Origin of the sequence: Thermorudis peleae (assembly GCF_000744775.1) — a bacterium.
Lineage (GTDB): Bacteria > Chloroflexota > Chloroflexia > Thermomicrobiales > Thermomicrobiaceae > Thermorudis > Thermorudis peleae.
The window spans coordinates 1-57,671 of sequence record NZ_JQMP01000001.1 but is presented as its reverse complement, the minus strand read 5'-3'; the positions used below and the strand labels follow the sequence as shown (position 1 = coordinate 57,671).

At 59.9% G+C, this 57,671-nt stretch carries 54 protein-coding genes and 1 pseudogene (1 of these 55 running past the window's edge); 28 read left to right on the top strand and 27 right to left on the bottom strand.

The genetic code is table 11. From position 1 onward, the window contains the following. The 7 genes in view from N675_RS00275 to N675_RS00245 are tightly spaced (at most 45 nt apart) and all read left to right on the top strand, a layout consistent with a single transcriptional unit that may run on beyond the window. Positions 1-143: the 3' end of a BMP family ABC transporter substrate-binding protein gene (locus N675_RS00275; protein WP_038037279.1), read on the top strand. 1,027 nt of this gene lie to the left of the window's left edge; only the last 143 of its 1,170 coding nucleotides appear in the window; the start codon falls outside the window, past its left edge; the stop codon is at positions 141-143. A 45-nt stretch (positions 144-188) separates the two neighbouring features. Beyond that, on the top strand, positions 189-1,757 hold the full coding sequence (locus N675_RS00270; RefSeq protein ID WP_038037274.1) for an ABC transporter ATP-binding protein: 1,569 nt from the start codon (positions 189-191) through the stop codon (positions 1,755-1,757). A 2-nt stretch (positions 1,758-1,759) separates the two neighbouring features. Then, positions 1,760-2,902, top strand: a complete 1,143-nt coding sequence (locus tag N675_RS00265) for an ABC transporter permease (RefSeq protein ID WP_051913666.1) — start codon at positions 1,760-1,762, stop codon at positions 2,900-2,902. A 34-nt stretch (positions 2,903-2,936) separates the two neighbouring features. Next, positions 2,937-3,863: an ABC transporter permease gene (locus tag N675_RS00260; RefSeq protein ID WP_038037271.1), complete on the top strand. Its 927-nt coding sequence runs from the start codon at positions 2,937-2,939 to the stop codon at positions 3,861-3,863. A gap of 40 nt (positions 3,864-3,903) precedes the next feature. Continuing rightward, positions 3,904-5,271, top strand: coding sequence for an 8-oxoguanine deaminase (locus N675_RS00255; RefSeq protein WP_038037268.1), 1,368 nt, complete (start codon positions 3,904-3,906; stop codon positions 5,269-5,271). A gap of 28 nt (positions 5,272-5,299) precedes the next feature. Next, positions 5,300-6,085 (top strand): hydroxypyruvate isomerase, encoded by a 786-nt coding sequence (gene hyi, locus N675_RS00250; protein ID WP_038037266.1) that lies wholly within the window; start codon positions 5,300-5,302, stop codon positions 6,083-6,085. 14 nt (positions 6,086-6,099) lie between these two features. After that, positions 6,100-7,008 carry a 2-hydroxy-3-oxopropionate reductase gene (locus N675_RS00245; protein ID WP_038037264.1) on the top strand — a complete coding sequence of 303 codons (909 nt, stop codon included), beginning with the start codon at positions 6,100-6,102 and terminating at the stop codon, positions 7,006-7,008. 204 nt (positions 7,009-7,212) lie between these two features. Here N675_RS00245 and N675_RS00240 read toward each other — a convergent pair whose 3' ends face one another. From N675_RS00240 to N675_RS00195, 10 genes are all read right to left on the bottom strand, one after another. Continuing rightward, positions 7,213-7,956: a GntR family transcriptional regulator gene (locus tag N675_RS00240; protein ID WP_051913662.1), complete on the bottom strand. Its 744-nt coding sequence runs from the start codon at positions 7,954-7,956 to the stop codon at positions 7,213-7,215. 825 nt (positions 7,957-8,781) lie between these two features. Further along, on the bottom strand, positions 8,782-9,579 hold the full coding sequence (locus N675_RS00230) for a cytochrome c biogenesis CcdA family protein (protein WP_051913660.1): 798 nt from the start codon (positions 9,577-9,579) through the stop codon (positions 8,782-8,784). Between the two features lie 3 nt (positions 9,580-9,582). Next, complete coding sequence (locus N675_RS00225) at positions 9,583-10,218, bottom strand: peroxiredoxin family protein (protein WP_038037262.1); 636 nt, start codon at positions 10,216-10,218, stop codon at positions 9,583-9,585. 23 nt (positions 10,219-10,241) lie between these two features. Next, positions 10,242-11,141, bottom strand: coding sequence for a TlpA family protein disulfide reductase (locus N675_RS00220; protein WP_038037260.1), 900 nt, complete (start codon positions 11,139-11,141; stop codon positions 10,242-10,244). Further along, complete coding sequence (locus N675_RS00215) at positions 11,083-11,451, bottom strand: hypothetical protein (protein WP_038037257.1); 369 nt, start codon at positions 11,449-11,451, stop codon at positions 11,083-11,085. The genes N675_RS00220 and N675_RS00215 overlap by 59 nt, the downstream gene beginning before the upstream one ends. Before the next feature lie 26 nt (positions 11,452-11,477). Further along, positions 11,478-11,933 carry an ArsR/SmtB family transcription factor gene (locus tag N675_RS00210; RefSeq protein WP_231577872.1) on the bottom strand — a complete coding sequence of 152 codons (456 nt, stop codon included), beginning with the start codon at positions 11,931-11,933 and terminating at the stop codon, positions 11,478-11,480. Between the two features lie 26 nt (positions 11,934-11,959). Then, positions 11,960-13,636, bottom strand: coding sequence for a mercury(II) reductase (gene merA / locus N675_RS00205; RefSeq protein WP_038037255.1), 1,677 nt, complete (start codon positions 13,634-13,636; stop codon positions 11,960-11,962). Then, positions 13,620-14,204 (bottom strand): hypothetical protein, encoded by a 585-nt coding sequence (locus N675_RS00200; protein ID WP_038037253.1) that lies wholly within the window; start codon positions 14,202-14,204, stop codon positions 13,620-13,622. Before N675_RS00200 ends, merA begins: the two co-directional genes overlap by 17 nt. A 33-nt stretch (positions 14,205-14,237) precedes the next feature. Beyond that, entirely contained in the window at positions 14,238-14,363 is a 126-nt protein-coding gene (locus N675_RS14700; protein WP_277870616.1) for a hypothetical protein, read from the bottom strand. A 292-nt stretch (positions 14,364-14,655) separates the two neighbouring features. Beyond that, a complete protein-coding gene (locus N675_RS00195) occupies positions 14,656-15,159 on the bottom strand; it encodes a hypothetical protein (RefSeq protein WP_038037251.1) in 504 nt (167 codons plus the stop codon). Positions 15,160-15,574: 415 nt separating this feature from the next. Here N675_RS00195 and N675_RS00190 point away from each other — a divergent pair, with 415 nt between their 5' ends. Both N675_RS00190 and N675_RS00185 read left to right on the top strand, forming a co-directional pair. Continuing rightward, positions 15,575-18,283, top strand: coding sequence for a phosphatidylglycerol lysyltransferase domain-containing protein (locus tag N675_RS00190; RefSeq protein ID WP_038037249.1), 2,709 nt, complete (start codon positions 15,575-15,577; stop codon positions 18,281-18,283). Between the two features lie 49 nt (positions 18,284-18,332). Further along, positions 18,333-19,157 carry a PrsW family intramembrane metalloprotease gene (locus N675_RS00185; RefSeq protein WP_051913658.1) on the top strand — a complete coding sequence of 275 codons (825 nt, stop codon included), beginning with the start codon at positions 18,333-18,335 and terminating at the stop codon, positions 19,155-19,157. A 119-nt stretch (positions 19,158-19,276) separates the two neighbouring features. Here N675_RS00185 and thiI read toward each other — a convergent pair whose 3' ends face one another. Beyond that, positions 19,277-20,506, bottom strand: a complete 1,230-nt coding sequence (gene thiI, locus N675_RS00180) for a tRNA uracil 4-sulfurtransferase ThiI (RefSeq protein WP_051913655.1) — start codon at positions 20,504-20,506, stop codon at positions 19,277-19,279. 42 nt (positions 20,507-20,548) lie between these two features. Continuing rightward, positions 20,549-20,761, bottom strand: a pseudogene (locus N675_RS00175) (Rdx family protein); the annotation flags it as partial. Positions 20,762-20,950: 189 nt separating this feature from the next. Between N675_RS00175 and N675_RS00170 the strand changes: the two are divergent. Then, a complete protein-coding gene (locus N675_RS00170) occupies positions 20,951-22,426 on the top strand; it encodes an aspartate kinase (protein ID WP_051913653.1) in 1,476 nt (491 codons plus the stop codon). Here the strand turns inward: N675_RS00170 and N675_RS00165 are convergent. From N675_RS00165 to N675_RS00150, 4 genes are read right to left on the bottom strand one after another with little or no spacing between them, the layout of a single operon-like run. Next, complete coding sequence (locus N675_RS00165; protein ID WP_038037245.1) at positions 22,423-22,914, bottom strand: hypothetical protein; 492 nt, start codon at positions 22,912-22,914, stop codon at positions 22,423-22,425. The two genes, N675_RS00170 and N675_RS00165, sit on opposite strands and share 4 nt — an antisense overlap. Next, entirely contained in the window at positions 22,911-25,469 is a 2,559-nt protein-coding gene (locus tag N675_RS00160) for a Lon protease family protein (RefSeq protein ID WP_231577871.1), read from the bottom strand. Before N675_RS00160 ends, N675_RS00165 begins: the two co-directional genes overlap by 4 nt. A gap of 18 nt (positions 25,470-25,487) precedes the next feature. Beyond that, on the bottom strand, positions 25,488-26,018 hold the full coding sequence (locus N675_RS00155; protein ID WP_038037244.1) for a YIP1 family protein: 531 nt from the start codon (positions 26,016-26,018) through the stop codon (positions 25,488-25,490). 17 nt (positions 26,019-26,035) lie between these two features. Continuing rightward, positions 26,036-26,440: a recombinase family protein gene (locus N675_RS00150; RefSeq protein WP_038037243.1), complete on the bottom strand. Its 405-nt coding sequence runs from the start codon at positions 26,438-26,440 to the stop codon at positions 26,036-26,038. Positions 26,441-26,689: 249 nt separating this feature from the next. Between N675_RS00150 and cas10 the strand changes: the two genes are divergently transcribed. The 9 genes from cas10 (at position 26,690) to N675_RS00105 (ending at position 36,147) form a co-directional block, all read left to right on the top strand. After that, positions 26,690-29,185: a type III-A CRISPR-associated protein Cas10/Csm1 gene (cas10, locus tag N675_RS00145; protein WP_038037242.1), complete on the top strand. Its 2,496-nt coding sequence runs from the start codon at positions 26,690-26,692 to the stop codon at positions 29,183-29,185. Between the two features lie 2 nt (positions 29,186-29,187). Continuing rightward, positions 29,188-29,700: a type III-A CRISPR-associated protein Csm2 gene (gene csm2, locus N675_RS00140; RefSeq protein ID WP_051913651.1), complete on the top strand. Its 513-nt coding sequence runs from the start codon at positions 29,188-29,190 to the stop codon at positions 29,698-29,700. 17 nt (positions 29,701-29,717) lie between these two features. Continuing rightward, positions 29,718-30,548 (top strand): type III-A CRISPR-associated RAMP protein Csm3, encoded by an 831-nt coding sequence (gene csm3 / locus N675_RS00135; RefSeq protein WP_051913649.1) that lies wholly within the window; start codon positions 29,718-29,720, stop codon positions 30,546-30,548. Then, positions 30,548-31,585: a type III-A CRISPR-associated RAMP protein Csm4 gene (csm4, locus tag N675_RS00130; protein ID WP_038037241.1), complete on the top strand. Its 1,038-nt coding sequence runs from the start codon at positions 30,548-30,550 to the stop codon at positions 31,583-31,585. The genes csm3 and csm4 overlap by 1 nt, the downstream gene beginning before the upstream one ends. Next, positions 31,582-32,856 (top strand): type III-A CRISPR-associated RAMP protein Csm5, encoded by a 1,275-nt coding sequence (gene csm5, locus N675_RS00125; protein WP_081886707.1) that lies wholly within the window; start codon positions 31,582-31,584, stop codon positions 32,854-32,856. Before csm4 ends, csm5 begins: the two co-directional genes overlap by 4 nt. 56 nt (positions 32,857-32,912) lie before the next feature. Next, positions 32,913-33,716 carry a CRISPR system precrRNA processing endoribonuclease RAMP protein Cas6 gene (cas6, locus tag N675_RS00120; RefSeq protein WP_038037237.1) on the top strand — a complete coding sequence of 268 codons (804 nt, stop codon included), beginning with the start codon at positions 32,913-32,915 and terminating at the stop codon, positions 33,714-33,716. 247 nt (positions 33,717-33,963) lie between these two features. Continuing rightward, positions 33,964-35,010, top strand: a complete 1,047-nt coding sequence (gene trpS, locus N675_RS00115) for a tryptophan--tRNA ligase (RefSeq protein ID WP_051913647.1) — start codon at positions 33,964-33,966, stop codon at positions 35,008-35,010. 63 nt (positions 35,011-35,073) lie between these two features. Beyond that, complete coding sequence (locus N675_RS00110; protein WP_038037236.1) at positions 35,074-35,322, top strand: hypothetical protein; 249 nt, start codon at positions 35,074-35,076, stop codon at positions 35,320-35,322. A gap of 39 nt (positions 35,323-35,361) precedes the next feature. Then, on the top strand, positions 35,362-36,147 hold the full coding sequence (locus N675_RS00105) for a VOC family protein (protein ID WP_051913646.1): 786 nt from the start codon (positions 35,362-35,364) through the stop codon (positions 36,145-36,147). Positions 36,148-36,336: 189 nt separating this feature from the next. On the opposite strand, the gene N675_RS00100 is transcribed toward N675_RS00105, so the two are convergent. After that, positions 36,337-36,951: an LOG family protein gene (locus N675_RS00100; protein WP_231577870.1), complete on the bottom strand. Its 615-nt coding sequence runs from the start codon at positions 36,949-36,951 to the stop codon at positions 36,337-36,339. A gap of 112 nt (positions 36,952-37,063) precedes the next feature. Here N675_RS00100 and N675_RS00095 point away from each other — a divergent pair, with 112 nt between their 5' ends. The 4 genes from N675_RS00095 (at position 37,064) to hpt (ending at position 40,018) form a co-directional block, all read left to right on the top strand. Next, positions 37,064-37,378: a ferredoxin family protein gene (locus tag N675_RS00095; RefSeq protein WP_051913644.1), complete on the top strand. Its 315-nt coding sequence runs from the start codon at positions 37,064-37,066 to the stop codon at positions 37,376-37,378. A gap of 496 nt (positions 37,379-37,874) precedes the next feature. Next, entirely contained in the window at positions 37,875-38,138 is a 264-nt protein-coding gene (cas2, locus tag N675_RS00090) for a CRISPR-associated endonuclease Cas2 (RefSeq protein WP_038037235.1), read from the top strand. Between the two features lie 219 nt (positions 38,139-38,357). Next, positions 38,358-38,891 carry a (2Fe-2S) ferredoxin domain-containing protein gene (locus tag N675_RS00085; protein ID WP_038037234.1) on the top strand — a complete coding sequence of 178 codons (534 nt, stop codon included), beginning with the start codon at positions 38,358-38,360 and terminating at the stop codon, positions 38,889-38,891. 152 nt (positions 38,892-39,043) lie between these two features. Further along, entirely contained in the window at positions 39,044-40,018 is a 975-nt protein-coding gene (hpt, locus tag N675_RS13300) for a hypoxanthine phosphoribosyltransferase (RefSeq protein WP_231577869.1), read from the top strand. Here the strand turns inward: hpt and N675_RS00075 are convergent, their stop codons facing one another. Both N675_RS00075 and N675_RS00070 read right to left on the bottom strand, forming a co-directional pair. After that, complete coding sequence (locus N675_RS00075; RefSeq protein ID WP_051913643.1) at positions 40,019-40,963, bottom strand: Fpg/Nei family DNA glycosylase; 945 nt, start codon at positions 40,961-40,963, stop codon at positions 40,019-40,021. Then, positions 40,963-41,349 (bottom strand): hypothetical protein, encoded by a 387-nt coding sequence (locus N675_RS00070; RefSeq protein ID WP_038037233.1) that lies wholly within the window; start codon positions 41,347-41,349, stop codon positions 40,963-40,965. The genes N675_RS00075 and N675_RS00070 overlap by 1 nt, the downstream gene beginning before the upstream one ends. A gap of 192 nt (positions 41,350-41,541) precedes the next feature. On the opposite strand from N675_RS00070, the gene N675_RS00065 reads away from it, so the two are divergent. The 3 genes from N675_RS00065 (at position 41,542) to N675_RS00055 (ending at position 44,507) form a co-directional block, all read left to right on the top strand. Then, positions 41,542-42,018 (top strand): hypothetical protein, encoded by a 477-nt coding sequence (locus tag N675_RS00065; RefSeq protein WP_038037232.1) that lies wholly within the window; start codon positions 41,542-41,544, stop codon positions 42,016-42,018. A 114-nt stretch (positions 42,019-42,132) separates the two neighbouring features. Next, a complete protein-coding gene (locus N675_RS00060) occupies positions 42,133-43,941 on the top strand; it encodes a heme o synthase (RefSeq protein WP_038037231.1) in 1,809 nt (602 codons plus the stop codon). A gap of 5 nt (positions 43,942-43,946) precedes the next feature. Beyond that, positions 43,947-44,507, top strand: a complete 561-nt coding sequence (locus N675_RS00055) for a GNAT family N-acetyltransferase (RefSeq protein WP_051913641.1) — start codon at positions 43,947-43,949, stop codon at positions 44,505-44,507. A gap of 129 nt (positions 44,508-44,636) precedes the next feature. Here N675_RS00055 and N675_RS00050 read toward each other — a convergent pair whose 3' ends face one another. The 5 genes from N675_RS00050 to N675_RS00030 all read right to left on the bottom strand — a co-directional run bounded on the left by N675_RS00050 (position 44,637) and on the right by N675_RS00030 (position 52,062). Then, the gene (locus N675_RS00050; RefSeq protein ID WP_038037230.1) at positions 44,637-46,922 is read right to left on the bottom strand and encodes a xanthine dehydrogenase family protein molybdopterin-binding subunit; all 2,286 of its coding nucleotides are present in this window, start codon (positions 46,920-46,922) and stop codon (positions 44,637-44,639) included. A gap of 239 nt (positions 46,923-47,161) precedes the next feature. Continuing rightward, a complete protein-coding gene (locus N675_RS00045) occupies positions 47,162-50,308 on the bottom strand; it encodes a VPS10 domain-containing protein (RefSeq protein WP_038037229.1) in 3,147 nt (1,048 codons plus the stop codon). A gap of 228 nt (positions 50,309-50,536) precedes the next feature. Beyond that, positions 50,537-51,310, bottom strand: a complete 774-nt coding sequence (locus tag N675_RS00040; protein ID WP_231577868.1) for a YggS family pyridoxal phosphate-dependent enzyme — start codon at positions 51,308-51,310, stop codon at positions 50,537-50,539. 147 nt (positions 51,311-51,457) lie between these two features. Next, positions 51,458-51,802, bottom strand: coding sequence for a hypothetical protein (locus N675_RS00035; protein WP_156100753.1), 345 nt, complete (start codon positions 51,800-51,802; stop codon positions 51,458-51,460). Positions 51,803-51,852: 50 nt separating this feature from the next. Beyond that, complete coding sequence (locus tag N675_RS00030) at positions 51,853-52,062, bottom strand: hypothetical protein (RefSeq protein ID WP_051913639.1); 210 nt, start codon at positions 52,060-52,062, stop codon at positions 51,853-51,855. 141 nt (positions 52,063-52,203) lie between these two features. On the opposite strand from N675_RS00030, the gene N675_RS00025 reads away from it, so the two are divergent. Together N675_RS00025 and N675_RS00020 are read left to right on the top strand one after the other, a co-directional pair. After that, a complete protein-coding gene (locus tag N675_RS00025; protein ID WP_038037226.1) occupies positions 52,204-53,142 on the top strand; it encodes a cobalamin-dependent protein in 939 nt (312 codons plus the stop codon). A gap of 151 nt (positions 53,143-53,293) precedes the next feature. Further along, the gene (locus N675_RS00020; protein ID WP_051913637.1) at positions 53,294-54,556 is read left to right on the top strand and encodes an amidohydrolase/deacetylase family metallohydrolase; all 1,263 of its coding nucleotides are present in this window, start codon (positions 53,294-53,296) and stop codon (positions 54,554-54,556) included. Here the strand turns inward: N675_RS00020 and N675_RS00015 are convergent. From N675_RS00015 to N675_RS00005, 3 genes are all read right to left on the bottom strand, one after another. Beyond that, the gene (locus N675_RS00015) at positions 54,553-54,879 is read right to left on the bottom strand and encodes a DUF983 domain-containing protein (RefSeq protein ID WP_081886705.1); all 327 of its coding nucleotides are present in this window, start codon (positions 54,877-54,879) and stop codon (positions 54,553-54,555) included. The two genes, N675_RS00020 and N675_RS00015, sit on opposite strands and share 4 nt — an antisense overlap. 257 nt (positions 54,880-55,136) lie before the next feature. Continuing rightward, positions 55,137-55,976, bottom strand: a complete 840-nt coding sequence (locus N675_RS00010; protein ID WP_051913634.1) for a flagellar hook assembly protein FlgD — start codon at positions 55,974-55,976, stop codon at positions 55,137-55,139. A 262-nt stretch (positions 55,977-56,238) separates the two neighbouring features. Beyond that, positions 56,239-57,671, bottom strand: a 1,433-nt coding sequence (locus tag N675_RS00005; protein ID WP_422396420.1) for a WD40/YVTN/BNR-like repeat-containing protein, incomplete at its 5' end; no start/stop codon positions are given.

Sequence of the window (57,671 nt, the reverse complement as noted above, 5' to 3'; positions counted from 1 at the left end):
AAACAATCTTCACCGTCTTTGCTGGACCACTGAAAGATCAACAAGGCCAGGTGAAGATACCACAAGGACAGTCAATGACTGGCGACCAGATTCTCAACATGAACTGGTTTGTTGAGGGCGTTGAGGGGACGATCCCCCAGTAAGCCTCTCACCGACCGCAGGCACGACAGACGATAGGGGAGCGCTGCATGGCAAGTGAAGCCTGTCCAGCGGTCGAGATGATCACCATCACCAAGCGGTTTGGAGACGTGCTGGCTAATGATGCGATCTCCTTTCGGGCTTGGGCTGGGGAAGTCCATGCCCTGCTTGGTGAGAACGGGGCTGGGAAATCGACGCTGATGAGCATCCTTGCGGGACTGTACCGGCCGGACGCTGGGCATATTCTGATCGACGGCAAGCCAGTCACCCTGCGTTCTCCACGCGACGCCATCCGCCTTGGCATTGGCATGGTGTACCAGCACTTCATGCTGGTCGACGCGCTGACGGTCGCCGAGAACGTGGTGCTCGGCGCACGTGAGCACGGCCTGTGGCTTGATACCGCCAAGGTGAGCCGCCAGCTCCGGCAGTTAAGCGAGCAATACGGGCTGCCAGTCGCGCCAGAGACGCCCGTGTGGCAACTCTCGCTTGGCGAACGGCAACGGGTTGAGATTGTGCGCTTACTCTGTTACGGTGCCCGTGTGCTCATCTTTGATGAGCCAACCGCGGTCCTCACCCCGCAAGAATCTGCTCAGTTGCTGACAACATTGCGGGCGATGGCCGCACAGGGTCTTTGCATCATCTTCATCTCACACAAGTTGCGCGAAGTACTCGCCGTCGCTGATCGCATCACGGTGCTCCGGCGTGGGCAAGTCGTTGGCACGGTTGCAGCTCACGAGGCCGACCAACGCGAACTTGCCCGCATGATGGTTGGCCGCGACGTCGTGCTCCCCGAGCGCCGCACACCGGCTACGCCGGGGCCAGCCTTGCTTACCGTACGTGACTTGCACGTGCACGATGACCGCGGGCGGTTGGCGATTCCAGGCCTTGATCTGACGATCCATGCAGGAGAGATTGTCGGGATCGCTGGCGTTGCAGGGAACGGTCAGCGCGAGTTGGCCGAAGCGCTGGCTGGTGTGCGACGCGTTGCCAGGGGATCAATTCGCCTTGGTGATCGCGAACTGGCCGGCCGCCCTCCACGCGACTTTATCGCCGCTGGCATCGCGTATGTGCCGGAAGATCGCCTCGGCACTGGGTTAGTCGGTGGATTACCGGTGTGGGAAAATGCCGTTCTCCGCGCGTACCAGCGCCAGCCCTATGCGCAGGGACCGGTCTTGCGCCGCCCAATGATCCGGCGGTTCGCTGAGGACCTCGTCCAGATCTATCAGATCGTCCCGTCGCGTGTCGATGTACCCGTGGGCATGCTTTCGGGAGGCAATCAACAGAAGTTGCTGCTCGGGCGCGAACTAGCCCAGCATCCGCGCTTGCTTATTGCCATGCACCCAACGCGCGGCGTCGACATTGGCGCGATTGAGGCGATCTATCAGCTCCTCCTTGAGCAACGAGCTGCCGGCGTTGGCATTCTGCTGATTTCCGAAGATCTCGACGAGATTCTTGCGCTGTCTGACCGGATCGGCGTCATGTACGAAGGCCGCCTTGTTGGCATGGTACCCGCTGAGACTGCCGAGCGCGAACAACTCGGACTACTCATGGCTGGCATCGTGCCAGGCACGACCGTTACTGCATCACCCTTAGCAAGCACTGAGCAGGCAGGATGGTGAGCATGGCTGTATCAGCACAGACGACACCCAGTGTGCGGCGGGCACGTTTGCGCATCGAGCGGCGGTTCACCCCCTCACGCGTCACCCAAGTCGTTGCTCCGCTCCTCGCCCTTGTCCTCGCGCTCCTCATCGGCAGCATCGTGCTGCTCGCACTACGTGCTAACCCGATCACGGTCTATCGCGCAATGGTTCTCGGCGCGTTCGGCTCAGTCTATGCCCTAGAAGAAACACTCGTGAAGGCGACGCCGCTGCTCCTCATCGCCCTTGGGCTTGGGGTTGCCTACCGCATGCGTGTCTGGAATATTGGTGGTGAGGGGCAGTTTTATCTCGGGGCAATCGCCGCAACCGGCACAGCCCTCTTCATCCTGCCCACAGCCCCAGCGCTGATACTCATTCCGGCCATGCTGCTCGCTGGCTTTCTCGGCGGGGCAGCCTGGGCGCTCATTCCTGGTCTCCTTCGGGCATGGGCAGGCGTCAATGAGATCATTACCAGCCTGATGCTCAACTACGTTGCCATCCTCCTTTCCGAATATTTGGTGCATGGTCCGTGGAAAAACCCGCATGGGTATGGCTTCCCTGGCACACGCGAACTTCCAGACGCGGCGTCACTTCCACGGCTCGGCACGACCAACATTCATCTCGGGCTTGCCTTTGGGATTATTGCCGCAGCTCTCCTATGGGCCGTGTTCCGCTGGACACGCTGGGGATATGAGATTCGCGTCATTGGCGAGAATGTGCGCGCTGCCCACTACGCAGGAATGCCGGTTGCGCGCAACATTGTGCTCGTCATGCTTGTCAGCGGGGGACTCGCCGGTATTGCCGGGATGAGTGAGCTTGCTGGAGTTGCCCATCAGCTCCAGCGCAATTTCTCGCCAGGCTATGGGTATACCGCGATTATTGTTGCCTGGCTCGCCCAGCTTAATCCATGGGCAACGATCGTCGCTGCAGTGCTCTTTGCCGGGCTTTTAGTCGGGGGCGACCAGCTACAGATGAGCCTCGGACTTCCAGCGGCCATCGCGCCGATGCTCCAGGGCACGATGATTCTGTGTTACTTGCTGTGCACCGAAGTTCTTCGTCGCTACCGGCTAACGTGGACACGACAACGCACCTCTTCAGCATCAGCCGTTTCAGCACCAGCCGAGTAGCGTGGCAGGTAAAGCGAGCGGAAGGCAAGGGACGATGATTCTCATCGCAGCACTGGCAGCTGCCGTCAGCTCTGGGACAGCGCTCTTGCTTGCGGCACTTGGTGAAGTATTGGCTGAGCGCTCTGGCGTGATGAACCTTGGCGTGGAAGGCATGATGCTGATCGGAGCTCTCGCCGGCTTTGCCACGACAGTGTGGACTGGCAACCTCTGGCTTGGCCTGCTCGCGAGCCTTTTTGCCGGCGGATTGCTTGCAGCACTGCACGCCGTGCTCACCGTTACCTTTGGCGCTGATCAGATCGTCAGTGGCCTTGCGCTGACGCTCTTCGCGACCGGCCTTGCCTCGTTCCTCAGCAAACCACTCGTTGGCCAGGCAGCCCCCGTCTCGTTTCGCGCCATGGCGCTACCCCTGCTTGCCGACATCCCTATTCTCGGTCCAATCTTCTTCCGCCAAAACGCACTTACCTACCTGTCCTACGTGCTTGCGATTGGCCTCTGGATTGTGCTCTTCCGCACTCACCTCGGGCTTCTGATCCGTGCGGTTGGCGACAGCCCTGCAACGGTTGATGCGATGGGCCATAGTGTGCCGCTCCTGCGCTCAGTAGCCGTCATTGTCGGCGGCATGTTTGCCGGCCTGGGCGGCGCTGCCATTGCCCTTGGCACGAATCCGTCGTGGACAGAGAACATTACCGCAGGCCGTGGATGGATCGCAGTCGCGCTCGTTGTGTTCGCTACGTGGAATCCGTTGCGCGCGGTCCTCGGCGCCTATCTCTTCGGCAGTGTGGAAGCAGCCCAGTTTCTGCTCCAGGCAGCTGGCGTCGCCGTCTCAGCTTTCTTTCTCAATATGCTGCCGTACGTAGCGACTATTCTGGTCCTCCTCATAACAACGCAAGCTGTGGCCCGGCAACGGCTTGGTGCTCCGGCGGCTCTTGGCATGCCATACCGGCGTGAAGCACGGGCCTAACGCGCCTTTCGTGGTAGACAGAGTGAAGGGATACCATGCGATGGGAACCCTGCTGGTTCGGCATGCGCGTCGTTTGCTGACCATGGACGATGCGCTGACCGAATGGGAAGATGGCGGGATCTACGTTGAAGACAATGTCATCCGCGCTGTTGGCCCAACGACAGCCCTTCCCGAGCATGCAGATACCGTGATTGACGCCACCAACCACGTGGTGCTGCCTGGGTTAGTAAATACGCACCACCATTTCTTCCAGACCCTCACCCGTGCTCTCCCGGCGGCACAGGACGTCGGCCTCTTTGCCTGGCTTCGGTATCACTACCCGATCTGGGCACGGCTTACGCCAGAAGCGATACGCGTAAGCACGCAGGTGGCCATCGCCGAATTGCTCCGTTCTGGCTGTACGACGGCCGCGGATCATACCTACATCTGGCCAAATGGCTCGCGGCTTGACGATCAGATCGAAGCTGCCCAACAGCTCGGCATCCGCTTCCACGCCGCACGTGGCTCAATGTCGGTCGGCGAATCACGCGGCGGTCTACCACCGGACGCGGTCGTCGAGGACGAAGAGACTATTCTCCGTGACTGCCGGCGTGTCATCGAGCACTATCATGATCCAGCGCGCTACGCCATGGTGCGGATCGTCGTCGCTCCCTGTTCGCCATTCTCGGTCTCACCAACCTTGATGCGGCAGAGCGCTGAACTGGCACGTGCCTACGGTGTGCATCTGCACACGCACTTGGCCGAGACCCGAGACGAGATTGCCTACTGCCGTGAAACCTTTGGAAAGCGGCCTGTTGAGCTTGCCGAAGAACTTGGCTGGGTTGGTCCGGATGTCTGGCATGCTCACATGGTGCACCTCACCGAGGACGAAATCGGACGCATCGGCCACACGCGAACGGGTGTGGCACACTGCCCGACATCAAACATGCGCCTGGGGTCGGGCATTGCCCCAGTACCCGCGCTGCTCCAGGCTGGCGCACGGGTCGGGCTCGGCGTCGACGGATCAGCCTCGAATGACAGCTCACACTTGCTGGCCGAGGCACGCAACGCGTTGCTGCTCCACCGGATTACCGGCGACCCGGGTGCACTGACTGCACGTCAAGTCCTCTGGCTCGCAACACGTGGTGGGGCAGCAGTCCTTGGCCGTGACGACATTGGCCAGCTGGCCCCAGGAATGGCCGCTGATTTCATCGGCGTGCGTATCGATAGCCTCGATCTCGCCGGCGGAGCTGTCCACGATCCGGTTGCAGCACTTGTCTTCTGCCACCCGCCGTACGTCGACTTTAGCGTCGTGAATGGGCGAATCCGCGTCTGGAAAGGGGAGATTGTCGATCTCGATCTGCCTGCACTCATTGCCCGGCACAACGCGCTCGCGCACGCACTTGTCCGCGGTGAGCCTGTGCGATAATGCCGGGGAGGGGAAGGGGGAGAGCACGATGCCGCGGTTCGCCGCCAATCTCAGCTTCCTGTTCACAGAGATGCCGTTTCTTGAACGCTTTGCTGCGGCACGCCAGGCAGGCTTTCGCTTCGTCGAGTACATGTTTCCCTACGACGAGGAACCACACACGCTCGCCACAACGCTGCAGGCACACGGACTGACGCAAGTGCTGTTCAATCTTCCCGCAGGCAACTGGGCTGCTGGAGATCGCGGGATTGCGATTCACCCAGAGCGGCAGGAGGAATTTCGGCAAGGGGTGGAGCGCGCGCGTGTCTACGCCCGCGCGCTCGGCGTGCGACGCATCAACTGCTTGGCAGGCATTGTTCCGCCAGGGCTAGCACACAAGGACGCAACTGCCACGCTCGTTGCGAACCTCCGCTACGCTGCCGACGTTCTGGGTGAGGACGGCATAACGCTGCTCCTCGAGCCAGTCAACGACCTCGATATTCCTGGATTCTTCATCAGGACCGGTGCCGAAGCCCTACCAATCGTTGAAGCCGTGGGCGTGCCAAACCTCCGCATCCAGTATGATGTCTATCACGCTGTGCGGATGGGGGAAGACCCACTCGCTTTTCTCCGCGAACACATGTCGCTGATTGGTCACGTCCAGATTGCCGATGTGCCAGGGCGCCATCAACCCGGCACCGGCCGCGCTCCGCTGCGCGACGTGCTCATCGAGCTTGATCATCTTGGCTATGACGGCTATGTTGGACTTGAGTACGTGCCAGTTCCTGATACCTGGCACGCTTTCGACTGGATCGAGGCCGCTGGCTTTCAACGCTAGGCAGGAGGACAACGGTGGAGCAGATCGGGTTTATCGGGCTGGGCATTATGGGCAAGCCAATGGCCCGCAACCTGTTGCGTGCCGGCTTCCCGCTCACGGTCTACACACGGAATCAGGCGACGGTCGCTGAATTCGTTGAGCAGGGGGCGAAAGGCGCTCGCAATCCGCGCGAGGTGGCGGAGCAGAGCACTGTTGTCATCACTATGCTCCCGGATTCGCCAGAAGTGCAGGAGGTTGCGCTTGGACCGAACGGCGTGATCGAAGGGATCAAGCCCGGGAGCCTCTTCATCGACATGTCAACCATTGACCCGGCTGTCGCTCGCGCAGTCCATGCAGCGTTTGCTGAGCGGCAGGTGGAGGCATTGGATGCCCCTGTCTCGGGCGGACAAATTGGCGCCGAGCAAGGTACCCTCTCCATCATGGTCGGCGGGTCTGAAGCGGCGTTCGAACGCGCTCGGCCGATCTTCCAAGTCCTCGGCAAGAACATCACCCACGTTGGTGGACCGGGCGCTGGACAGGTCGCCAAGGCTTGCAACCAGATGGTCGTGGCCTTAACGATTCAAGCTGTTGCTGAGGCTCTCACGCTCGCCGCTCGGGCTGGCGTTGACCCAGCGCGGGTACGCCAGGCGTTGCTCGGTGGCTTTGCCCACAGCCGCATTCTCGAAGTCCACGGCCAGCGCATGCTCGAGAACGCCTTTACTCCGGGCTTCCGCGCGCGCTTGCATCGCAAAGACTTGCGGATTGCGCTGAACCTCGGACGCGAGTTTGCGACGCCGCTTCCAGCAACGGCGCACGTTGCAACGCTCTTCGACAGCTTGATTGCAAACGGCGGGGCTGAACTTGACCATGCCGCACTTGCGCTCGTCTATCGCACGCTTACTGGCGAGGGAACCACGGCAACTGAGCACTCGGCAACAGCGTAGCACCCTCAGATGCACCCTGTTGGAAAGGAGGCCACCACCGCCCGTATTCGTCTCTCTGCCTGGCAGAGCAGCAGGGTGCCAGCGAAGCAGGTAGCGCAGTGGACACTGCTGGTGTAACCGCTATTACCGTCGTGCACCGCCGGCAGCGGATACGGTATCGTGTGCCACGTGGGGCTGTGCTTGGCGAGCGTGCTCCTCGGGAGCTTAGCGCAACGGTGGTGGAGCAGACGTAGCAGGCAGCGCCATGAGCTCGCGAAAGATTGCCGGCAGGTTCGTCGCGGCCGAAGCCGGTTCGCTCAGATGCAGTCGCTGGGCGATCCCGTTCAAATGGGCATCCATAAGCTGGATTGCACGCTGCTGATCACCAGCTATGATCGCATCGAGCAGTTCTTGATGTTCAAGGTGTGAGCAGAGCTCTTCATTCGACCCACCATAGAGTGCAAGCAAGAGCGACGAGCGCGCAACCAGTCCACGGATCAGTTCTTCGAGCACCGTATTGCCGGTGAGACTAGCCAAGAGGATATGGAACTGACCAGAAAGCCGAATCATCGTATGCCGATCACCCTGCTCGAAGGCCATACGCTCGGCAGCAACATGCTCCGCCAGGCGAGCTGCCTGCTCGGCACTCAGCGAACCGACCAATTCACGGATCGCGAGTTCTTCGAGCACTGTACGGACAGCGAACAAGTCACGGGCTTCCTTGGGCGAGGGCTGGGCAACCGTCGCGCCGCGGTTTGGACGCAAGTCAACCATCTTATCGTGTGCCAGGCGCAAGAGCACGCGACGAATCCGCTGCCGATTCACACCGAAAACGGCGGCGAGCGTCTCTTCAGGTAAGTGCGTGCCCGGCGGTAAACGATGTTCAAAGATGGCACGACGAACAAGATCATAGATAGATTGCTCGAGCGCTGCTCCATTTTGTCGCCTGATTGCAGTCTCGCGAGCCATGACTTGTGCTCCGACTCCCAGATTGATCCTTCGGGTAACCCCACGCACTTCCCGATTATGCCATGGACCGTGTTCGTGCTCTCACGACATTTTGAAGGTGACATAATTAATTGCCTTCAATGAGGGGCATTGCCGAGACACAGGCAAGGGGCTTTGCCGTACATCGATACCGCGAGCCACTGCAACACAGGCGGATACTGAGCATGCCGGCGGCGTCGTCGTCAGCATCGATCCCGCAGTGTTTTGAGCAACGCGACGCAACCTGTCGGTGCGGCGTGCTCAGCATCGCTACTATGATGAGACTTTCGTGCCTGCACGCGCGGGCTTCACCGACGGTATGCTCTGCGGCAATGACACACGCTGCATTGCCGCGCTGCCATGCGCGCAGCGAATTACGCCAACTGCCTGCCAGCAAGGAACCATGAGCCGCTGGACTGTGGCAGCACTGCATGAATGCCGTTGCATGCTGATCCACCAATGCCGACACATGCTGCCGTGCATGCCTGGAATACATGTGAGAGCGCTAACCTCTGTGGCGACGTGATCCTGCTGCGCTCTCGCGGGCAGGAACGACAACACCCATTGCCACCCTCCGGTACACCAAGTGGCCACGATACATTGTCCTGGGATGAACGAGCATAATATTTTGCGGATAAGGATTCTTATACGCAAAGAATTGCATTGTGAGGACCTTCATCGCTTCGCCTCGTCCTCTCGCCTCGCTCTTGCAAGCGGTCTGCGGGCTTCCTCAAGGAATGGATAGCGATCGTCATTTTATCTTTGACGCATCCACTTACTCGGCGGACTGTGCCCTCGTGTCCGCTATCAGAGGTGGGGCCACCAGTAAAGGACAATAGCCATGCCGGCGAAAATGAGCAATCCGGCCGAGGCCACTTGGACGTAGGGAATGGCCCGACGCAGTATCGCAACAAGACCGGTCTTGACGAATGCCAGGGCGAGCGTTAAGGCAAGGACAACGCTCGCCATGCCAAGCCCGTAACTGAGGAGTTGGACAAGCCCACGCCCCACGCTACCGCTGACAAGCGCGCTCCCCGCTGCAACCATGAAGACTGGTAAGGTGCAGCTGAGTGAAGCCAGACCATAAGCAAGGCCAAACAGAAAGAAGCCTTGCGCTGCGCGCAGTGCACTAGTAGGGGGATCAGCGGCCTCGGCTGTACTCCGGCTTGTGCTACCCGATTGCATGCGAGCGTGCTGCCCAAGGCGGTCGGCAAGTTCTTCAAAGATAATGGGATTGAGCGTACGCCCAAGGAGTAACAGAAGGCCGAGTATGATGAGCACGCTGCCAATCGTTAAGCCAACCCAAGGCATGATGGGGAGCAAAAGCCGTCCACCAGCAGCGACGACCAGCCCGGCTAGTACGAAGAGTATGAGAAAGCCGAGTGAGACAGCGATGCCAACCGCCAACGCTTCACCAAGCCGCCGGGGCAGCGAACGACCAGCCTGCGGCACTGCGCCAAGGTAGAGTGCGAGATAGGCGGGCAGCATCGCAAATCCACAGGGATTCACAGCTGCGAGCATACCTGCCCCAAAGGCATAGCCAACCGGTAGCCAGTCAACGAGCACGGAAAGCCAGTGGGCTACCCAGGCTTGTACGATTCCCATCGGTTATTTCCCTCCAAGTACCTGGTCAAGTACCTGTCGAAGCTGGCCGGCGTTGAGCGGGGCTGGACTTGAGTAGGCCAGCCGTCCCTGTCGATCAATGATGATCGTCTGGTCAAGGCTTTGCACGCCGAGCAACCGAGCAATCTGCAAGTTCCGGTCAATGGCCCACGGCAGCGTTGAGCCGCTGATCCCCGCCTGTTGTTCGAAGGCAGCAAGCGTCTGTGGAGTTTCGGTCGGTTCGACTGATAACATGACGAGGTCGATACCGCGCTGGTGATATTCGGGATAGAGCTGGGCCCAGGTGCGCGTACCAGGAATGCAGGAGGCGCACCACCCTGCCATAGTGTAGAAGACCACAACGCGGCCCCGATGCTCGCTCAGCCGAAACGGGGTACCGTCAACAAGGGTCAAGGAGAAATCGGGGGCGGGTTGACCTACGGCAACGGGGCCGGACGAAGACATATTCGGCGGTTGTGTTACATGCTTCGGGAAGATGACAAACACGGCCAGTGCGACGAGGCCAAGGCCGAGTACGATACCGGCTACAACTCGGCCGAGAGGGAAAGGCTGCCGCGCCTTCCGCCTTGCTTGCCGGGTTGAGCGGGGAGTGGGCATTCTCGCCTGTGGTGGATGCGCCATTGCCGCTGCCTCCTGTGTCATTCTTAGCAACACCCGTTGGCGCCGACGCTAGCCCGACGAATAAGTTGCTGGAACTGAGCAGGGTCAGCTGGTGCCGAGCCCCGGTAGACTGTCTGGCCATTCGGGGCAATGACGATGACTTGGTTGATGTCACGCAGGCCAAGCTGACGCGCCAAAGTTCCTGTGTTGTCAATAGCCCACAAGACAGCCGTCCCGCCGAGGAAGTCACGAAATGCTGCGACGTCTTGCGGAGTGTCAAGCGGGTCGATATCGAGCGCGAGTGCGACGATGGTGGGTTGCTGGGCCGCAGCGCGGATCAGGGCCTGGGCTTGGGCAGTACATGCTGCACAACCGCCCGTGGTCAGGGACAAGACGACAACCGGACGGCCACGCGCGTCAGCAAGGTGGAACACCCGCCCATCGAGCAGGCGCACAGCGAAATCTGTGTCAGCAGCTGGGGCCGCTGTCGGGGATAACGTTGCTACCTGCGAGGTCGCGACAGTTGTCTTTGCTATAGCCGGAGTCGGAGTTGCTACGTGCGGCGAAGACGCTAGCGTTTGCTCGGCTGATACCGCGGATGGCGATGCTTCAAGGGCGGTCTGGGCAGTTGGTTTCGTTGTGGTCGGTGTTGGTGGGACTGGCGTTGTCGCTGGCCACGTCTTTTCTGGAGTCGTCTCCGGCCCTGCCGTTGGGGTTGACGTGGCAGATGTCGGCTGACCGAGTTGAGGCATGGCTGTCGGCGCCGGGGAAGCTACCGCCGGCGTTAGCGATTGCTGGGTAGCACGTGGAGAACCGGACTGCACAGGCGTAGCGCTGCCTGTCACACACGCAACAGCAATGAGGGTGAAGCCGAGCAGCAGCGTACTAACGCGCAAGAGGCCGTGACGAGCGTGCAGTGTGAACTGGTCGCGCGTCGACAACATCGTTTGCCTCCGTATCCGGTGTTGCCTGAGACTGCTGCCGGGCGGGCGTTGCGGACGTACTCAGCGACACGCAGCAGGAGCCTCCGATTTCCTGGGCAGTGGCCCGTGCGCGCCGCCGAAGCACGATGAGGACAGCACTACCGAGCGCAACACTACCCACCAGGCCGAGCGTGACCGGCCAGCTCAGGCCAATGGCCCGGCCTAGCCAGCCGACAAGAAAAGCGACCCCTGGCCAGCTGCAAGGGCAGGCGAGCACAGCGAGAACGACGATGCCAAGGGTTTTCCAACTCACTCGAGGTTGTCCTTCCATCCCGTCACTCCCTCCGTGCGCGCAACTTACGCTAATGGACAACCCAGCACGCCAGCAGCGTGATCGGCTGCGAGGTCTTTAGCCAGTGCCAGTAGTAACGGCACGCGTTCGTCAACGACCCGGTAGTACGCAAATTTGCCTTCCCGTCGTACCGTGACCCACCCACAGGTGCGCAAGCACCCGAGATGGGCTGAGATTCGGCCTTGGGGTTGACCAAGGCGTTCGACAAGTGCGCTGACATGGAGCTCGCCTTCGCGGATCAGAAGCTCAAGGATCCGCACGCGTGTTGGGTCACTCAGTCCATGAAGCAACCTGGCAACAAGTTCTGGCGTAGCCGTGTGACGAGAATCTGGGAGCGCTCGTGCACTCCCGCTGCGCCTCACCTGCCCAACGCGGCGGCCCGCCCGCGGGTGCAGTCCGAGTTCAGCGGGTTGCTCCGGTGTCATTACCTCTGCCTCCGGCATCTCATGTGCTTCTTCCATGCGTTCCTCCTTTCGCATCATCTCTACTACGCACAGCAAGAGAGTCGGGCTACGTCTTGGGTGACCGCGAGAGCAGCTAGGCGCAATCCCTCGCTACTGGTCAGGTATGGTGACAAGTGGTTACGGAGATCGTCGAGCGTTAGCCGGTGAACAACGGCCAACGTCGCAGCTTCGATCAGCTCGCCAGCAGCAGTGGCCACAGCATGGACGCCGAGTATCTGCTCAGAGTCAGCGTCAGCGACAACCAGAACGCCTCCATACGGCTGCAGATTGACCCGCTCGCGCGCAATGACTGCTGCTGGAGCAAAACCACTCACGACAGAGTAGCCTGCTGTCTCAGCCTGCGCGCGCGTCTGCCCGACAGATACAACTTGCGGTGAAGTAAAGATGACCGCAGGCACAGCTGACAGGTCAGCAGGCCGCGCTTCGCCTAACAATGCGTTGCGAGCGGCGAGTCGCCCCTCATAGGCAGCCACATAGACAAATTGAGGGCCGAGTGTGACGTCGCCAGCGACGTAGACCCGCGGATTGGTCGTCCGCAGGGTTGCATCATGTGCTGGCGCACCTCGATCGTCGACGGCAACGCCAGCAGCCCTCAGGTTGAGCTGGTCAGTATTAGGCTGGCGACCGGTTGCGACAAGCAAGGCGTCTGCCTCAATCGTCTCCGTGTGCCCAGACTGGTTGAGTGTCAGACGCACGCCAGCACCGACCCGCTCGATCTGAAGCACGTGGGAGCCAAGGGCAAAGCGCATGCCCTCAGCTTCGAGCGCCTGCTGCAGCGCGCTCGCTAACTCTGGCTCAGCCTCTGGCAAGAGGCGTGGACGGCGCTGGATCAAGGTAACCGCGCTACCAAGTCGCTGGAACGCTTGCCCCAACTCGAGGGCAACGTAGCCAGCACCGAGTATCGCGAGTGAAGCAGGAATATGGTCAAGATCGAGCGCGGTTGTACTGGTGAGAAACGGGACATCTCTCAAGCCGGGAATAGGAGGAACAGCTGGCTGTGCTCCAGTTGCGATGAGGATAGCGCGGGCACGGATGCGGCGCCCGTTGACTTCGACAGTTTGGCCATCAACAAAGCGTCCCTCTCCACGGATCAGTTCCCAGCCATAGAATGCGATCAGGTCTTCATACTTCTCCCGGCGTAACTCGGCAATCAGCGCGCGCTTTTGCGCGACATGCGCCGCCAGATCGATGCCCTCAAGCCGGCTCACCACCGCTTGATACGGGCTCGTGCGCGCCTCGTGGGCAACTTCAGCTGCACGAAGCAAGAACTTGCTTGGCACACAGCCAATATTGACGCATGTCCCACCAATGGTGCCTCGCTCAATCATCACAACGCTGGCGCCAAGCTGCCGCGCTTCGATCGCCGCGGCGAAGGCTGCCGACCCGCTGCCGAGGATCACGAAATCGACATCAGCAGGCTCGCTCACCGGTGCAGTCCCGCCTGCGCCTGGCAGTGGCTGCATCCGCGCCTCTCCAGGAACATAGTGGTGGCGTGAACCGCCAGCCGCTGCCACGGCGCGACGGAAGCGCTCAAGGTCGGCATCGGCCGGCATACGAAATGTCACAGTGCGGCTGCGCCAATTGGCGCTGGGGTTGCGCGCTCCAGCTTGTGTGAGGGCCTGTTCAACGCGCCGCTCACAGGCCGCGCACGTCATACCATCGACTACAAGGACAACTTCATACTCAGACGATAACGCCATCGTGTTCCTCCCATGCAACGTCAGCGACGCCCCGCGAGACGCTCGTCGGCTGCACGCTACAGCATCCCGACGAAGCACCCTGGTTATGGCGCCATGCCCAGCTTCCAATACGAATGGCGAGGTTAGCGAGAATGGCCACAAGCAAGACTTGCTGACGGTGGACGAAGAGCCAGTTCAAGGGGCCAAGAGCCCAAAGTAGGAACGGGGAAATCGACCACATCTCACGCAGGGCAGCAAGGAGGAGCATCAGGCTAGCCAGCGCGAGGTCGAGAGTCCGACTAAGGGGATCACGAGTGAACCGGGCGGCAACGCCAAGCGCTCCAGCGGCGATGACAAGCAGCAACGCTTCAGCCCGAGCAAGCACGGTAAACGCTGCTGCTCCCCCAACTGCAGAAAGGACAAGGGCGAGCCACTGGATAAGCGCCCATGTACAGCAGGCGATGGCGCTCAGCGCCAGTCCGCTGATCGCAGCGAACCCCTCGAGCCCTGTGCCCACCCAATGCCACTTCACACGAAGCATTCTTTTATCGGTCTTTGCTTTCTGACGTTCTGGCAAACGCGCTTGCATGGCGCTCTCCTTACTGGTCATGACGTGGCACATTCACGCTGCGTCCAGGGCTAATGCAAGCTTGATGAGTTGCTGGCTCAGGCCAGTGACTTGCGTTATCGGGAAGATGGGAACACGTGAATAATGCAACTGATTGAGCGAGTGATCAGCCTCCACCACGGGAACCTCTTCCCTTCGCATTCTGCGTAGCGAGATGGAACAGACTCAGGCATGCCCACACGTCTTATTACTTGCAGTGCTACGAGCCGCAGCTCGTTGGCACATAATCATTTTATCGTATTCGGATATGAAGATACAAGTCAGGAAAAACGAGACAATTTTCTGTGGCATTTTCAGACTATCTCGATCACGGAAGATTCGATTTCGTTTTTGTATTGCTTCACCGTGACAAGCAGGAACGAGTACCCACGGAACTTGGCAGTGATCGGCGAATGCATTGGGATGCGACGACCTACGGTAGGCGTGCCGCGGCACTCATGAAGCCAACGGCAACGAGGAGGATGCCGAGTCCAACACGTGGAAAGATCGCCAGATGACGGAACAGAGCCGCGAGGCGAACCGGATCGTCGTGTTCACGCAATGCCAGAATCTCGGCTGCCAGTGACTGCTCCGCTCGTGACTCCTGGAACAGATGGAAGAGGTAGAGTCCGCCTCCTAGGGATCCGCCAATGAGGATGCGGTGCCCCCATGCGGTCGTTACGAGCAGGAGAGGATGGCCATGAGCAAGCAGGAGGAACAGCCCAAGGCCACTCAGCACAGCGAGTCCTCCGAGAACAGTAGCGAGTTGAAAGACCAGTGGGAAAGCGAGGATGAGGAGTTGTGCCCGGGTCTGCGGATCGACGCGGCGTAAGGTCGGCAGCAAGACGAAGTTGACTGTTAATACTTCCCCGACCCAGCCGAGGCCAGTCAGCAGGTGGAGGAGCCGTAAGACAAAGACGAGATCGGTCATCATCATGCATGTTCTCCTTGCTTACACGACACTGGCAAGCCGCTACGTCAGCCTGGGCAACGAGAGGCCCTAGCCATACCTCTCGATGCTACACGCGACGATTTCTCCTGAGGTGTTTCCACTCATCGTCTAGAATCCGCCTAAGCTCAGCGGATAACAGGCCATCAAGGTGAGCCGGGAGCTTCTCGCGCGGGTAGTGCCATCGCTACCGGGGCATGCAGCAGTGAGGCCATTGGCTCGCTGGGCAGGGACCAGCTGATGCATCGCACGCGACTCGCTCGTTCTCAGGGCGTTGTCGGTCTACACAGCCCTGGACACGGCCGCGCAGGAAACGGGACTCGCAGGGTGCCTGCATTTTGTCTATCATCAATCGCGTGCCACACGGCAAACGGTGGCAACATCCTAAGGTGAGCGGCGGCAAATGCGACTCGTGCGACGAATCATCCAGCAACTCCAGCGCCTTCCCAGCGGCGCGTGGCTAGTCGTCTTACTGGGGCTGGTAACCATCTTTTTCGTGAATCAGCGGCGCGAGCTGGTGCGGCTGACCCTGGTCTGGCGTCATGCCGACCCGCGTTGGTTGTTCGTGACGCTCCTGCTTCAGCTGGGCATCCTCCTGGTCATTGCGGCGAACCTTCGGACAATCCTGGCGCGGCTTGGCTACCCCTTGCCCATTCGCACACTATTCCGCGCTGACCTTCACCGCTTGCTCGTGAGCACCGTCACGCCGTTTGGCGTCGCTCCTGGCACCTACGTCTTCACGCAGGATCTGGCCCAGTTCGGGGTGCCCACCGAAGCATCCCTCCTCTCGCTCGGGCTCTACGCCGCGCTCGGCTATACGTCGTTTGTGCTTTTGCTGATCCCTGCGCTCATCTTGCTCATCCTCGACCACGCCCTAACCCCCCTCATGTTGAGCGGTGTTGCTGCGCTGAGTCTGGTTGCTGGCACATTCATCGGCGGCGCGGCGCTCGTGCTCAGCGGCCTACCTTTGCCCGATCGCCTTGTCAGTATGTTGCCGGAGGAAGTCCGCCAGCTCATCGACGGCCTGCGCAGCCGGCGCATTCGCGTGCGCGACCTCGGCCTCCCCTTCCTGTTTGCGCTGACAGTCGACCTGGCCAACGTCGCGCTGTTAGCTGCCTGCCTCCGCGCGACGGGCGTCCATCCTCCGCTGCTCGTGGCGCTGATTGGCTATCAGGTCGGCTTGCTCTTTGCCTTCGTCATCCCGCTCTTTCAAGGCACCGGCGCGGTCGAACTGTCGATGACGCTCGCGCTCGAGCAACTCGGTGTGCCCGGGGCTGCCGCCCTCGCGGCCTCGTTGCTCTACCGCCTGCATGAACTCTGGTTGCCGTTCGCGCTTGGGCTCGCACTCCGCCTTGGGCAAGACCGCGAGGTACGTCGTTTCGTTCGGCATTTGCCAGCTCTGGTGCTCTTCCTCACAGGACTGCTCTCAATTTTGGTTGCGACGACGCCACACATGATCCCTCCACGGCTGAACCGGCTGAGTGAGTACTCGCTCTTTGAGCCGCAGGAGTTCTCGCGTACCTTCGCCGTCGTCCTCGGCTTCTTGCTCATGTACCTGGCCTATCAACTCTGGCGTCGCAAGCGCACAGCCTGGCTTGCCTCGCTTGCTCTGTTGGCTGGCCTGATTCCGATCCACGGTCTACGCGGGGGCGACCCATGGATTTCAGTACTGGCTGGCATCAACATTGCGATTCTGCTCTGGCGCCACAACGACTACCATGTCCGCTCTGACCTGCCAACGTTGCAACGTGGTCTCGCGTTTACTGTGTTTAGCTTTGCCTTTGCCCTCGTGTACGGCGCACTCGGATTCCAACTGCTCGGCCCACGCGCGTTTGGCGAGCACTTTCGCTTCCACGAGGCAATTGAGCAGACACTTGCCACCTACTTTGGCATCGGCGGACGAACCATTCACCCCCACACCCGCTACGGCGCGTGGTTCCTTGACTCGCTGACCGTGATTGGCATTACCACGCTCGCAGTCGCGGCTTTCTCCCTCACCCGCCCCGTCGTTTGGCGCTATCGCACGCACCCACAGGAGCGTCAGCGTGCTCGGCAGCTGATTGAGCGGTATGGCAACTCCTCGCTTGATTTCTTTAAGTGGTGGCCGGATAAGCTCTTCTTCTTTCCCTCACACGGCGAGGCCGTGATCGCCTATGGCGTCAGTCTCAACACGGCCGTTGTCCTCGGCGACCCCGTTGCCGCGACACCAGCAGACTTCGACCGCGTACTCGACGAGTTCCTCGACTTCTGCGACGCGAACGACTGGCGGGTCGCTTTCCATCAAGTGCCTGAGACACATCTTGCGGCATACCGCGCGCGTGGACTCGAGGCAATCAAGATCGGCGAAGAAGCCGTGCTCGACCTGCGCTCGTTCTCGCTCCGGGGCGCGCGCCGTAAGCCGCTCCGATGGATTGTGCATCGCCTTGAGCGCGAGGGATATCACGTTGTCTACTACACCCCACCCCACAACGACACGCTGCTTGCTCATCTTCGTGCCGTTTCCGACACATGGCTCACTGGACTAAACCGGCGTGAACGTAGCTTCACCCAAGGGCAGTTTCGCGATGATTATGTCAGGTGGACGCCGATCGTTGCGGTCGAGAGCGCAACCGGGCAGATTGTCGCCTTCGTGAACCTGATCCCGAGCGGGGTGCCGGGCCAACTCACCTTCGACCTCATGCGTCGGCTGCCAGAACCCAATGGTGCAATGGACTTTCTGCTCGTCAAGCTCATTGAACGAGCCCAGGCGCACGGCTACACTAGCCTGTCGCTTGGGCTGGCTCCACTGGCTGGTGTGACGCCTGAAACCGGGGTGGACTTGACAGCTCGCGCCATTCAGCTCTTCTACACACGGTTGAACCGGCTCTTCTCGTTCACTGGTTTACGGGAGTACAAGGACAAATTTGATCCAGTCTGGGAGCCACGGTACCTCGTCTACGAGACTGAACTAGCGCTACCACTGATTGCGCTGGCAGTCGTACGGCTCACTGAGTCCTACGATCCACGCCGGGCTGCACGCTTCCTGCCTGGCGAGCCACTCTGGGATCCTTTCAGCCTCAGCGTGTCTTCTACTGCTGTATCGGCACAAGCCCCTGCATCATCGCTATCATAGCGGGTAGTGCATTGTCCACAGTCGCATCGTGCATTCGGAGGGGGATGTCATGGGGATTCTCCGTCTTCCATTCCGCGGATGGTTCCAGGTCCTTGTTGGTGGCCTCATCCTCTTTGTTTTGCTGCAGCGTGCGATTCAGCAAACGCATAACCCGAACTACGCGCCAGCCCTGCTCCTCATCGGTGCCTTCCTGGTGCCTGTCACCTTTGTCCTCTGGCTCTATGAGCACGCGCTGCCGGAACAGCTGGCACCACATGTCGTTATCTGGAATTTTGTTTGGGGCGGCGTCCTTGGTGCGACGGTCGCTGGCACGCTGGAGTACGATACCTACCGTAGCCTCGGCTTCCTGCCGCTCATTGCTGTTGGGGTGATCGAGGAGCTGAGCAAGCTCATTGTGCCATTGGTCGTCTATCTTTTCGGCCGCTCTCGCAGTGAAGCAACCGGCTTGGTACTTGGTGTTGCTTCTGGGATGGGTTTTGCGGCGCTTGAGACGATGGGCTACGGCTTCGTCGCACTCCTTGCTTCACGAGGTAATGTTGGCTTAGTTGAGACTGTGTTGCTTATCCGGGGCTTGCTCTCGCCCGCCGGACACGCTGCGTGGACCGGCCTCGTTACCGCAACGCTCTGGCGCGAGCGTGCCCAAACAGGCCATGGGCTCATCCGGGGAGCGACCTGGCGCGCACTGCTGCTCGCGATCATTCTCCATACCCTATGGGATACATTTCAAACGCTGCCAGTTAGCTCACCAATGGGCTGGCTGCTTGCCGAGACATTGAGCGGGCTCGTGGCCATCGTGAGCATCACGCTGCTTGTCCGGCGCATTCGCGAATCCTTTGCCCGTTCCATCGACACTGTGACAGCACCCCATGCCTAGGTGCTTCACCCCTACCAGTCACATGCGCCTGGGAAGCAGTCTGGTGCAGCTTGGGCGTGTGCTACCGTGCCATGTTGACCAGCGTGTGATCGAATCGGACCCCACCCTGACGCCATGCCTTAACCGGTTGCAGCGAGCAACGCAGCGCTGACGTCCCATGTCGCTGGGTCACCATCATAGTCTGTCCGCCGGGCCAGGCACGCCTGTACCAACGCCGCAGGATCGAAGAGGCGTTCGGCAGCGGTTGCTTCTTCAAGCGTCGCATGTGCTGTGGGATGCAGCGGGACGAAGACTGTGCAGCAGTCATCATCGCGAATGCGCGAGATCGGCTCGGTCCCGATGCGCACAGCCTCAGCCATGATCTCATCCTTGTTAAACCCGACCAACGGCCGTAGCAGCGGCAGGTCGGTCACTGCACCGATTGCCCGCATATTCTCAAGCGTCTGCGAACTGACCTGCCCGAGGCTTTCCCCCGTTACGATCGCTCCAGCACCCTGCTCGTGGGCAATCGCCGTTGCGATGCGGAGCATGAGCCGCCGGTAGAGTACAACGCGCAGTTCAGGCGGAGCGGCCAGGGCAATCTCCCGCTGGGCATCGCCAATCGGTACGATATGGAGGCGCATTCCTGGCTGGTAGCGCCCAAGGTGCTGGGCAATCGAGATCACCTTCTCAATCGACGTCGGCCGGACGTAGGGATAGGCATGGCAGTGCACAAGGGTCAAAAAACAGCCGCGCTTCATCATCCGATAGGCAGCGACTGGCGAATCGAACCCACCGGAGAGCAGGACAACGACGCGGCCACTCACGCCAACCGGCAATCCGCCAGGCCCGCGGTATTCTTCGCCGGTCAGGAGTGCCCGGTCATAGAGCAGGTCAACCCGATAGGTTACGGTCGGCGCAGTCAAGTTTACCGGGGCGCCAGTGCGCTCTTGGATGTGCTGACCGAGAATCCGCTCAAGCTCGGGCGACGTCAGCGGATATCCCTTGTTTGTGCGCTTGACACGGACGCAGAAGCTGCCAGGAGGCGGGCCGGTCAGCTCGAGTAGCCGGTCAAGTCCCGCTGTCAAGGACTGCACACTCGTTCCTGTCTCAAGTGCGAGCCCGTAGGAACTAACCCCGAAAACCCAATCAAGCCGCTCACGAAAGGCCGGCCAACTTTCCAGTTCTGAAAGGGGCACCAGTACCCGCAGGTTGCGAACCTGAATGCGCCCGTGCGGCAGCCCGCTGAGCGCGTACTCAAGGTTCCCAACCAGCGTCCGCATAAACCAGGGGCGATTCGCCCCTTTGAGTGCAACTTCGTGGACACGAGCAATCAGGAACAAATGCCGCGCGCGCTGCCTCATCCCCATGGTTCACACAACGAATCGAGCCTCAAACGCATTGGGCGTTCATCAATGGCCATCAGTGCCGTGGTTTTCCAGAAGGCGGCCAACAGCTTCCACCACCTCGTTCTCTTCTGGAAAGCGCCCCTGCTGGGCTTTCGAGAACGCAACCTCATGCCCTACGGTTACCTCAAATCGCCCACCAGACGATGGCTGGAGTACGATCTGATCAAGTACCAACTCGTAGGCATTGAGCAGTTGCTCCATCACACGGATGGCACGTTCGCGATAGCCTCAGCTGCGGCAATACTCAATCGTCACTGATACCACGGTGGTCACTCCTTCCCTCCTATTCACAAAACGCTGAGTATACCAGAGTTAACAGGGCGATGGCCTTGCCGCCTTGGCTTACCACATGGTCACGCAGTATCCTTGGCGGCTTGAATGGTTCGTGCGCGGGAGGTGGAACGCATGCTTCGTGTCATGAAGTTCGGGGGGACATCGGTCGGATCAGTCGACGCAGTGCGCCAGGTAACGCAGATCCTCGCCGATGCCTATCGTCAGGGGGATCGCGTTGCTGCCGTTGTCTCAGCCATGAGTGGAGTGACGAATCAACTCCTGGAGGCTGCTGCGCAGGCAGCCGCTGGGAACGACCAGGCACACACGCAGCTGCGGCAAGCATTGATCGAGCGGCATCGCGACACGGCAACTGCCCTGCTCACTGACTCGCAGCGCCAGCACGAGACCATTGCCCACATCACGGCGCTGGCCGACCGGTGCAGCCGCCTCGTGGAATCCGTCCACGTGCTTGGCCATCTCTCACGCCGTGCCGAAGACTGGATTGCCTCCTTCGGCGAACGCATGGCAGCTGTCCTCGTTGCCGCTGCATTGAATCAGGCTGGCATCCCAGCCGAACCAGTGGAGTCTGACCAGATTATCGTCACCGATGATCAGTTCGGCAACGCTTCTCCCTTACTTGACGTCACCCGAGAGCGTGCGCACAGCATCCTTGTCCCCCTGCTCGAGCGCGGCATGTTGCCAGTCGTGACTGGTTACTTTGGCGCAACACTGAACGGCGCAGTGACAACCCTAGGACGCGGTGGCTCAGACTACTCAGCGGCAATCCTTGGCTACGCGCTTGACGCTGATGAAGTGTGGATCTGGACCGACGTGGACGGCGTGATGACTGCAGACCCACGCCTTGTCCCCGAAGCGCGGACCCTGCCAGCCATTTCCTATGCTGAGGCAGCTGAGCTCGCCTACTTTGGTGCCAAAGTCATCCACCCGCGGACAATGCAGCCGGCAGCGAGCCGCGGGATCCCAATCTGGATTAAGAACACCTTCAACCCCGACCATCCAGGCACCCGCATTGGGCCGGAAACGGTACCAAATGGCTCAGTTGTGAAGGCAATCACTGCCATTCCAGGGATTAGCGTCATCACTGTTGAGGGTAGCAGCTTCCTGAGCGTGGCCGATGTGACAGCACGCGTCTTTGAAGCTGTTGCCAAGACCGGCGCGAACGTGTACATGATTTTCCAAGCCTCGTCTCAGCATAGCCTCGGTTTTGCTGTCCGGCAGCACGAGGCAGCAATGGTACACGCTGCCCTTACCCGTGAGTTCGAACTCGACCTCCACAAAGGATTGATTGCGCGCATTAGCGAGGATTCACAGCTCGCAATCGTGGCAGTCGTTGGTGCGGGGATGAAGGGCACACCGGGTGTTGCGGGTCGTGTCTTCAACACCTTGGGGCAAGCAGGTATCAACATTGTCGCAATCGCCCAAGGTTCTTCCGAGCTCAACATCTCGTTCGTGATTGCGGAGCACGAGGTAGCCCGCGCAGTCCCAGCGATTCACGCTGCCTTTGGCCTCGCGTCTGTGCCGGATAGCACCCACGGAACTGGCATCACGGAGCCGGTTACACGCAGCGCAGTCGCTCCAGGGAACTAGCGAGTACGCTGGTCATGCTCGCGCGGTGTTGGCTGTGAACGCCGAACTCGCCGGCGTCGGCGCACTCGCACTGCTTGCGCGTCGAGCCGCATCGCATTCTGGTTTGCTGGCGGTTGCGAAGCAGCCGGCTGAGGCGATTCCGCTGGCACTGCAGGGAAGGCCACCGTCGTGGACGCAGCCGACTCCATGTTCGGCGACGGCTCAGGGGACTGCTCCTCTGCACCCGCTTCTGTCAGCATCGCTGACGCAGGCAGAACAGTTGTATCATCCTGATCCTGGCTCTCAGCAGGAGTCGCCGTTGGCGGCTCCTGGGACACGGATGACAACTCCTGCACGGCGCCAAATCCTTCACCCTCAGTGTGTACCCCATGCTGGCCTGTCTGAGGCGTGAGGGAACGCCAGAGCAACACGCAACCAAGCAGAATCAGTAAGGGGATGATGAAGAACGTCAGGAGAAAGAGCACGTCACCCCAGCGTATGTCTATCACCCGCGCACTCCTGTCCGCGTACTTCGCAAGCGCAGGGATGATTTGCTGCCAGTTGACGGTTCAGAGGCAGGTGATGCAGCAGGGGCAGCGGGAGCCTCAGTGTGCTGGTCGCCGCTTACCGGCCCGCGTCCAAAATCACGCAGCCGCTCAGCGTACTCGCGCAGGCGATCAACGACTCGCCGGTGGACAGTGCCCTCCGGGAACGAGCCATCTGGGCCGCGCTCACCGGCGGGCATTCCAGTCAGAATCGCGATTCCTTCATCGACGGTTCGCACTGCCCAGATGTGAAACTGCCCGGCAGCGACAGCGTCAATGACCTCTTGCGAGAGCATCAAGTTTTGCACGTTCGCAACGGGGATGATCACGCCCTGGTCGCCCGTCAGTCCTTTCGCCTTACAGACGGCAAAGAAGCCCTCAATTTTCTCATTTACCCCACCAATGGCCTGGATTTCACCATGCTGGTTCACGGAGCCGGTCACCGCAATGCCTTGGTTGATGGGAACATCGGCCAGGGCTGAAAGCAAGGCGTAGAGTTCAGCGGACGAGGCCGAATCGCCCTCAATCTCCTCGTACGCCTGCTCGAAGGTGATCGAGGCGCTAATCGAGAGGGGGAAATCTTGCGCGTACATGCCCATCAGGTAGTTGGACAAGATGAGAAAGCCCTTCGAATGGATCGGCCCGGAGAGCGCAATCTCGCGTTCGATGCTCACCAGCGCCCCACGCCCAAGGGCGACGCGAGTTGTGATCCGAGTTGGCCGACCAAAGGCATAGTCGCCTAAATCGATGACCGATAGCCCATTGATTTGGCCGACTCGGGCGCCGCTCGTCTCGATCATAATCGTGTCATCAGCAATGAGATCGCGAATGCGCTCCTCGATCAGGTTCGAGCGGTAGATCTTATGGCGAATGGCCTCGTCGACGTCGGTTGCGGTCACAACCTCGTGGCCGGCACGCCCGGCCCAGTAGCTCGCTTCGGTGACGAGGTTGGCGATTTCAAGCAATTGTGCCGAGAGCCGTCGCTGATGCTCAACGAGCCGCGCACCGTACTCAATCACCCGGGCCACGGCCCCGCGGTCGAAATGGCGCAAGGAATTTTCGCGAACAACACGACTGATAAACGCGGCATAGCCACGGACATGATCGTCGTCCCAGGGGAGATCGGGCGAGAAATCGGCGCGAACCCGAAAGAGTTCCTTGAACGTTTCATCAACTGCCGAGAGGATGCTATAGAGCATTGGCGTGCCGATGAGCACGACTTTGACGGAGAGCGGTATTGGCTGTGGGCGCAGCGTCGTCGTCGGCACAGGGGTGTACTGGCTCCCCAAATTCTCGATCACGATCTGGCGGGTAGTGAGCGCACGCTTCAACGCATCCCATGCGAAGGGATCTCGCAGCAAATCGGCTAGGTGAAGGACAAGGAAACCGCCATTTGCCCGGTGCAGGCTTCCCGGCCGGATAAGGTGGAAATCAGTGACCATAGCCCCGAACAAGGCGCGATACTCGATGCGCCCAACGAGGTTGTAGTAGCCCGGCGTGCGCTCGAAGATGACTGGCGCTCCACGCGTCGTACTGTTGTCAACCAGAACGTTGACGCGATAGCGCGCTAAATGCTCCTGCTGTTGCAGGAGTTGCATCTGGGCCAGCGGTGCAGGCACCTCCGCCGGCTGCTGGACGAGGAAATCGTCAAGATGCTCGGGAATATCTTCACGAATCTGCTCGAGGAACCGCGCAACATCGGGCAAGTCGGCATAGCGCTCGTGGAGTTCGTCAAAGAGCGTACCGATAGCAAAGAGCGCGACATTGCGATTGAGCTGGCGGAGCTGCTCAGCTGCGTCTTTTTCAAGTTGCCGCACTTCTCGCAGCGTACGCGCAATCGCCTCCTGCAGCGGCTGTCCACGTCGCTCGATGTCTTGCTGAAGTGCTGGAGGCAAGAGCTGGAACTGCTCAGGCGTCAACGGCTGGCCGTTGATCAGAGGGACCGTCACCACGCCAGCAGGGGTGACTTGGACGGCAAACCCGAGTTGGCGCGCTAGCTCTTCAAGCGCTCGCCAGCGCGCCTCACGCTGCTCGTTCAAGTGATTGAGCAACTGTTGACGCCGCCGGTCATACTCTTCGCTCTCAAAAGCGCGGGGGATGACCCGCTGGGCTGCACGAATAAACTCGTCGAGGTCGCGTGCTAGCTGTGCCCCACGGCCTGCTGGCAACGCGAGCGCGAGTGGCTGATCGGCATCAGCAAAGTTATACACGTAGACCCAGTCCGGCGGGGTTGGTAGCGATTGCGCATACTCTTCGAGAAAACGCCGTACAGTGCTTTCGCGCCCTGACCCCGGCCGGCCCGAGACGTAGAGGTTATAGCCGTACGCAGTCACCCCAACGCCGAAATCAAGGGCTTCGGTCGCTCGCGGCTGGCCAATGAGCCCTTCAAGCGGATCGACCTCCGCCGTGGTAGTAAACGGCAAGGTTGCTGGATCAAGCGTGCGCCGAAGTTGCGCTGGCGTGAGCGCGGCGCGTTGAGCGAGCATCGCCGGATTGGCCTGCGGATCCCCCTGCGTCATCCTCGTTCCTCCCCCGGATTAGGCAGCATTTGGGCCGGCTACCAATGTTGAGATCATCGGGCCGAGCACAAACATGTAGCCGAGAAACGCGAGCACGGTTACCAGCAGTGCACGACTTGTGCTGACGCTCAGCGTTTCTCGTAAGGCATACAAGTTGGTGAAGAAGACCCAGATCAACACGAGCGAGGCGATGCCAAGCGAGGCACCTGGCACAAGTGCGAGCACCAAAACAAGGCCCGGCGCCTGGGCAAAGCCTAAGGTCCGGACCAACGCGGCGACGGTTACATTCGTCTCCGGCCCAGGCAACGCTTTCGCCCCAAGGATGAAGGCGAGGAGCACGATCGTCACCCAGGCACTGAACGCCGAGGCAGCCGTCTGAAAGAAGATCGGTAAGCCCTTCCCGGAGAACAGGAACGACGGCAGGGCGCTGATCAGTGCAATCAACGCGACAAAGAGGATCGCCGGCAACGTCGCCGTGTAGTCATCCTTGAGCTCGCGGTATACCTCGGGATCGAAGCGAATAACCCCGATAATCCAGCGCAGGAGCATTCTGGTACTTCCACTCCCTATTCTCGCCGCGGCCAACCATGCTCTTTCACGACCCAGACATATGGCTCAGGAACGTCGAGGAATTCCACCCGCATGCCCAGCACGCGGGCTTCTTCAAGGAATCGCGCAACGCGGTCGGGGTCAAGGTAGAGCCGGTCTGGGGAGTACACGACGACGACATCGTAGCGACGCAACCACATCGCCGTACGCAACGCCTTCAGCTCAGGCCGCTGTTCGGGTAAGTCCGGCAACACCTCGCGGTAGACATCCGTCACTTGATACTGCCAGCGGCTGGCATAGGCACGGCAACGTTGCTCCTGCAGGGCCAAGTCGTCTTCAGGCGATAGCTGGGCCTTCGCCTTCTTCGCAGCCCGCTCAGGGGGCAATCGCGTGGAGAGAAACAGGGTTGCTCGTTCGGCCATCGCCTTCCGCTCCTGTCGGATAGACCAAGGAATACGCGCTGCTCTACCCCCTCACCGCTTTCGCACTCAGCGGCTGCTCCTATTGTGCCATGCCTCGGTGCTCAACACGGCATACGCAGCCATGCACAGCACTTCCAGGACTCCTCTACCCAGCGCCGATACGTGCTGGCCAACAGGCTCTTGACAGCACACAAATCATCAGCTAGATTGCGCCTGCTAACTGACGATGATGGGAATGCGGGAATAGCCATGCAGGAGTGGGAGCGCCTTCTCGTTGCAAGCCTTTTCCATGACATTGGCAAATTCTGGCAGCGTACTGGCGAACCTGTCCCTCCACGTTACGCCGAATTTGACGCCAAAACGTACGGCCGACATGGCAAGCATGCCTGCTGGAGTGCTGCCTTTCTCGAGCAGTGGCTGCCCGACTGGCAGGAAGCCGCCTGGTCTGTCCTCACGCACCACCAGCCGCAAGACTGGATCACCAAGCTGGTCGCCGTGGCTGACCACCTCTCAGCAAGCGAGCGCGAAGACGAGGAACAGAGCGAGCCAAGCGCGCAGTATCGTGGAGGCGGGCAAGTCTGGAGCGCGCAGCAGCCCGGCCAACAACAATTGCACAGTATCTTCGGCTACGTGCACCTTGACGATGAGCATGCAAGCTCCCCCACTTATGTGCGCCTTCATCCCCTGCAGGTCAGTCGTGATGTGCTCTTTCCCCACCCGCAACCGCTATCCCGCAGGGACGAGCGACAATGCTACCGGAAACTCTGGCAAGACTTCATCAACGACGTCCGCCAACTCCCCGCTACACTCAGCTTCGACGCTCGGTTTACCACGCTGCTTGCCTTGCTGCATAAGTACACCTGGTGTATCCCCTCCGCCTACTACCGGACCGTGCCAGATATTTCGCTCTACGACCATAGCCGCATTACCTGCGCCCTTGCCGCGGCACTCTTCCGCAGTGCAGTCGACGAGGCGACGCTTGACGCGTTGTGGACACGCCAGAGCGATATCATGGCCACGGCACGCATCGCCCTCCTCGCTGGAGACATCACCGGTATCCAGCGGTTTCTGTACACCATTACGTCTACTGGAGCAGCCCGCAGCCTGCGTGGCCGCTCCTTTGCCCTGCAGCTCGTGACCGAGACCGTCGCCCGATGGATCTTACGCCAACTCGCGCTGCCGATCACCAACCTGCTCTATGCCGGCGGGGGCCGCTTCTACCTTATCACGCCCGCACTGAGCGACCAGCAGCTGACTGACCTCCGGCGCACACTCGATCGCCTGCTCCTCGCCACCTACGACGGCGATCTCTATGTAGCACTCGCGCACCACCCGATCCCCTTCAACCAATTCACGCGCGCTGGCGCGCTCAAGGATGTATGGGCAGCACTCCATGCAGCGCTTAGCCAGGAGAAATACCGGAAGTTCAGCGCCCTCGAACCAGCTGAGCAGTTTACAAGCCTGTTTACCCCCTACGGCGCTGGTGGCCCCGAGCCGTTGTGCAGCAGTTGCCGACGCGAGGCGATTGGGGCAATCACTCTCGAAGACGGGACAGTGCTCTGCTCGCGGTGCGCCAGTTTTCGCGACCTGGGCGAGCAACTCTGCCAGGCCCGTTGGCTCTTTCTGCGTGAGGTCGAACCAGCGTTGCCTGCTTCAGAACTCGAACGCGCCCGCTACACCGGATTGCTCAATGGGCTGGGATTCGCCGTGCAACTCCTTGCAGACGAGCAAGCATTGCGCCGTCTCGTCAGTCAAGGACCCGGCACACTCTTCCGCCTCGATGCCACTGACTTTCTCACTGGTCCCGCCCTCGACGTCGCTGAAGCGAGTGGGACGATTGGCTTGAGCTTCGCCCTCATTGCCAACGTTGTCCCACGTGACGCGTACGGGAAGGTGATCGACTTTGAGCACATTGCCGAGACTGCTCAGGGCGCCAAAGCGTTAAGCGTCTTGCGGATGGACGTCGACAACCTCGGCGCTATCTTCAGCCAAGGCCTTAAAGACCGAGCAACGCTGTCCCGGCTTGCGAGCTTGAGCACATCCCTGCGCCTCTTCTTTGAAGGCTGGCTTGCCGCACTTGCTCACCAACAGAACCGCGAGCAGCCTCGGGTTTACATCGTCTATTCCGGCGGCGACGATCTCTTCCTGGTCGGTGCCTGGGATATGATGCCGGACGTTGCCTTGATGATCCAACAAGACTTTCAGGACTATACCGGCCACAATCCCGAACTCCACCTCTCAGGAGGACTAGCGCTCGTGCCCGTCGAGCACCCGCTCTACCGTGCAGCAGACGATGCCAAAGCGGCGCTCGAGGCGGCCAAGCGCCGACACGAGAATGGTCGGGTGGTCAAGAACGCTGTTACGTTTCTGGGGCAAACCGTCAGCTGGCCAACATTCGAGCGCGCCCGCGATCGTGTTGAGCTGCTTGTTGCTCTTGTCGAGCAGCGTGGTGTGCCTCGTAGCCTCATCCAAACCTTGCGAACAATTGCCCAATCTTATCGAGAGGCACAGGAGGCAGCACGGCGCACTGGGCACCTTCAGCCTGGCCAACGCGTCTACGGCCGTTGGATGTGGCAAGCCGCCTACGCGCTCAGCCGGATCACGGAACGAGTCGCCGATCCGACGGCCAAGCGGCAGATTGAGGAGATTCATGCGGCATTGTTGAACATAGCCGAGAGCGAGGCAATTGAGACGCTCGCGATGGTAAGTCGATGGGCAGAACTGCGGACACGGAAGGGAGAGTAGGCGTGAGCAGCACACCACACGGCACACCGGCGGGTCGTGGTCCCAGCAACCCACCGCGACCAGGCGGAGCACAGTCATGGAGCTTTCGGCCACCAAGTTCCGAAGAGCTTCAAAAAGTGATTGTGGACGGCGACCCGAAAGTGCTTGTCGAGCTTGCCGAACGAATCGGCAAAGACCTTGCTCAACCTGAAGGGAAACGAAATAGCCCCGAGGCGCTCGCGACCAGCCAGATTCGGGCGATCTTTGGCAAAGTCCGGGAACTTGATATGCGCCTCCGCGCGGGCCATGTTCCAAGCAATGCCGAACTCGACGAGACGACCTATCGGGAACTGCAACTGCTCCGGCCCAAGCTCGCCTACCAAGCCGCTCGCGCTCCAGGGCGTGGCGTCACCAATCTCCGTAAGGTGCTCGACCCAGCGATCCAGCTCGTCGAGCGCGATCGCGCACGGTTCCAACACTTCGTTGATTTCTTTGAGGCAATCCTCGCCTACCACCGCGCCTACGGTGGACAATAACGGTCAAGGGGGAGCAGATGAGCACGAGCACAGCCACACGCCGCGCGACAATTTTCGGCCGGGTCATTCTCACTGCCCAGCTGCGTGCGGTAACCGGCCTCCGTATCGGTGGGGCAACCGGCACACTCGCAATCGGCGCACTTGACAACCCTGTTGTCCGCGACCCGCTCACCAATCAGCCCTACATTCCTGGCTCAGCCCTGAAGGGCAAGCTCCGCTCACTGAGCGAGCGCATTGAAGGACTGGTCAGCAATTGGCGCATCAACAATGTCTACCTGCATATCTGTCTCGCTCAGAATGGTCAGAATCCAAACTACCACACCTGCCCCGTCTGTCCCGTCTTCGGGGTGCCCGGCGATCAGGCTCCCAGTGCTCCTACTCGACTCATTGTCCGCGACGCCTTCCTGATCGACGAAAGTGCCCGCGAGCTTGAGGCCCTCCGTCTCGACCTACCCTATTCGGAGATCAAATGGGAGGCGGCAATTGACCGAGTCACGTCGGCGGCAACGCCGCGCCAAGTCGAACGCGTGCCTGCTGGTGCACGCTTTGCCTGTGAGATGGTCTACACCATCTATGAGCCCGAGGATTTCGAGCGGTTTCGCATTGTTGCCCGCGCGCTCCAACTGCTCGAAGATGACTACCTCGGCGGCTACGGTTCGCGCGGCAGCGGCAAGGTCGCGTTCTCTGACATTACGCTGCTGGCCAAACCACGTGAGCAGTATGATAAGCCGCGTGAGACACTCCCAACGCGCACATTCCCCAGCGTCGATGCGCTCTTGCAACAGCTTGATGAGACAGTCGCCTGGCTCACCAGCACCATTCTAGTCACGACACGGGACTTGGCATAATGCCACAGCTAACGTGTTACCAACTCCACTTCACCGGGCCAGTGCATTTGGCCGAACGAGGCATTGGGATTGAAGAGACTGCTGACCTCGCCCACTCCGATACCCTCTTCAGTGCCCTTTGCTGGGCCTTACGGCTAGGCTGGGGCGATAACGAACTCGGCCGGCTGCTCGACGCCTTCCACCAGGGGGAACCGCCTTTTTTGCTCTCGTTTGGCTTCCCGTTTGCTGGGACTGTACGCTTCCTGCCACGACCTCTGCTCCCCCTCCCAGCGGAACTCCCCGATGCCCTGCGCAAGCGTTGGCAGTCTGTCCGCTTTATTTCGTCAGACCTATTTGCGTTGTGGGTACGCAGGGACGAGCCAGCATTACGGCAAGCACTAGCTGCAGAGCAGATCACGGCCGACGGCGATGTTGGACTTACACCGGCAGCCGCTGCTCACCTGCCGCCTATTCCTGCCGACGGTGGCTGGTTTTGGCGGCGTGTCGCCGTCCCCCGTGTCACCCTCGATCGCGCAAGCAATGCTTCGGCTCTCTACTTCGCCGGGCGGCTCCAGTTTGCCCCAGCGTGTGGGCTTGCACTTTTTATCGCGTGGCGCGATCGACAATGGCAACCCACAATTGAGCGCGCGCTGGCAGAACTCGGTGAGCTCGGCCTCGGCGGGCTGCGGAGCATCGGCTACGGGGCATTTCACGTGACGGTTGGTGAGGATCTCATCCTACCTGACCTGCCCGCAGAAAGCCAGGCCGTACTACTTTCCCTCTATGCCCCACGGCGTGAAGAGCTAGAGGCGGGCGTGCTCGGGCCGGGCGCCCGCTACGACTTCCTCGTCCGTGGTGGCTGGATCACTGCCCCAGACGGCACACGCTACCGTCGTCGTACCGTTCGGATGCTGACTGAGGGAGGAGTCATCGTCCAGCCAGCTACCACGCCCGTGCGTGGCACGCTGGTTGACGTCCGCCCCGCTATTCCCCACTTGCACCCGGTTTACCGATACGGTCTCGCCCTCACCGTTCCTGCCAGACAAGGAGGCAGATGATGCGCAAAACGGCCATCGCACTTCGGCAGTACACGATCGAGCTTGAAACACTGACACCAGTACATATCGGCGCTGGCGGGCCTCCCCTGCTCCTTAATTACGATGCTGCTCTCTGGCGCGGCATGGTGTGGGTCTTTGACGTTGAGCGGGTCATCAGCGAGCGTATGACACTTGACGACATTGAGCGGGGTGCTGATCCACAGATCAACCGCTTGCTACGGCCTGAAGATTATCCCGCCTACGCGCGCTATCGCCTGCCAGCTCCACGCGCGATGAGCACCCAGATGCGCGACATTCTGCCGCTGGAACGCGATAGCACCGGCCACCCGTACTTGCCAGGGAGATCCCTGAAAGGCGCAATCCGCACGGCATTGCTCTATTGGGCACTGCGCCACAGGGTAGAGAGCCAGCGACCGCAGCAGGCGACTCAGCATGCAACGCCCTCACCCGAGCATGAACCCGAGTATCTCTCTCTGATCAAGCGTATACTCGAAGCCCAGGGATTGCGACGAGAATGGGCAGCTCGCGATCTCGAACAGGCCATCTTTCAGCGGCCAACACAGCAAGCCCAGACTGAGCACACCGGTGCTTCGTCTCAGCCACGCAAGCGATTCGATCCCAATCACGACCTGGGGCGCGCGCTCCGCTTCAGTGATAGCGCGCCGATCACAACACCAAGCCCGGCTGTGGAAGTGATTGGGATTTTCGCGGCACGCAACAGCAGATCACAGCCCGGCAATGTAACCTCGCGTATCTTCGCCGAAGTACTACCGGCACACACACAGGCGACATTCATCTTGTCAATTGACGAAGGTCTCTTCGGCACAGACGACGGACTGGATGAATCACTGCATGCTTTCGCAAGCCCCCAATACCTGCTGCGTGCAAGCCGCGAATTCGCCTACCGTCTTACCAAACTCGAATACGACTATGCATTTAGCGCACAATTCAGCGCGATCGCCGCGTTCTATGCGGAGCTTGCCCAGCGCATCAAGCAGGCACCACGAAACGAGGCATATCTCCAGATCGGCTGGGGTACCGGCTGGCATGCCAAGACCATCGGCCCACTCCTGAAGCTCACTCAGCCTGGACAGGAACTCCTCGCAGCACTCATCACACGCTTCCGGCTGGATCGCGAACGCGGTAGCACCCCGTTCCCCAAGACACGACGTTACATCGAACAGGACGGGCAACCGGTGCTCCCGCTCGGCTGGGTTCGCATTCGGATTCCTGAACTCGCCAATGAACCAGCATCGGTTACTGCTCACTAGGGGCCTGAGGTGGTACAAGCCTCCGCACCAGTTCGCTGAACGAGTGAGGAGAAACGATGCCCCAGGCGTATCTTGTCCCACTGTGGACAGAGCAGGCGACGACGTTGCCAGCATTCCTCGGGCCGTTTGCCTTCGCTGCTCTCGGCGAACGCCTTGCGACGAGCGCCCCAGACATCTTCGCGCGCGTTCAAGACGACACCGAGCCGGTCACCGTTGCCGTTCTTTACGATGGCCTCTGGGTTGGCCAACCGATGACTACCGTTGTCCCAGATCGCCCGCTCTGGCTCCGTGTCACCATGCTCGATGACACCGTGGCACGCTCGATCCAACAGGCGATCGCGCCAGCAACGCTCATGACTCTCGCAGGTTGGCCATTTCGAATAGGGCAGGCCGTCCCACCGACCAATCACCCCTTAGCGCGACAGGCGCGCTACGTGAATCTTGCGCAACGGTGGTTAACGCCAGCCTGGTATCCGGCTCGCCTGCGTCTCCGGCTTTTCACGCCGTCCTGGCATGAGCCTGATACGGAATGGCCACTAGTTGATCCACGATCACTCCTCGAGCGCTTGGCGCTACGCTGGAATACATTTGCGCCCATCGTGCTGGAGCCGGCTATCCTGGCATCACTCCAGCACCACGTCCGGCTCCATGCCTACGGATTGCAGCCAAGGGTGGTAAACTGGGGCGATTGCCAGCTCCACGGGGCTGTCGGCTGGTTTGAACTATCTGTTCGCCCGTATGATCCAGCCCTGGCAAGCGTTCTTCACCTGCTCGGCGACTTTGCCTACTACGCGGGGGTGGGCATCAACACGACCAGAGGTTTTGGTCAAGCACGACCGATAGGCCTCGGCCACGAATGAGCAGGGCCCCTCGATGGCACCATGATCACGGTTCTGTGTCACTGAGCACAGTGATCGTTGCCAGGAGCAGCCGCACCCACGTCATAACCTGCTGATACAATGGTTCCGCTGCGGCATATGCCGGCTCAATGCCAATGCTGAGGAACAGCCGCCAGCGTACCAACTGACGACGAACATTGCACAGCACAGTGGTGGTATCCTGAATACCCAAAGGGGCAAGACGCTCGGCGATAGAGGGGAGTCCAGCATGGCCGCCAAGCCACGTGTGCTTTCTGGGATTCAACCGACGGGCGGCATCCATATCGGAAACTATCTCGGAGCGATTCGCAACTGGGTTGCACAGCAGGACCAATATGACAATCTCTTCTGTATTGTCGACCTGCACGCCATGACGTTGCCGTATGATGCCCAGACGTTGCGCGCGCGAACGCTCGAGCTCGCAAGTGTCCTACTGGCAGCAGGCATTGATCCGGCACGCTCAGTCCTTTTCGTGCAATCTGACGTCCGAGAGCATACCGAACTGTGCTGGATTTTGGGAACGCTGGCAACAGTCGGCGAACTGCGCCGGATGACGCAGTTTAAAGAGAAGTCGAAGGGCAATGAGCGCGTCGGCGCCGGCATTCTCTTCTATCCCGTCTTACAGGCTGCCGACATTTTGCTTTACGATGCCGCCTACGTACCGGTCGGCGAAGATCAGAAGCAGCATATTGAACTGACGCGAGATCTCGCCATCCGCTTCAATCACACTTTTGGTGAGACATTTGTCATTCCGGAGCCGGATATCAAGCCGACGGGCGCGCGCATTATGTCGCTCACCAATCCGCTCAAGAAGATGAGCAAGAGCGACCCGGATCCGGACAGCCGGATCGAGTTGCGCGATCCGCCCGATGTCATTCGCCGCAAGATCCGTCGTGCGGTAACTGACTCTGAAACCGTCATTCGATACGATGAGGAACACAAGCCGGCGATCTCGAACTTGCTGACGATCTATTCACTCTTTGCTGATATACCGATTCCGGAGCTGGAACAGCGCTACGCCGGCAAAGGATACGGGGAGTTCAAGCGTGATCTTGCCGAGGTCATTATCGAAAAGCTGACACCGCTTCAGGCTCGTCTTGCTGAATATGACGCACATCCTGAACGCGTCATTGCCATTCTGACGGAAGGCGCAGCCCGTGCTCGTGAGCTTGCTGCCGCGAAGATGGCAGTTGTTCGCGAACGCTGCGGCCTGGGGTTGCCACGGCTCGAGTCACTCACAATCTCGCCCTTGCAGACAGCCCTGTCAAGCCAGTAAGATCATGTTTTCGGCGGCACTGCAGTGCCGGACGAGCGAGGAGCAGCAAGAAGGAGTGCACTGATGTCAATCCAGTCGACGATCAACAAGATTCGGGAGAAGGCAGCTCGGCGTTCACCACGCCGTAACCATCCGAATCCGCGTGCTTCACACCGGCAGCAGAGCAGTCCGCTGCGCTTTCGCATGACCAAGCGCGGCCTTGTGGCAGCCACACCGGACGACCTCCTGCCCTTGCTGCGAGCCCGGGCTGCGCGCCGGCAGGTACAAGAGGAAGCACGCCGGAAGCGTGCAGAAGCAACAACGCGACGCTAAGGCCCGCGAGGTGGTTGGGGGACAAAGGATCGCCATACCGTGCTAACGCAAATTGATCATATCGTTGTCCTCGTCACTGAACTGCAGCAGGCGATAACAACATTCCACGACGCTGGTTTCCACGTCATCATCGGCGGTGAGCACCCTGGTGGCACGCACAACGCGCTCGTGATTTTCCGTGATGGCGCTTACCTTGAACTCCTTGCCTTCCATCATCCAGAACGCCGCCATGTTCACCGCTGGTACCGCTTCCTCGCCCTTGGCGGAGGACTAATCGACTTTTGTCTTGCCAGCGACAACCTTGACGGTGAACGAGCCCGGCTGCGCATACACGGGCTGCCATACCGCGGGCCAGAAGATGGCAGCCGACTTCGCCCCGATGGAGAGAAGGTTGCCTGGCGCCTGCTTGTACCAATCGAGGACCTCACCGGTGCCCTGCCATTCATGATCCAAGACGTTACCCCACGAGAGGTCCGCGTCCCTCCAACCGCTGCCCAACACCAGAATGGTGTCACTGGCATTGGCGCGCTCATCGTCGCCGTGCCCTCGCTCGATGAGGCAGTGCCCCAGTATGAAGCAATTTTGGATCGGCCAGTCGAAGGCCGGGGTGAGGACATGGAGCTCGTTGCTGAAACGGCGCTCTTCACACTTGGCCCACACCAGCTGATCCTTGCCGCGCCGCTCGGTCCCCATAGTCCGCTCGCTAGCCAAGTTATTGTCCGTCCAGGTCCAGCTGCACTCATCCTTCAGAGCACAACGGTGAGTGGGCCAACACCGCTCGCGCTCAACGGCCTGCGCCTAACACTCGTCCCCACAACCTCGTGACGCGGGCGTTAGCAACCGTCTTTCTACATCCCCGATGTCCAGTCGGGACTGACAGCACAGCCCAGGGCAGTATCAGCTGCTATTTAATAGGGGAACAGCACAGAAACCTACAAGTTTACGGCAGAGGCTATTTTAGACATTCACCAGCCCAACATGATCGTAATCCTGCCCTGTGGGGCTGTGGCCTGATCAGTGTCGCTGCTCATTGACTGCCCAGCGTGGCACGATCTCCGGCAATGCGCCATAGAGGATGAGATCAAGCGCAGCAGCGGGGGAATCTACAACCTGCACAATCGCTGCATGCATCTCTGGGATGAACCCTTCAGCCACAGCATGCTTGAGAAACTGCAGCAGGTCATCAAAAAACCCGCAGGTATTGATGAGCACAAGCGGTTTTTGGTGCAACCCAAGTTGGGTCCAGGTAGCAAACTCTGACAACTCATCCAGCGTGCCGAGTCCACCTGGCAAGACGAGGAACCCATCGGAGAGCTCAGCCATGATCGCCTTGCGTTCAAACAGTGTCTTGACTACACGCAATTCGGTCACCGTGGTGTGGGCAACTTCGCGGCGCATGAGGACTTCTGGGATCACGCCGATGACTTCACCCCCTGCCGCCAGCGCGGCATTGGCAAGCTCGCCCATGAGACCTACACTGCCTCCTCCATAGACAATGCCAATCTGCTGCTGAGCAAGCAGCATGCCGAGTTCACGCGCTGCCGCTGCATACTCCGGTCGAAAACCACTCGCTGAACCGCAAAAGACGCAAAGCCGCCGGATTGCCCGCGCCGGTGTTGTTCCTTGCACAGCCGGTCCCTTCTCTGCCGCGGCCCAAGACTGCCGCGCTTGTGAAGTGTACGACACCCCTCAACCCACTTGCCTGTGCTAGACTCGGGGCCAAGAGACGAAAGGGGCAGCAATGACGGCGGTCATCGACCCGATCCGTGACCGAGCTGGGCTAGAGCGCAAGCTGGCAACGACGAGCTATCACGTTGACCCAGGCCGGCCACATATTCGCATTATCGACCCCGACGTCTGCCTGCAATGTCAACGGAAGCAATGCGTCAACTGTTGTCCTGCTGCATGCTACACTCTGCAACCCGACGGCCATGTGCTCTTCTCATACGAGGGCTGTGTCGAATGCGGCACGTGCCGCATCGTCTGCTACGAATTCCACAACATTGAGTGGCACTATCCGCGCGGCGGCTTTGGCGTTCAGTATCGCTATGGCTAGCCTATTCTCGCTATGACCACCGCAACCGGGGAAGCACGCCTCATATCTCTCATCGCCTTCTCAACCGTGTGGCACGCTGCTGCACGAGCGATGTAGGGACCAATCCCGCGATCTGGGCAGTTCGTCATGCTACGTTACAAGAGGATTGGTTACGGCAGTCTCGGCGAGCACATCTGCTGCGTGATGGTCACTAGCACCCTGCAGGCAGCAATCATGTGGTGCTCATGGCCTACTGAGCAAAGCCTCAGTTAGACTAGAGGTGCATGCCGCCTGTCGCTCATTGCTTTGCTGTCACAGTAACGCAAGGACTCATGGACGTGTGCTGGGCAGTGGTCTTTTTGATACGGACATTCGGGACACGACACAGGAGCAGTGTCACATCGCGCGGAACAGCCGATAGTCAGGTCATTGAGCGCCCATGCGTTGTCAGCAGGGATGCTGGCACGCTTAGATTGATCGCGTTGGGGACGGGTCACGCGGAGCGGGGAGCGCGTCAATGTATGTGATCCTCGCCTACGACGTTGGCGTGGAGCGGAATGCGCGGGTCTTGAAAATCGCCCGGCGCTACCTGACATGGGTGCAAAATTCTCTCTTCGAAGGCGAGGTAACGGCCGCCCAGTTCAAACGCCTCCAGCGCGAACTTGCGCAAACCATCGACGCTGCAGCAGACAGTGTGCAGTTCTACGTGCTGCCGCAGTCTTCGGTAGCCCAACGCATTACGCTTGGCCACGTCAAGAGTGCGCCAAGCCAGTTCGTCTAACACCTCCAGCCCCGTAGGCAAAGAAGGACACCGGTCATATCGTGCGACGGCAGCGCAAGCAGTGTCTGTCCGCTGGGCCGAAGATGGGATTGTTATCCTTGAATTGACACGGGGTTTTGGCTCCGCGCAGCGGCTCGCTGCTTCAGCATGTGTTAGTGCAACCCGTTATGGATTTGGACAAGCTCAGGGCCGAAAGACCGACAGTAAAGGAGAATAGCCATGTACTTCTGCCGCAAGCATCTGCTTATCTGTACCGCCAACCACTGCAGTCAAAAAGGGGCGCAGCAGGTCGCGGCTCGCTTGCGCATCGAGCTCAAGCGTCGCGGGCTGGACGCCGAGGTGATGGCCAACACATGCGACTCGATCGATCTCTGTGACATTGGTCCCAACATCGTCGTTTACCCTGACAGGATCATTTATCATGGCGTCCAGGTTAGCGATATCCCCGAGATTCTTGCGTCGCTAGAACCGGGCGGGCAGCCAGTCGAGCGACTACGGCTTGACGCCAACACGCCTTCAGAGCAGCAACGTCGGGCATTTTACGCAGAGGTTGCCGCACAGGAACCAATGCCATCTGATGCCTTCTTGGCACTGGCAGCGCACTACGGCTTTGACCAGGCCTGGGCAGCTGAACAAGCACAACGCGGCTTTATCGCGCGGAAGCCTGGCCCAGATGGTCAACTCGTTGTGACGCTTACGAGCAAGACAAGGAACCGCTATCGCCTTAGCACCAAACCTGAACCATCAGCATAGCATACACTGTTCGTACACAAAGTACTTTATGCTGTGCCTCTAAGACACTACTTGGATCATCTACTCAGCAAGAATACAGAGTGGTATACTGGAAGAGGATGGGGAGGGAAGAATAAGAGGCAAGCAAAGGAGGGTCCGAAAAGGAGCGGTGAATGGCAGAAATGCTGGCCTCCGCTGAGCAGCTAGCGCCACTATCGCAACGGCCCCACCGTTTTGCGCACCCCGCTGAAGCTGAATTCGCTGCATTCCTCGATTTCTTCCGCATCCGCTGGTTGTATGAACCAAAATCCTTTCCACTCCGTTGGCACGATGGCCACGTCGTCGAGATGTTCACCCCTGATTTCTACCTTCCGGACTACGACCTCTACGTTGAACTGACAACGATGAAGCAAAGCTTAGTGACGCGGAAGCACCGCAAAGTACGGCGACTTCGTCAGCTCTATCCCCACATTAACATTGTTGTGGTCTACCGCAAAAACTATTATGAACTGCTTTCACGCTTTGGTTATGGCGCTGTCGATATCACTGCCCTCCGTCCTGATCAAATCGAACGGGTGCTGTTGAGCCCGGCTGAGATCGAGCAACGGGTACGCGAGCTAGGACAACAGATTTCCCAAGACTACGCTGGCCAGTCTCTTGTCTTGGTCGGCGTGCTGAAGGGCGTGACATTCTTCCTGGCAGACCTTGCCCGCGCAATCACCCGCCCGCTGGTGATCGATTATCTCGAGCTCACCCGCGACCTCAACGCTGGTGTTGCCATCCGTCGCGATCTCACGGTTGACATTCGTGGCAAGCACGTACTCCTGGTTGAGGATATCGTCAACACTGGGGCAACACTCGACTTTATCCGCCGTACACTGCTTGCGCGTCAGCCGGCCAGCCTCGAAATTTGCGCCTTGCTCGACAAGGCTGATCGTCGTCTTATCCCCGTTCCCGTACGCTATGTCGGTTTCACGATTCCGAATGAGTTCGTGGTCGGCTATGGACTCGACTATCGCGAACTCTACCGCAATCTGCCGTTCATTTGCGTGCTCAAGCACGATGTCTACGAAACGAATGGCAATGGCCTCGCGCACCTCACTGCTCCGCTCCATTCGCCGACACCAAGCGTGCAGCAGGTCGCGTGACTACTCCGCCATTGCATCCGCGTCATCGCTCAGGGCTTCGCCCGTTTCTGCCTTTGTATCATCTGCCATGGTAACAGGCTGTCCGCTAGGCGCAGGCTGACAGTGCGGGCAGAGATAGGTTCCCCGTTGACCGACGACAATCTTGAGGATTGTCGTGCCGCAGCGCAGGCACGGCTGCCCAGCTCTTCCATGCACGAACGGAAACTCGCCCGGAGGTGGCAACGCCTTACCGTGCAGGATGCGGGCACCGCCGATCGGCACAGCCACCTCCATCACCGTCTTGATCGCCTCATAGAGGCGGTCAATTTCTGGCAGGGTGAGCGTGCCAACCCGGCGAGCAGGGTGAAGCTGGGCTTGCCACAGGCTTTCATCGACGTAAATGTTGCCAAGGCCGGCGACCACACGCTGGTCCAGGAGGACTGGCTTCAGCTGACCTTCCCGGCGACGTGTTAGCCGCTGGATAAAGGCCTCACGGGTAAAGTCCGGGGAGAGGAGGTCTGGACCAAGCCTTAGCTCTTGCACCGTCGCGACAATCGCCTCTGGGGGCCAAAGCCAAGCCCGGGCGAAGCTCCGCACATCCGTGAGATAGAGATGGGCGTCGGGACAGAAATCCAGTTGTAATGCAGTCGACTTGTGTGGCAACGGGGCGTCGTAGGCTGGGACAGGATGGCCCGCAGCGAAGCCGGGGATTGCCGCACCGCGAGCAACGAGCTGGCCAGTGAGCTTGAGATGCAACAGCAACCCAAGCTGCTCAAAGGTAAGCCACAGGTGTTTCCCCCAGCGGTTCACTGCAACAAGCCGCTGGCCGACGAGTTGGTCGAGCGAAAGCCCGTCAGGCGCATGCAGCAAGCTTGGCCGATAGAGCGTGTAACCGACGAGCGTCTTGCCGACCAATTGCTCGGCGATGCCCCGGCGAGCCGCTTCGACTTCGGGCAATTCAGGCATCAGCTGGCGCCTTCCGCCACTGAAGGCTGGGTTGGTGGGCGAACCCCGAGACGTGCCCAGTCGACTTCCCAGAATCGCGGATCGAAGGGATCGACTTCTTGTCGCGTATCCAGACTATTCCAGATAGTCGGGAAAGCATAGAGTTCTTTGCCACCGAGCACAATACGGCGCGTCGCACCACCTGGGCGATGGACCGGGAAAATCTCCCGTGGTGGCTTGTTAATCACCTCAGCCTGAAACCATCCATGCTCTGGGCAGCGACCAGCATGAAGTTGCCAGGGCACCTTCGCCGTGACGTGACCAAGAATATGGATACGGACATCGCTGAGCGGCCGCCTGCACAGCGGGCAGCGCATTGGCGTGCTGACTGAGCGATGGATTTGCATGCCATGCTCTCCGTCCGTCTCACCGTTTTCCTGCGATACTATATCGCACGTCCAGCAATGCATGCCGGCCGGACAGTCGAGAAGAACCTGTTTGCACGAGGCGGATCGTCTGCGATACTCGAGCTAGATATGTGGCCGGGACGCTGGAGTGGCATAGGTAGGTGGATAGTTGGGTGAAGGGATATTGTGCTCATGGCCGACCGCGACGTCATTGACGCGCTGATCGCAACGTATCGCGAGCTAAACCTGACGCTGCGGCCGAAGTTAGCCCAAAGGGAGGTGTGGGGCGACCCAATCCGAGAACCCGAGTCACTGGCTGGGATTCTCTATCGGCTCCGCAACCGCGAGTTGAACGCATCCCAAGCAATTAAAGAGATGATCCGCACTGGGGAAACCGCCCTTAGTGACGATGAACAAGAGGCCATGGTTGCCTTGCATGAGACCGCGCTTGGACTTGCCCCCAACGTGCTCTTGAGTCAGTTCGGGACAGCGCGCGAGGCGACGCTTGCAATGGTACGCGATCTGCCCGACGAGGTTTGGCAGCAAGAATTCAACACCCCGCGCGGGCGCATGACGTTGCGCCGCTACTTGGAGACGTTGGTCGAACGCGACCGGGTTGTCTTGCAGGCGATTCAATCGAAGATCGGCTCACAAGCGCCAGCGAGCTAAGCGGGCACCATTCTACCATCCTTCCCGCTGTAATCTGCCGACGTATCATTGATACTGAACGTGCTGCTGGCAGAGGCTGGCGGCACGAATGGCTAATGGCGAGGTGGGGAAACCATGGCGACCTCCCAGACTGGGCAGCGGCGACTTCAATGGCTTGCTGGGGTAACGGCAGCCGCGGCCTATCTGCTGATTGTCATTGGCGGGGCGGTTCGAATTTCTGGAGCTGGACTGAGTTGTGGTACCGATTGGCCGCTCTGCAACGGCCGACTCTTACCCGGTGCTGATCTTCTCGCTTGGGTCGAGGTGCTCCATCGTCTTGGGGCTCTCATCGTTATCGTCCTCACGGCTGGCTTGACCTACACCGCCTGGCAGAACCGTGCGCGCGATCGGTGGTATAGCAGGCTTGGACTCCTCGCCCTTAGCCTCGTCCTTGTTCAAGCAGGTCTCGGCGCGCTCACCGTGCGAACACGGCTGAGCGCTCCGGTAGTTGCCCTTCACCTGGGCGTTTCGCTTGTCTATTTGGCAACCACCCTTATCTTCGCGACCCGGGCACTGACCGAGCAGCGGCGGCACCCTGCTCCTGCTAAACCGGTTCTCGGCTGGCTCGGCTGGGTCACAAGTGGCATGCTGTTCATTTTACTGGTCAGTGGGACATACACCGCTGTTCGAGGAGGTGGTTTTGCCTGCCCAGACTGGCCGATATGTGGCCAAAGCTGGTTACCAGAGGGCTGGAGTGCTGTCGACATCCAGCTCATCCATCGATGGCTCGCGCTCGCGACGTTACTACTCCTCGTTCTGACAACCTGGCGCGCGTGGCGGCGCGAAGTCTCGCCACTAGTCACTGGGCTCACAGTCGCTGCCCTCGCGTTGTTCATCGCGCAGGTGTTTGTAGGAGCGGCGACTGTCTGGTTTCAGCTGAACCCCGCCGTGCGTGCTGCCCACCTTGCAGTGTCGGCATTCCTTTGGGCCCTGCTCATGCTTGCCCTGACAGCTGATCAACTCGGCCTTGCTCTTGCCCCAGTACGTCGAGAGTTCCGGGTTCGGCGCGCTGCGCAAGTTCTCCGTGACTACTGGGTGTTAATGAAGCCAGGCGTCATGGTCCTGCTGCTTTTGACAACGTTCTGCGCCATGCTCGTTGCCGAACGCGGCTGGCCAGCCTGGCATACCTTGCTTTGGACATTGCTCGGTGGAGTGCTCTCTTCCGGCGGAGCTGCAGCGATCAACCATTTCTGGGATCGCGACGCCGACGCGTTGATGACCCGGACGCGGACGCGTCCGTTGCCGCAAGGCCGGCTGCGTCCCGAGCATGCGGCGATTTTCGGTGTGACCCTCTCTGTGCTGGCCGTCTACCTCCTCACCGCGTTTGTCAACCCAGTTGCCGCACTCCTCGCACTCGCTGGGAACCTGTTCTACGTTTTTGTCTACACCATTTGGCTCAAGCGAACGACCCCACAGAACATCGTGATCGGCGGTGCAGCTGGCGCAGTGCCGCCGCTCGTCGGCTGGGCCGCAATTACGCATACGATTAGCCTGCCCGCGCTGCTCATGTTCCTCGTCGTGTTCGCCTGGACACCCCCACACTTTTGGGCGCTCGCGCTCTACAAGCGCACGGACTATGCCGTCGCCGGGATCCCAATGATGCCCGCCGTCCGTGGTGAAGAGGAAACACGCCGCCAGATCTTCCTCTACACGGTGCTTCTGGTGCTTGCCAGCCTCGCGTTCTATCCCACTGGCGCGCTTGGGCTTTTCTACTTGATAGCTGCACTCGTGCTCGGCGCCCGCTTCATCTGGCTGACAGCCCAGTTGCTTCGTGAGCGGGATGACCGGATTGCCCGGAAGGTCTTCTTCTACTCAATGCAGTATCTTGGTCTCCTCTTCTTGGCGATGGTCATCGATGTGCTGATCCGGAGCCACTGGGGCTAAACGGTGTGACAGCAACCACTGACCAGCCGATCACGATCCGTCCGGCGCGTATTGAAGATGCGGCATCAATCGCCCACGTTCAAGTCAAGACGTGGCAAGCGACGTATCGCGGTATTGTCCCGGACACGTTCCTCGACACGATGGATGAAGCAGAGCGCACGAAGCGCTGGGCCACATTTATCGAACGGAGTTGTGCTGATACTACCCAGCCCTTCGTCATCGTTGCTGTGCATGCCGTCGCTGGGATCATCGGCTATGCAGCCGGGGGTCGAGCACGCTCAGAAGACGCGCAGTCTCTCGGTGAGCTTTATGCGCTCTACGTCCTGCCCCTTTTCCAACGGCGCGGGATTGGCCGCCAACTCGTCGCAGCTTTTGCACGGGAGCTCCTCGCACGAGGGTGGAACAAGATGGTCGTCGTGGTGCTTGAAGCCAACCCAGCCTGTGGGTTTTACGAGGCGCTCGGTGGCCATTGGGTGCGAACCCAGACCATTGAGATTGGCGGAGTGCCGCTCGCGGCACGGGTCTATGAATGGCCGGATCTCAGTAGCCTCACGCAAGGCCCCTAAACGAGGCACATACAGTACGGCTCGCGGACGCCGCTGCATGGACAAAGGGCTGCATTGCGCTGACATGAGTGGTCGCGCTGCAGCCCGAGAGAGTGCGTGTGGCCTCGGGCTGCAGCAGTCTTCATGATCTTATGAAGCAGTACTCGATCGCTCACGGAGAGCAGCGAGCACTTTTGGCGCAGTGATGGGCAATTCGGTTAGGCGAACACCAGTGGCTGCAGCAATGGCGTTTGCGATCGCGCCAGCTGTCGGCACGACGGGCGGCTCACCGACACCCTTCGCGCCAAATGGCCCGTAGGCCGACGGGATTTCGAGCAACTCGACCTCGATTGGCGGCACACTCGGCGCCTTCGGCACATCATAGTCAAGCAGACTGGGATTCAGTGGTCGGCCATCATCGCCGTAGTACACCCCCTCGTGGAGAGCCCAGCCAACACCTTGCGCTACACCACCGTGCACCTGCCCAGTCACCAGTGCAGGATTCAATGCCCGCCCGACATCTTGAATTGCCACAAGCCGAAGCACAGTGATGTCGCCAGTCTCAGGGTCGACACGGACGTGAGCGATTTGCCCATTAAATCCAGGTGATGAGCGGGTAATCGCCGAGCGGCCAGTACCGTAGACCGGCGGATATGGTGCACCAAAGCTCATGCTGCGCTGGGCAATTCGCTCAAACGTCACAAAGCGATCGGGCACGCCACGCACCTGCACGCGCCCATCCTGCAACTCAAGATCCTCGACGGCCGCTTCCAGTTCCTGGGCAGCGATCTCGAGCAACTGCCGACGAGCATCCTCGGCTGCAGCTTGCACTGCTGCACCGACCGTGTAGGTGATCTTGCTCCCACCGCTCATTCCGGCATAGGGCGCCGTGTTCGTCGGCAAGGTGCGTACACGAATCCGTTCCAGTGGCTGCTCAAGCACAGCTGCTGCAATCATCGCCAGGACTGTACTGGTTCCAGTGATATCAACGGAGCCAACGGTGACAGTGAGTGTGCCATCGTGGTTTAAACGGACGTTAGCTGCGCACGGCTCAACGCCTCCTGGCCATCCCCCCACGGCAATTCCAACTCCCTCATGGGGCGGCAAGCTATGCCGCTGCTGCCAGAGCGGATGCGCCTGCATGCGCTCGAGAATTGTCCGCAAGCCAATCGTCGGCCATGGCTGTTCATTTGGCATTGGATCACCCTCATCTGAAGCATTCTGCAGTCGGAACGCAAGGGGATCCCAGCCAAGACGTTGGGCCAATTCATCAACTGCTTGCTCAATAACGAATGTCGCTTGGGTGGCACCCGGCGCCCGGTATGCACCAACCCCAGGCTTGTTCGTCAACACTTCATACCCCTCGAGCAGCAAGTTTGGGCAACGGTAGTAACCACCGAGGAGCAGCAAGGCAACATTGACAGGCGTACCAGGATAGGCCCCACTATCAAAGATGACCCGGGCCTGCAGCGCAGTGAGAGTACCGTCGCGGCGTCCGCCAATCTTGAGTTCGAAGATGGCGCCCGGCGCCGGCGTAGCGAGCAGAAACTCCTCCGTTCGCGTCAAGGTCAGCTTGACCGGCCGTCCGAGGCGCAGGGCAAGCGCACCAACAAGCGGCTCCAGCAGTACTGTTTTGCCACCAAAGCCCCCACCAACCTCCATCGGCACCACCGTTACGCGGTCAGCTGGGAGCCCAAGCGTGCTCGCAACAACATTGCGACAGTAAAACTGGCCTTGGGTAGAGGTGTAGATCGTCAGGCTTCCATCGAGCTCGGGCACGGCAAGGCTCACATGCGGCTCGATATAGGACTGATGGACGAACGGCGTGCGATAGGTACGTTCAACGACAGCATCAGCTTCGGCAAAACCACGCGCAACATCGCCACGGCGGAAGCGAACAGCGTTCGTGATGTTGGCGGGCAGCCGACGGACATCCAGCTCTTCCCCGCCGCCAACGGTTGCGTGCATACCCGCCTCTGCCCATTCGCCTTCGAGTTCTTTTGGCCGAATCGCCGGCGCATCAGGACGCATCGCCGCGATTGGGTCGACGACAACCGGGAGCGGCTCATAATCAACATGCACCTGTTCAGCAGCATCAGCGGCAATATCTGGCTGTTCAGCAACGACAACAGCAACTGGCTGACCGTAGTAGATCACCTTGTCGCGCGCAAGGAGCGCTCGAGCTCGCTCAGCCGGCTCTGGCCCATCCGGCAAAAGATCGCGTCCAGTGAAGACCGCGACCACTCCAGGCATCGCCTGCGCTGCAGCAACGTCAACGCCACGAATGACTGCGTGGGCATACGGAGCAGTCACAAGACGAGCATAGAGCATACCTGGAAGCTGCATGTCGTCAGCGTAGCGGACATGACCTTGCAGCTTCGGAGCTGCATCCAAGCGAGGCAATGGTTGCCCGATAACACTCGTGGTGACAGCCATATAGTAGACTCCCCTTCCGCTTCGCATTGCTTTCTGGCATTGTACCCAACACGATGCGCCAGTTCAGTCCTCAATCATCGCACATGAATGCAAACGCAACAGTGTGCATGCTATTCCCGCATACTGTGCTCTGTGTCACATGTTCCACTGACGAGACAACTTGTGCAGGACGCAATCCAGCCGACGAAAGAGGCACCCGCAGGAACGCGGGTGCCTCACAACAATGGCACGGGCTTGGCCTAGACCAACGCCGGAACCCCAACGCGATTGAGTTGGGCTGCGAAGGCTGCTACTTCCTGGGCAACGACATGTTCGAGTTGCTGGCGCAGGCGCTCGACCTCCTGCGCAAGCTGTTCGTAGACGGCATAGGCGCCTTGTGTCGGCCGATCCTCGGATTCGTCGATCATCGAGCTGAGGGCAACGAGCTTCTCGCGCACACGTGTCGGACCAGGTTGCGCCTTCTCTGCATCAACTTGAATGAATTCACGCTCGAGCGCTGTCAAGCGCTCACGGAGCGCATTAGCTGCCTCAGCGATCTGCTCAATCTTTCCTGCGCCTTGCGCACGTGCCTCCCATTCTTCGACCTGGCGCCGCAGCCGGCGAATCCGGTTGACGGCTTGGTGGATTTCATCAATCCGGTCACGGATCGCTACTTTCAGCTCAAACTGGGCACGGAGGTCAGCATCACTCGCACGCACGCGCGGATCCTTGACGATGGTGAAGTGCTGCGTTACCGTCTGATCGCCGACCACAAGCTCCACCTGGTACTCGCCAGGCAACGCCCGCGGGCGAACAGCCGTCGCCAGTGTTTGCTCGAACCGGCTCTTCTTGGCCTCACCTTCGAGTTTCGCCGGTGCTGGATAGCGCATGTCCCAAATAAACCGATGGACACCAGCGGTCGCTGGCGGACGCGGTGGTTCTTCACTCGCACTCGAGAACGCGCAAATCAGATTGCCAGCAGCGTCTCGGATGCGCAACTCAACCCGCTCTGCATCAGTCGGAAGCTGGTAGTGAATCAGCACGCCATCCGGCGGATTCTGTCCAGCATCAAGGAAGACTTCCTCTCTGGTTCCGAGCGGGGTCTCACGCACCCGATAGGAGCCCGTTACCGGACCAAGCATCTTGTAATTGGTGTAGGTTGTCGCGTTGTTATAGCCACGGCCATAGATGCGCCATCGAATTGTCGTGCGTGGCTGGAAGAGCACAGCGGCGGATTGCCCAGGGGCTACACCTTGAGCGAGCTGGCGCAACGGTGTGACATCGTCGCAAATCCAGAAGCTGCGGCCGTGCGTTGCAACGACAAGTTCATCACCAACGACAGCGAGGTCATGCACAGGCACGACCGGCAGATTCGCCTGCCACGCATGCCAGTGCTCACCCTGATCCACGCTCACATAGACGCTAAATTCCCCACCGGCATAGAGTACCCGTGGCTCCGCTGGATCAATGCGGATAACGCGGATGATCTCGCGCATGGGTAACCCATTGGTAATGCGCCGCCATGTCTGCCCGAAATCCGTGGTCACATAGACGTAGGGCGTCCAGTCATCGTCGAGTCGATAGCGGTGAGCAACGAGGTAGCATCCACCAGCGTTGTCACGCATCGGCTCAATCGTTGCAACCGTCGCCCACTCGGGCAAGTCCGGCGGCGTGACGTTCTGCCAGGTGGCGCCGCCATCCCGTGAGACATGCACCAGTCCATCATCCGAACCGGCCCAGAGTACCCCAGCCTGTACCGGCGACTCCGCAAACGCGAAGATCGTGCAGTAGACTTCGGCACCGCTGTTATCCGCAGTAATCGGCCCTCCAGACGCTTTGAGTTTTTCGGGATCATTACGCGTCAAATCAGGGCTAATCACTTCCCAGCTTTCGCCACCATCGCGCGAACGGTGGACAACATTCGAGCAGGCATAGAGCACATCGGGATCATGCGGCGAGATAGCAATAGGAAACGTCCACTGGAAGCGATACTTGTGATACTCGGCGCCAACGCCCGAGCCATGCACTTCCGGCCAGACAGTCACATTGCGCTTCTGCCCTGTGATCGGATCCCACGCAATTAGCCGACCATGGCCATAGCCAGTGCCGATTGCGCCGCAGTAGACAACATGGGGTGGCTTTGGGCTAATCGCCAAATGGCCGCTCTCACCGCCGCCTGGCTCGACCCAATCGGGCCAGCTGATCGCGCCCTCCGTGCCAATGCTCGGAACCGAGATCGCCCAGTTGTCCTGCTGGGACCCATAGACCCGATAGGGTGTCGCCTGATCAACGGCGAGGTGATAGAACTGCGCCGTCGGCTGGTTCAACGGCAGCGTCCAGGTACGCCCACCGTCGAAACTAATGCAGGCTCCACCATCATTCCCTTCGATCATGCGATTCGGATTCTTCGGATCGATCCAGAGCGCGTGGTTGTCACCGTGTGGCGTGGGCACACTTTCAAACGTCTTGCCGCCATCAACCGACTTCCAGAGTTGCAGGTTCATCACCCAGATCGTGTTGGGATCAACGGGATCGGCGGTCAAGTGCATGTAATAGAACGGCCGACGGCGTAATTCGAGGTCATCAGTGCAGAGTTCCCACGTCTCGCCATAGTCGTCAGAACGAAAGAGGCCGCCGTCCTCAGCTTCAATAATCGCCCAAACGCGGCCCGACTGCGCTGGCGAAGCAGCAAGGCCAATTCGTCCCAGGACGGCAGCTTTCGGCAATCCTTTCCGGCGCGTAATCTCCTCCCACGTCGTACCACCATCGAGTGAGCGCCATATACCGGACTCTTCGCCGCCGCTGATCAGCGCCCAAGGATAGCGGCGAGTTTGCCAAAGCGCAGCGTAGAGAATACGAGGATTCTGCTGGTCAATCGTGATATCGATTGCCCCGGTATGCTCACTCTTAAAGAGAACACATTCCCACGTCCGGCCGCCGTCCCGCGAGCGAAAGACACCACGCTCTCGATTCGGGCCGAAGGCATTGCCAAGCGCCGCGACATAGACCATGTCAGGATCGTGCGGATGAATGACAATCTTGCCGATATGCCGGCTGTCACGCAATCCCACGTTCGTCCAGGTTCGGCCACCGTCCGTGCTCTTATAGACCCCATCCCCTTGGCAGACGTTGTTTCGGATGCAGGCCTCACCAGTACCAACGTAGATCACATTCGGATCGGCCTCGCTGACGGCAATTGCCCCAATCGCGGCAGTGCCGAGGAAACCATCCGAGATGTTCTCCCAGTGCGAGCCTCCGTTCGTCGTCTTCCATACCCCACCAGCGCACGCGCCGAAATAAAACGTGCCTGGCTCTGACGGATGACCGGCAACGGCAACCACGCGTCCACCGCGATAGGGGCCAATGCAACGAAACGTGAGCGCCTGCACGACCTGCTCAACCGCCATCGCGCACCACAGCTCCTTTCCCTGTTCCACCAGCGACCGGCTTTACCGCCTGCGATTCTCAATCCACGAACTCGCCTTGTCAATTGCGCGCAGCATCACCGTTGCGCATCGAGCATGCGTAGTCCCGCAAATGCCAAGGGAACAGAGCACTCGTGCTGCACTGGGGTAGCGAGAACGGGCACCCTTCACCGGTGCCGCGCACAGGGGGGCGGCCCGTTGCGTGCGCAATCAGCATGAGTGGGCTTGCGGCGTGTCTTCTGGCCAGTACATGGTATGGGGCGTTGGCCGCGGACCAAAGATGGCTGAGCCAATCCGCACCAGCGTCGAGCCTTCTTCAATGGCAATCTCAAAGTCGCTGGACATACCCATGGAAAGGATCTGTGGCTCAACACCGGGGATGTCTGCTGCGACGAGCAGGTCACGGAGCTGCCGTAGCGTGCGAAAACAGGCACGGATCCGCTCAGTGTCCTCAGTCAGTGCGCCGATTGTCATCAGTCCGCGGATACGCAGCGTCGGATAGGCAGCGACTTGGCGGACGAAGGCGAGCGTTTCCTCGGGTGGAACGCCGAACTTGCTCGGTTCACCCGAGGTATTGACCTGGATCAGGACATCAAGGGTGCGGCCAAGCCGCTCCAAGCGCTTGTGGAGCGCAGTGACGAGGGCTAGGCGGTCGACGGAATGCACCATCTGAGCGAAGGTCAACACATCCTTCACCTTATTCGTCTGCAGGTGGCCAATGAAGTGCCATTCAATCGGCAAGTCTTGCAGAGCCGAAATCTTTTGGAGGGCTTCCTGCACACGATTTTCCCCAAGTAGCCGCTCACCAGCCTCAACAGCATAGCGGATGCGCTCGGGCGGCACAGTCTTGGTTACGAGCAGCAACCGCACCTCACGCGGATCACGCCCGACACGCTCACACGCTGCGACAATGCGCTGGCGCACATGGGTAAGGTTGGCACGAATTTGTTCAGCGAGGACCTGCTGGTTCTCAAGCGTCATCATTCGCCTCCCTATCACCATGCAGTATAGAGAAAATGGCCGGCGCTGCCTCGATGTGGATGAGGCAGCGCCGGTGGGGTGGGGAGGGGCAGGAACGGGATATGCTACAGCAACCAACAAACGCCGCGATCGCCGTGAGGATGGTCATACCTACGCGGCATGCGGCCAGTCCTGCGCTGAAGGACGCGGGAGGCGACGTGCTCGCCGTGCCGCGGCGTAGGCAGTCGAAGGACATGGATGCCACTGACCGACACGGCCGCGCACTCGTCGTGTTGTGCTGGCCGTGAACCAGACGAGGTTGCGCTGCACAGCACCTGATGGCGTGAGGTCGTGATCAACACTCGGACGCAGCAACGGCACGCCGAGCAAGCGAGCGCGAACAATCCGGATCATTCTGCGCAGGAGTAGGCGGAATCTTGACTCCTGGAACGGCAGAACACAGACCGGCAAGACGATTCCAGCTGGTGATGATATTCGCGTGATGTGTCGTTGCATGGTCGCTCTCCACTCCTGCGCAACGCGACGCGTACTCCGATGAGGGTGTCTCAGAGCCGGGTGCGCTCTCGGTCTTCAGCGATTTTGCCGAGGATGAGCAAGGTTGGAGCCCACAGCCCAACGAAGATGCCAAAGCGCTCGGCAGAAGCTCGGTCATCACCGCGGCGTAACAGCCACACAAGGATCGACAAGGCAACTGAGGCAAATGCCGCTGTGTAGAGCGTCGTGCTGCGGGGGAGTTGCTCGGTCAGGGTCTCCATTGTCGCGTTGTCCTTTCACTCGCACCCTCGCCGCAGCGAAGGTAAACTTATACTTGAAGTTCAACTTCAGTCTACGCTATCCTCTCGACGGTGTCAAGCCGGCACAGGATCATGGTCTGGGCGAGCAGGAGAGGGTGTTGGATGACCAATGAACACGCTACTGGACGGGACGAGAGCGGATCACCATCCTCTTCCCTGACACGGTTGACGATCGGGGAAGTGGTGAAAGTACTGCAGCCAGAATTCCCTGAGCTTACGATGTCGAGCCTTCGGTTCTTGGAGCGAATCGGGCTACTGGCACCCGAACGCACGCCGGGAGGACATCGACTCTACTCACTGCAGGACATCGAGCGGATTCGCCAGATCAAGCGGTGGCAGCGCGCTCGCCTCTCGCTTGCCGAGATTCGCGAACGCCTCGAGCGGATGGCGCAGCACGATCCCACAAAGCTCGCAGCGCAGTTGCTTGAGCTACTGCTGCAGGCACGCACAGCCGAAGCCGAACAGTTGATGCACGATGCTGTCGAAAGCGGGATGACTTTGCCAGTGCTCTTTGAATACGTCTTTGCTCCAGCCCTGCGTGAACTCGGTGAGCGCTGGGCACGAGGCGAGATCACCATTGGCCAAGAGCACGAGGTGAGTGCAGCAATTCGCGAACTGGTAACGATGCTCACCAGCCAAACACCGCGGCCGACCATCACACGCGAGCCGGTGGTGGCGGCCTGCGTTGAAGGTGAACTTCACGAGCTTGGCCTTTATATGGCCGCTTGCCTGCTTGAATCGTTCGGCTATGCTGTCCACTATCTTGGCGCTAATACCCCAATCGACGATATTGTCGACGCGGTACGCCGCTGGCATGCTCCCCTCGTCGTCCTGGCAGCCGTCTACCCCGAGCATCTCCCTGCGCTCCTGAAGACGATCGAGCGTCTCGATCGTCTATCGCCGAGAGTACGCCCTCGATGGATTGTTGTTGGTGGGCACGCAGCACTCATGCAGTCGAGCTGGCCGGGCCGCTTGCCAGTCATTCCACTCGGCCATTTCCCACAGAGCGTCGAAGAATTCGCCCAGTTGCTCAAAACGTGAAGAGGACTTCTGTTCCTTGAATCTGGCATGGAACCGGCATATGCAGTTGCGCATGGACGAGGTGCGTGCTACTGTCGCACGAGGACCGGCGATATTGACTCAAAGGTCGCCGCTTTAGGATGACCACGATAACACGAGATTGGAGCATACGATGTCGGAAAGGGCTCCAGACTTCTCAACTGAACGTTATGACACCGTAATTCTCGGTGGGCAGTTCATTGACCCGGGCGCTGGGCGGGTGGGGCGATTTGATGTAGCGATCAAGGACGGCATGGTCGCGGCCGTTGCTCCTTCCTTGCAGGGTGTCCAGGCCGAACGCGTCATCGACGCACGGGGGCAGATCGTCACCCCGGGTCTCATCGACCTCCATACCCATGTCTACTGGGGGGTCACATATTGGGGCATCGAGGCTGACCCTGTCGCGGCACGCACCGGTGTCACAACGTGGCTTGATGTCGGCAGCGCCGGGGCGTACACCTTCCCCGGCTTTCGTCGCTATATTGTCGAGACAAGTCGCGTCCGCATCTACGCGCTGTTAAATCTCTCCGCAATCGGCCTGGTCGCACCAACCTGGGAATTTGCCAACCTCGACTACTGCGACCTCGACCTCGCCGCCCAGATGATTGAGCAGAATCGTGATCTCATCCTCGGTATCAAAGCGCGGATCGATCGCAATACCACGCGCGGCGTCGGTACCCGTCCGCTTGAACTCGCACGGCACCTAGCCGACCAGCTCAACCTGCCACTCATGGTCCATATCGGTCAGGGGCCACCAGAGATCGACGAGGTCGCGGCCTTGCTGCGACCTGGTGATATCCTCACCCACTGCTTCACTGGCGGCTCAATGCGCATCCTTCGTCCGGATGGCACGCTGCACCCGCAGGTTCGCGAATTGCATGAGCGCGGGCTTGTGCTGGATATAGGCCACGGAGCGGGATCGTTTAGCTTTGCCGTTGCTGAAGCACTGCTGCGACAAGGTGTGCTGCCAGACGTGATTAGCAGCGATATCCATCAACTCGCAATCCAAGGGCCAATGTTTGATCTCCCGACAACCCTGTCGAAGTTCTTGGCCCTCGGGATGAGCCTCCCTGAGGTGATCGAGCGAGCAACCGTTGCTCCCGCTCGGATTATTGGGCGCCCTGAACTCGGCACCCTGGCAGTCGGCACTCCCGCTGACCTTGCGCTCTTCGAACTCGTCGACGGCGACTTCACGTTCTACGATGTCGAGATGCAGGCCAGAAAAGGCGACAAGCTGCTTGTAAACACGCTGACATTGAAGGATGGTCAGCCTCTACCACGAGTCCCAGAGTCAGCGCTTCAACCATGGGCAGTGCTTGCCGAGCACCAACGGCCAATAACGGAAATCGGCCATCCATTCCGCCAGCGAGCCCGACATCGCAGCACGAAGAGTTAGCCGAAGGGTTTGCCGAAGAGCGTTGCGACCTCTTGTGGCTCAATCGGATGGAAGGCAAGGTCAAGCGCAAGCCAGAGCGTCTTTGAGAAAGGATGAAACGCCAGCGGGAACGTCGCATTCATTGCGACGCCGGTGATGAGGAGCGGTGCGATCGGTACCGATGGCACAGTCAGCGCAACCCAAATGGCGAGTACTACGGCAAATACGAACTCGGTCACGACGGTGTTGATCGCAATCGATCCAGTCCAGTATCCCTCCTCGCGCTCGAAGAGCAGGTTGCAGCGAGGGCAGCGTTCAACGAGCGTAAACCATCGGCGGAAGATGCGCCGTTCGCCACAGTAGGGGCAGCGCTTTGGTCACGCCACGCCAGAAGAGAAGCCAGCGCGGTGGCAGCGGTGGTCGATGCCATTGTTTGCAATAGGGGGCTTGCCGTTTAGTGTGACGATAAGAGGCGCTTCCCTCGCCATGGACGCCCCTCACGCCTTCTTCATCTGCAAGCATACACCGACGTGGGGGTATCTTGCCCCCACGTCGGTGCGTCTGGATGGTCTCGGCAGCCAAGGCTCGGAGAGGCTTGGAGCTATGAGGCAGCGATGATGGCTGCATCACTTTCGCGGATCTGCTGGTTAAACGCTGCGATGTCACGCTCAATCACCTCACGCAAACGGGCAAGAAGGGCATCAGCCCGTGCGACGAGGTCGGCGAAGACAGCACGCTGAGCAGCAGTTGGCCGCGCATCTGCTGAGCCGATGGCACCAGCCAGTCCAGCTAACTTCGCGTTGAGGCGGACTGGAAAGTTGAGTGAATCCTGGCTGCTCTTGGCCCGGTACTGGATGAGTTCCCCCTCAATCTCGAGCAGGCATTCACGCAGCGCTTTCGCTTGGCTGCTGAGCGCTTCGTGATCTGTGCGCCGTTCCCACGGCTCGAGTTGCTGCCGCAACGTGCGGATGCGATTGACCGCCTCGTGCACTTCGGAGAGTTTCTTCCAGACAGCAAGCGCGAGCTCGAACTGCTCGCGCAGGTCAGCATCGCGAGCAGTAATCCGTGGATCCCGCACCACGTGGAAGCGTTGCTCAACGACGTGATCGCCAACCTGCAGCCGCGCAATGTACGTCCCCGGTGGCACCAGCGGGCCTGCGAGTCCGCCGCGGACAAATTCCATTGACTTGTCGCCGCTAACCAGTGTTGCATCGGGATAGCGCAGGTTCCAGACGACCTGGTGCACCCCCGCCGTTTTCTGCAGCACAGGCTCACGTGGCGGTTCTTGTCCTGGTACAGGCTGCGGCTTCGTGCTGGAGAAGCGGCGGATTTCATTGCCTGCCTCATCATGAATCGTGATTGTTATCTCAGCTGCTGGCTCCTCACGGAGAAAGTAGCGGAGGACTGCACCATCAGGAGGATTTGGTGCAGCATCAAGCAAGATTTCCGTCGCTCTCCCGTCTCAGTCTCCTGAAGCTCGAACGAGACACGGAACGCGCCAGCGCCACGATGGCTAATCTGGCCAGGAGCAGCATGACCAAAGCCGCGATATGAGCGATAGCGCACACGTCACCGAGCGCGAAGAGCCAGGCCGGTTGTTCAAGTTGCTCCGGAGCAAACTGGCGTATGGGCGTGAGGTCGTCGAGCAACCAGAAGCCACGGCCATGCGTGCCAGCACCAAGGTGTCGCCTGTGATCACGAGGTCATGGATGGGAACAACCGGCAATTGCCCCGAACCGTTCCCATTGCCCCCCATCATCAAAGGAAACCCAAAGCCCCGTCTCGGTTCCGGCAAAAAGCAGACCTGGCCGCTGCGGATCGACGCGGATCACCCGAGTAATTTCATCGTCCGGCAGACCAGCGGTGATCAGCTGCCAGTGCTGACCAAAGTCCGTCGTCTTGAACAACAGTGGACGGAAGTCATCAAGGCGATAGCGATGGGCTGCGAGATAGCAGGTCGCAGCATCATGTGGCGAGGGTTCGATGATGCTAATCGTCGCCCACTCGGGCAAGTCCGGCGGCGTGACGTTCTGCCAGGTGGCGCCGCCATCACGTGAGACATGCACCAGTCCATCATCCGAACCGGCCCAGAGTACCCCAGCCTGTACCGGCGACTCAGCAAACGCGAAGATCGTGCAGTAATATTCCGCCCCCGTATTGTCCTTGGTAATCGGCCCACCTGAGGACTTGAGCTTGTCAGGATCGTTGCGAGTGAGGTCAGGGCTGATCACTTCCCAGCTCTGGCCACCATCACGTGAGCGGTGCACGACGTTCGACGTGACGTAAAGCACATCAGGATCATGCGGCGAGATGACGATTGGATATGTCCACTGGAAACGGTATTTCGCCTCTTCCGCACCAGCACCGAGCGTCGTCTCCGGCCAGACTTGGACATTCTGGATTTGGCCGGCAGCTCGGTCGTAGCGCGTGAGGTAGCCGAGGTAGTTGCCAGCATAGATAATATTGGGATTGCGCGGATCGACGGCGATGTAGCCACTTTCGCCGCCGCCAACCTCCTCATACTCAGCAACGGTGATCGCGCCCCGGTGCGACCGGCTCGGAATGCTGATCGTTGTATTGTCCTGCTGGGCACCATAGACCCGGAACGGGAATTGCCGGTCGACTGTCACGTGGTAGATTTCGGCCGTTGGCTGGTTATAGATGTCTGACCAGGTTCTGCCCCCATCGAAGCTGACGCTGGCGCCACCGTCGTCGCCAAGGATCATCCGTTTGGGATCGTGCGGATCGATCCAGAGCGCGTGGTGGTCACCATGGGGCGTTGGGATACTGAAAAACGTCTTCCCACCATCGTTTGACTTCCAAAGTTCGACGTTCAGCACCCAGACGGTTTCGGGATCCTGGGGGTCAGCTACAATGTGGTGATAGTACCAGGCACGTTGGCGAAGACTTTGGTCTTCGGAAAGCCGCTCCCAGGTTTCACCATAGTCGTCGGAACGGAAGACCGCTCCATCCTCGGCCTCAATAATCGCCCAGATCCGTCCTTCCTTCGCTGGAGAGGGAGCGATGCCAATCTTGCCAAGCACACCCTTGGGCAAGCCAGGCTTGTGCGAAAGTTCTTCCCAGGTATCACCGCCATCAGTCGATCGGAAAAGCCCACTCCCCGGCCCGCCACTGA

Excerpts from the sequence above, each read along its gene's own strand:
- N675_RS00045 (WP_038037229.1), bottom strand. The coding sequence starts at position 50,308 with ATGGCGGTTGAGCAGGTCGTGCAGGCGCTCACGTTTCGTTGCATTGGC.
- N675_RS00225 (WP_038037262.1), bottom strand. The coding sequence starts at position 10,218 with ATGGCGCATCCACCACAGGCGAGAATGCCCACTCCCCGCTCAACCCGG.
- N675_RS00200 (WP_038037253.1), bottom strand. The coding sequence starts at position 14,204 with ATGCAAGCGCGTTTGCCAGAACGTCAGAAAGCAAAGACCGATAAAAGA.
- N675_RS00255 (WP_038037268.1), top strand. The coding sequence starts at position 3,904 with ATGGGAACCCTGCTGGTTCGGCATGCGCGTCGTTTGCTGACCATGGAC.
- N675_RS00150 (WP_038037243.1), bottom strand. The coding sequence starts at position 26,440 with ATGGCCGAACGAGCAACCCTGTTTCTCTCCACGCGATTGCCCCCTGAG.
- N675_RS00240 (WP_051913662.1), bottom strand. The coding sequence starts at position 7,956 with ATGGCTCGCGAGACTGCAATCAGGCGACAAAATGGAGCAGCGCTCGAG.
- csm4 (WP_038037241.1), top strand. The coding sequence starts at position 30,548 with ATGCCACAGCTAACGTGTTACCAACTCCACTTCACCGGGCCAGTGCAT.
- N675_RS00195 (WP_038037251.1), bottom strand. The coding sequence starts at position 15,159 with ATGATGATGACCGATCTCGTCTTTGTCTTACGGCTCCTCCACCTGCTG.
- N675_RS00230 (WP_051913660.1), bottom strand. The coding sequence starts at position 9,579 with ATGGGAATCGTACAAGCCTGGGTAGCCCACTGGCTTTCCGTGCTCGTT.
- N675_RS00155 (WP_038037244.1), bottom strand. The coding sequence starts at position 26,018 with ATGCTCCTGCGCTGGATTATCGGGGTTATTCGCTTCGATCCCGAGGTA.
- csm3 (WP_051913649.1), top strand. The coding sequence starts at position 29,718 with ATGAGCACGAGCACAGCCACACGCCGCGCGACAATTTTCGGCCGGGTC.
- N675_RS00020 (WP_051913637.1), top strand. The coding sequence starts at position 53,294 with ATGTCGGAAAGGGCTCCAGACTTCTCAACTGAACGTTATGACACCGTA.
- N675_RS00070 (WP_038037233.1), bottom strand. The coding sequence starts at position 41,349 with ATGCAAATCCATCGCTCAGTCAGCACGCCAATGCGCTGCCCGCTGTGC.
- cas6 (WP_038037237.1), top strand. The coding sequence starts at position 32,913 with ATGCCCCAGGCGTATCTTGTCCCACTGTGGACAGAGCAGGCGACGACG.
- N675_RS00260 (WP_038037271.1), top strand. The coding sequence starts at position 2,937 with ATGATTCTCATCGCAGCACTGGCAGCTGCCGTCAGCTCTGGGACAGCG.
- N675_RS00095 (WP_051913644.1), top strand. The coding sequence starts at position 37,064 with ATGACGGCGGTCATCGACCCGATCCGTGACCGAGCTGGGCTAGAGCGC.
- N675_RS00025 (WP_038037226.1), top strand. The coding sequence starts at position 52,204 with ATGACCAATGAACACGCTACTGGACGGGACGAGAGCGGATCACCATCC.
- trpS (WP_051913647.1), top strand. The coding sequence starts at position 33,964 with ATGGCCGCCAAGCCACGTGTGCTTTCTGGGATTCAACCGACGGGCGGC.
- N675_RS00190 (WP_038037249.1), top strand. The coding sequence starts at position 15,575 with ATGCGACTCGTGCGACGAATCATCCAGCAACTCCAGCGCCTTCCCAGC.
- N675_RS00075 (WP_051913643.1), bottom strand. The coding sequence starts at position 40,963 with ATGCCTGAATTGCCCGAAGTCGAAGCGGCTCGCCGGGGCATCGCCGAG.
- hpt (WP_231577869.1), top strand. The coding sequence starts at position 39,044 with ATGGCAGAAATGCTGGCCTCCGCTGAGCAGCTAGCGCCACTATCGCAA.
- hyi (WP_038037266.1), top strand. The coding sequence starts at position 5,300 with ATGCCGCGGTTCGCCGCCAATCTCAGCTTCCTGTTCACAGAGATGCCG.
- N675_RS00160 (WP_231577871.1), bottom strand. The coding sequence starts at position 25,469 with ATGACGCAGGGGGATCCGCAGGCCAATCCGGCGATGCTCGCTCAACGC.
- csm5 (WP_081886707.1), top strand. The coding sequence starts at position 31,582 with ATGATGCGCAAAACGGCCATCGCACTTCGGCAGTACACGATCGAGCTT.
- N675_RS00085 (WP_038037234.1), top strand. The coding sequence starts at position 38,358 with ATGTACTTCTGCCGCAAGCATCTGCTTATCTGTACCGCCAACCACTGC.
- N675_RS00210 (WP_231577872.1), bottom strand. The coding sequence starts at position 11,933 with ATGGAAGAAGCACATGAGATGCCGGAGGCAGAGGTAATGACACCGGAG.
- N675_RS00050 (WP_038037230.1), bottom strand. The coding sequence starts at position 46,922 with ATGGCTGTCACCACGAGTGTTATCGGGCAACCATTGCCTCGCTTGGAT.
- N675_RS00110 (WP_038037236.1), top strand. The coding sequence starts at position 35,074 with ATGTCAATCCAGTCGACGATCAACAAGATTCGGGAGAAGGCAGCTCGG.
- N675_RS00215 (WP_038037257.1), bottom strand. The coding sequence starts at position 11,451 with ATGGAAGGACAACCTCGAGTGAGTTGGAAAACCCTTGGCATCGTCGTT.
- N675_RS00060 (WP_038037231.1), top strand. The coding sequence starts at position 42,133 with ATGGCGACCTCCCAGACTGGGCAGCGGCGACTTCAATGGCTTGCTGGG.
- N675_RS00185 (WP_051913658.1), top strand. The coding sequence starts at position 18,333 with ATGGGGATTCTCCGTCTTCCATTCCGCGGATGGTTCCAGGTCCTTGTT.
- N675_RS00065 (WP_038037232.1), top strand. The coding sequence starts at position 41,542 with ATGGCCGACCGCGACGTCATTGACGCGCTGATCGCAACGTATCGCGAG.
- N675_RS00270 (WP_038037274.1), top strand. The coding sequence starts at position 189 with ATGGCAAGTGAAGCCTGTCCAGCGGTCGAGATGATCACCATCACCAAG.
- N675_RS00220 (WP_038037260.1), bottom strand. The coding sequence starts at position 11,141 with ATGTTGTCGACGCGCGACCAGTTCACACTGCACGCTCGTCACGGCCTC.
- N675_RS00265 (WP_051913666.1), top strand. The coding sequence starts at position 1,760 with ATGGCTGTATCAGCACAGACGACACCCAGTGTGCGGCGGGCACGTTTG.
- N675_RS00035 (WP_156100753.1), bottom strand. The coding sequence starts at position 51,802 with ATGCAACGACACATCACGCGAATATCATCACCAGCTGGAATCGTCTTG.
- merA (WP_038037255.1), bottom strand. The coding sequence starts at position 13,636 with ATGGCGTTATCGTCTGAGTATGAAGTTGTCCTTGTAGTCGATGGTATG.
- thiI (WP_051913655.1), bottom strand. The coding sequence starts at position 20,506 with ATGGGGATGAGGCAGCGCGCGCGGCATTTGTTCCTGATTGCTCGTGTC.
- cas2 (WP_038037235.1), top strand. The coding sequence starts at position 37,875 with ATGTATGTGATCCTCGCCTACGACGTTGGCGTGGAGCGGAATGCGCGG.
- N675_RS00170 (WP_051913653.1), top strand. The coding sequence starts at position 20,951 with ATGCTTCGTGTCATGAAGTTCGGGGGGACATCGGTCGGATCAGTCGAC.
- N675_RS00040 (WP_231577868.1), bottom strand. The coding sequence starts at position 51,310 with ATGATGACGCTTGAGAACCAGCAGGTCCTCGCTGAACAAATTCGTGCC.
- cas10 (WP_038037242.1), top strand. The coding sequence starts at position 26,690 with ATGCAGGAGTGGGAGCGCCTTCTCGTTGCAAGCCTTTTCCATGACATT.
- N675_RS00030 (WP_051913639.1), bottom strand. The coding sequence starts at position 52,062 with ATGGAGACCCTGACCGAGCAACTCCCCCGCAGCACGACGCTCTACACA.